Annotated in this window: 53 protein-coding genes, 1 pseudogene and 1 riboswitch (2 of these 55 cut by a window edge); of the genes and pseudogenes, 44 read left to right on the top strand and 10 right to left on the bottom strand. The window is 51.9% G+C overall.

Annotated features, from left to right (window positions below):
• The 7 genes from GSF01_RS07985 to GSF01_RS07955 all read left to right on the top strand — a co-directional run.
• A protein-coding gene (locus tag GSF01_RS07985; protein WP_235941357.1) for a spermidine synthase crosses the window boundary here: on the top strand, positions 1 to 718 show its 3' portion. 80 nt of this gene lie to the left of the window's left edge; only the last 718 of its 798 coding nucleotides appear in the window; its start codon lies off the left edge, out of view; the stop codon is at positions 716 to 718.
• 85 nt (positions 719 to 803) lie between these two features.
• Entirely contained in the window at positions 804 to 1778 is a 975-nt protein-coding gene (locus GSF01_RS07980) for a LacI family DNA-binding transcriptional regulator (RefSeq protein WP_159882650.1), read from the top strand.
• Between the two features lie 152 nt (positions 1779 to 1930).
• Entirely contained in the window at positions 1931 to 3250 is a 1320-nt protein-coding gene (locus GSF01_RS07975; protein WP_407945751.1) for an ABC transporter substrate-binding protein, read from the top strand.
• 127 nt (positions 3251 to 3377) lie between these two features.
• Entirely contained in the window at positions 3378 to 4262 is an 885-nt protein-coding gene (locus GSF01_RS07970; protein WP_159882648.1) for a carbohydrate ABC transporter permease, read from the top strand.
• Entirely contained in the window at positions 4262 to 5089 is an 828-nt protein-coding gene (locus GSF01_RS07965) for a carbohydrate ABC transporter permease (protein WP_159882647.1), read from the top strand. The genes GSF01_RS07970 and GSF01_RS07965 overlap by 1 nt, the downstream gene beginning before the upstream one ends.
• A gap of 20 nt (positions 5090 to 5109) precedes the next feature.
• Positions 5110 to 6567 (top strand): glycoside hydrolase family 32 protein, encoded by a 1458-nt coding sequence (locus GSF01_RS07960; RefSeq protein WP_159882646.1) that lies wholly within the window; start codon positions 5110 to 5112, stop codon positions 6565 to 6567.
• A 446-nt stretch (positions 6568 to 7013) separates the two neighbouring features.
• Positions 7014 to 8186: a bis-aminopropyl spermidine synthase family protein gene (locus tag GSF01_RS07955; RefSeq protein WP_159882645.1), complete on the top strand. Its 1173-nt coding sequence runs from the start codon at positions 7014 to 7016 to the stop codon at positions 8184 to 8186.
• Between the two features lie 20 nt (positions 8187 to 8206).
• Here GSF01_RS07955 and GSF01_RS07950 read toward each other — a convergent pair whose 3' ends face one another.
• Positions 8207 to 8419, bottom strand: coding sequence for a hypothetical protein (locus GSF01_RS07950; RefSeq protein ID WP_159882644.1), 213 nt, complete (start codon positions 8417 to 8419; stop codon positions 8207 to 8209).
• A 261-nt stretch (positions 8420 to 8680) separates the two neighbouring features.
• Between GSF01_RS07950 and GSF01_RS07945 the strand changes: the two genes are divergently transcribed.
• Together GSF01_RS07945 and GSF01_RS07940 are read left to right on the top strand one after the other, a co-directional pair.
• Entirely contained in the window at positions 8681 to 9193 is a 513-nt protein-coding gene (locus tag GSF01_RS07945) for an acyl-CoA thioesterase (protein WP_159882643.1), read from the top strand.
• 126 nt (positions 9194 to 9319) lie between these two features.
• On the top strand, positions 9320 to 9637 hold the full coding sequence (locus tag GSF01_RS07940; RefSeq protein ID WP_159882642.1) for a cupin domain-containing protein: 318 nt from the start codon (positions 9320 to 9322) through the stop codon (positions 9635 to 9637).
• A 149-nt stretch (positions 9638 to 9786) separates the two neighbouring features.
• Here the strand turns inward: GSF01_RS07940 and GSF01_RS07935 are convergent, their stop codons facing one another.
• Entirely contained in the window at positions 9787 to 10080 is a 294-nt protein-coding gene (locus GSF01_RS07935; protein WP_159882641.1) for a DUF3055 domain-containing protein, read from the bottom strand.
• A 254-nt stretch (positions 10081 to 10334) separates the two neighbouring features.
• On the opposite strand from GSF01_RS07935, the gene ilvD reads away from it, so the two are divergent.
• Both ilvD and GSF01_RS07925 read left to right on the top strand, forming a co-directional pair.
• Positions 10335 to 12020, top strand: coding sequence for a dihydroxy-acid dehydratase (ilvD, locus tag GSF01_RS07930; RefSeq protein ID WP_159882640.1), 1686 nt, complete (start codon positions 10335 to 10337; stop codon positions 12018 to 12020).
• A gap of 176 nt (positions 12021 to 12196) precedes the next feature.
• Positions 12197 to 13044: pseudogene (locus GSF01_RS07925) on the top strand (Rpn family recombination-promoting nuclease/putative transposase).
• A 55-nt stretch (positions 13045 to 13099) separates the two neighbouring features.
• On the opposite strand, the gene GSF01_RS07920 reads toward GSF01_RS07925, so the two are convergent.
• Positions 13100 to 13396 carry a hypothetical protein gene (locus tag GSF01_RS07920; protein ID WP_159882639.1) on the bottom strand — a complete coding sequence of 99 codons (297 nt, stop codon included), beginning with the start codon at positions 13394 to 13396 and terminating at the stop codon, positions 13100 to 13102.
• Between the two features lie 254 nt (positions 13397 to 13650).
• Here GSF01_RS07920 and GSF01_RS07915 point away from each other — a divergent pair, with 254 nt between their 5' ends.
• Positions 13651 to 14664: an HRDC domain-containing protein gene (locus GSF01_RS07915; RefSeq protein ID WP_159882638.1), complete on the top strand. Its 1014-nt coding sequence runs from the start codon at positions 13651 to 13653 to the stop codon at positions 14662 to 14664.
• Positions 14665 to 14795: 131 nt separating this feature from the next.
• On the opposite strand, the gene corA is transcribed toward GSF01_RS07915, so the two are convergent.
• Positions 14796 to 15731 (bottom strand): magnesium/cobalt transporter CorA, encoded by a 936-nt coding sequence (gene corA, locus GSF01_RS07910; RefSeq protein ID WP_159882637.1) that lies wholly within the window; start codon positions 15729 to 15731, stop codon positions 14796 to 14798.
• A 445-nt stretch (positions 15732 to 16176) separates the two neighbouring features.
• Positions 16177 to 16343, top strand: a riboswitch (SAM riboswitch).
• Between the two features lie 140 nt (positions 16344 to 16483).
• Between corA and metA the strand changes: the two genes are divergently transcribed.
• The 7 genes from metA (at position 16484) to GSF01_RS07875 (ending at position 22930) form a co-directional block, all read left to right on the top strand.
• The gene (gene metA / locus GSF01_RS07905) at positions 16484 to 17410 is read left to right on the top strand and encodes a homoserine O-acetyltransferase MetA (protein WP_159882636.1); all 927 of its coding nucleotides are present in this window, start codon (positions 16484 to 16486) and stop codon (positions 17408 to 17410) included.
• Positions 17407 to 18609 (top strand): aminotransferase class I/II-fold pyridoxal phosphate-dependent enzyme, encoded by a 1203-nt coding sequence (locus GSF01_RS07900; protein WP_159882635.1) that lies wholly within the window; start codon positions 17407 to 17409, stop codon positions 18607 to 18609. Before metA ends, GSF01_RS07900 begins: the two co-directional genes overlap by 4 nt.
• Positions 18610 to 19158: 549 nt before the next feature.
• The gene (locus GSF01_RS07895; RefSeq protein ID WP_159882633.1) at positions 19159 to 20196 is read left to right on the top strand and encodes an EAL domain-containing protein; all 1038 of its coding nucleotides are present in this window, start codon (positions 19159 to 19161) and stop codon (positions 20194 to 20196) included.
• Positions 20197 to 20368: 172 nt separating this feature from the next.
• Positions 20369 to 21508 carry a cyclic dehypoxanthinyl futalosine synthase gene (gene mqnC, locus GSF01_RS07890; protein ID WP_159882631.1) on the top strand — a complete coding sequence of 380 codons (1140 nt, stop codon included), beginning with the start codon at positions 20369 to 20371 and terminating at the stop codon, positions 21506 to 21508.
• Between the two features lie 270 nt (positions 21509 to 21778).
• The gene (locus GSF01_RS07885) at positions 21779 to 21997 is read left to right on the top strand and encodes a hypothetical protein (protein WP_159882629.1); all 219 of its coding nucleotides are present in this window, start codon (positions 21779 to 21781) and stop codon (positions 21995 to 21997) included.
• A 103-nt stretch (positions 21998 to 22100) separates the two neighbouring features.
• On the top strand, positions 22101 to 22526 hold the full coding sequence (locus GSF01_RS07880) for a VOC family protein (protein ID WP_159882627.1): 426 nt from the start codon (positions 22101 to 22103) through the stop codon (positions 22524 to 22526).
• Positions 22527 to 22684: 158 nt separating this feature from the next.
• Positions 22685 to 22930 carry a helix-turn-helix domain-containing protein gene (locus GSF01_RS07875; protein ID WP_159882625.1) on the top strand — a complete coding sequence of 82 codons (246 nt, stop codon included), beginning with the start codon at positions 22685 to 22687 and terminating at the stop codon, positions 22928 to 22930.
• Here GSF01_RS07875 and GSF01_RS07870 read toward each other — a convergent pair.
• A complete protein-coding gene (locus GSF01_RS07870; RefSeq protein ID WP_159882623.1) occupies positions 22927 to 24486 on the bottom strand; it encodes a L,D-transpeptidase family protein in 1560 nt (519 codons plus the stop codon). The genes GSF01_RS07875 and GSF01_RS07870 overlap by 4 nt on opposite strands.
• 109 nt (positions 24487 to 24595) lie before the next feature.
• Positions 24596 to 25615: a GGDEF domain-containing protein gene (locus tag GSF01_RS07865; RefSeq protein ID WP_235941346.1), complete on the bottom strand. Its 1020-nt coding sequence runs from the start codon at positions 25613 to 25615 to the stop codon at positions 24596 to 24598.
• A gap of 231 nt (positions 25616 to 25846) precedes the next feature.
• On the opposite strand from GSF01_RS07865, the gene GSF01_RS07860 reads away from it, so the two are divergent.
• The 11 genes from GSF01_RS07860 to glnA all read left to right on the top strand — a co-directional run bounded on the left by GSF01_RS07860 (position 25847) and on the right by glnA (position 38942).
• Positions 25847 to 26773 (top strand): putative sporulation protein YtxC, encoded by a 927-nt coding sequence (locus tag GSF01_RS07860; protein ID WP_159882846.1) that lies wholly within the window; start codon positions 25847 to 25849, stop codon positions 26771 to 26773.
• Positions 26774 to 27085: 312 nt separating this feature from the next.
• A complete protein-coding gene (thrS, locus tag GSF01_RS07855) occupies positions 27086 to 29026 on the top strand; it encodes a threonine--tRNA ligase (protein ID WP_159882619.1) in 1941 nt (646 codons plus the stop codon).
• Between the two features lie 136 nt (positions 29027 to 29162).
• Positions 29163 to 29828: a 3D domain-containing protein gene (locus GSF01_RS07850; RefSeq protein WP_159882617.1), complete on the top strand. Its 666-nt coding sequence runs from the start codon at positions 29163 to 29165 to the stop codon at positions 29826 to 29828.
• A gap of 69 nt (positions 29829 to 29897) precedes the next feature.
• Complete coding sequence (locus GSF01_RS07845; RefSeq protein WP_159882615.1) at positions 29898 to 30074, top strand: hypothetical protein; 177 nt, start codon at positions 29898 to 29900, stop codon at positions 30072 to 30074.
• Between the two features lie 178 nt (positions 30075 to 30252).
• Positions 30253 to 30666 carry a YugN family protein gene (locus tag GSF01_RS07840; protein WP_159882613.1) on the top strand — a complete coding sequence of 138 codons (414 nt, stop codon included), beginning with the start codon at positions 30253 to 30255 and terminating at the stop codon, positions 30664 to 30666.
• Positions 30667 to 30876: 210 nt separating this feature from the next.
• Entirely contained in the window at positions 30877 to 32481 is a 1605-nt protein-coding gene (locus GSF01_RS07835; protein WP_235941345.1) for a S1C family serine protease, read from the top strand.
• 145 nt (positions 32482 to 32626) lie between these two features.
• Positions 32627 to 33319: a response regulator transcription factor gene (locus tag GSF01_RS07830; RefSeq protein ID WP_159882611.1), complete on the top strand. Its 693-nt coding sequence runs from the start codon at positions 32627 to 32629 to the stop codon at positions 33317 to 33319.
• A 1-nt stretch (position 33320) separates the two neighbouring features.
• Positions 33321 to 34868 carry a sensor histidine kinase gene (locus GSF01_RS07825; RefSeq protein WP_159882609.1) on the top strand — a complete coding sequence of 516 codons (1548 nt, stop codon included), beginning with the start codon at positions 33321 to 33323 and terminating at the stop codon, positions 34866 to 34868.
• A gap of 37 nt (positions 34869 to 34905) precedes the next feature.
• The gene (locus tag GSF01_RS07820; RefSeq protein ID WP_159882607.1) at positions 34906 to 35862 is read left to right on the top strand and encodes a 4-hydroxy-3-methylbut-2-enyl diphosphate reductase; all 957 of its coding nucleotides are present in this window, start codon (positions 34906 to 34908) and stop codon (positions 35860 to 35862) included.
• A 347-nt stretch (positions 35863 to 36209) separates the two neighbouring features.
• Entirely contained in the window at positions 36210 to 37247 is a 1038-nt protein-coding gene (aroF, locus tag GSF01_RS07815; protein ID WP_159882604.1) for a 3-deoxy-7-phosphoheptulonate synthase, read from the top strand.
• Positions 37248 to 37517: 270 nt separating this feature from the next.
• Positions 37518 to 38942: a type I glutamate--ammonia ligase gene (gene glnA, locus GSF01_RS07810; protein WP_159882602.1), complete on the top strand. Its 1425-nt coding sequence runs from the start codon at positions 37518 to 37520 to the stop codon at positions 38940 to 38942.
• Positions 38943 to 39047: 105 nt separating this feature from the next.
• On the opposite strand, the gene GSF01_RS07805 is transcribed toward glnA, so the two are convergent.
• A complete protein-coding gene (locus tag GSF01_RS07805; protein WP_159882600.1) occupies positions 39048 to 40163 on the bottom strand; it encodes an acyltransferase family protein in 1116 nt (371 codons plus the stop codon).
• A gap of 180 nt (positions 40164 to 40343) precedes the next feature.
• Here GSF01_RS07805 and GSF01_RS07800 point away from each other — a divergent pair, with 180 nt between their 5' ends.
• Complete coding sequence (locus tag GSF01_RS07800; RefSeq protein ID WP_159882598.1) at positions 40344 to 40763, top strand: hypothetical protein; 420 nt, start codon at positions 40344 to 40346, stop codon at positions 40761 to 40763.
• Positions 40764 to 40773: 10 nt separating this feature from the next.
• Here the strand turns inward: GSF01_RS07800 and GSF01_RS07795 are convergent, their stop codons facing one another.
• Entirely contained in the window at positions 40774 to 41565 is a 792-nt protein-coding gene (locus tag GSF01_RS07795) for a metallophosphoesterase (RefSeq protein ID WP_235941344.1), read from the bottom strand.
• A 667-nt stretch (positions 41566 to 42232) separates the two neighbouring features.
• Between GSF01_RS07795 and GSF01_RS07790 the strand changes: the two genes are divergently transcribed.
• The 7 genes from GSF01_RS07790 (at position 42233) to GSF01_RS07760 (ending at position 48138) form a co-directional block, all read left to right on the top strand.
• The gene (locus tag GSF01_RS07790; RefSeq protein WP_072329972.1) at positions 42233 to 42439 is read left to right on the top strand and encodes a helix-turn-helix domain-containing protein; all 207 of its coding nucleotides are present in this window, start codon (positions 42233 to 42235) and stop codon (positions 42437 to 42439) included.
• 210 nt (positions 42440 to 42649) lie between these two features.
• The gene (locus tag GSF01_RS07785; RefSeq protein ID WP_159882594.1) at positions 42650 to 43612 is read left to right on the top strand and encodes a nucleotidyltransferase domain-containing protein; all 963 of its coding nucleotides are present in this window, start codon (positions 42650 to 42652) and stop codon (positions 43610 to 43612) included.
• A 36-nt stretch (positions 43613 to 43648) separates the two neighbouring features.
• Positions 43649 to 44437, top strand: a complete 789-nt coding sequence (locus GSF01_RS07780; RefSeq protein WP_159882592.1) for a hypothetical protein — start codon at positions 43649 to 43651, stop codon at positions 44435 to 44437.
• A complete protein-coding gene (locus GSF01_RS07775) occupies positions 44434 to 44718 on the top strand; it encodes a PqqD family protein (RefSeq protein WP_159882590.1) in 285 nt (94 codons plus the stop codon). Before GSF01_RS07780 ends, GSF01_RS07775 begins: the two co-directional genes overlap by 4 nt.
• Positions 44719 to 44731: 13 nt before the next feature.
• Entirely contained in the window at positions 44732 to 45178 is a 447-nt protein-coding gene (locus GSF01_RS07770; RefSeq protein WP_159882588.1) for a S24/S26 family peptidase, read from the top strand.
• Positions 45175 to 46986 (top strand): ABC transporter ATP-binding protein, encoded by a 1812-nt coding sequence (locus GSF01_RS07765; protein WP_159882586.1) that lies wholly within the window; start codon positions 45175 to 45177, stop codon positions 46984 to 46986. The genes GSF01_RS07770 and GSF01_RS07765 overlap by 4 nt, the downstream gene beginning before the upstream one ends.
• Before the next feature lie 27 nt (positions 46987 to 47013).
• Positions 47014 to 48138, top strand: a complete 1125-nt coding sequence (locus GSF01_RS07760; protein WP_159882583.1) for a glycosyltransferase family 4 protein — start codon at positions 47014 to 47016, stop codon at positions 48136 to 48138.
• A gap of 68 nt (positions 48139 to 48206) precedes the next feature.
• Here the strand turns inward: GSF01_RS07760 and GSF01_RS07755 are convergent, their stop codons facing one another.
• Together GSF01_RS07755 and GSF01_RS07750 are read right to left on the bottom strand one after the other, a co-directional pair.
• Complete coding sequence (locus tag GSF01_RS07755) at positions 48207 to 51017, bottom strand: PA14 domain-containing protein (RefSeq protein WP_159882581.1); 2811 nt, start codon at positions 51015 to 51017, stop codon at positions 48207 to 48209.
• Between the two features lie 202 nt (positions 51018 to 51219).
• Complete coding sequence (locus GSF01_RS07750) at positions 51220 to 51378, bottom strand: hypothetical protein (RefSeq protein WP_159882579.1); 159 nt, start codon at positions 51376 to 51378, stop codon at positions 51220 to 51222.
• A 310-nt stretch (positions 51379 to 51688) separates the two neighbouring features.
• Between GSF01_RS07750 and GSF01_RS07745 the strand changes: the two genes are divergently transcribed.
• The 6 genes from GSF01_RS07745 to GSF01_RS07720 all read left to right on the top strand — a co-directional run.
• Positions 51689 to 52444, top strand: coding sequence for a YveK family protein (locus GSF01_RS07745; protein WP_159882577.1), 756 nt, complete (start codon positions 51689 to 51691; stop codon positions 52442 to 52444).
• Complete coding sequence (locus GSF01_RS07740; RefSeq protein WP_159882575.1) at positions 52425 to 53060, top strand: CpsD/CapB family tyrosine-protein kinase; 636 nt, start codon at positions 52425 to 52427, stop codon at positions 53058 to 53060. Before GSF01_RS07745 ends, GSF01_RS07740 begins: the two co-directional genes overlap by 20 nt.
• A gap of 428 nt (positions 53061 to 53488) precedes the next feature.
• Positions 53489 to 54382 carry a UTP--glucose-1-phosphate uridylyltransferase GalU gene (galU, locus tag GSF01_RS07735; protein WP_159882573.1) on the top strand — a complete coding sequence of 298 codons (894 nt, stop codon included), beginning with the start codon at positions 53489 to 53491 and terminating at the stop codon, positions 54380 to 54382.
• A 17-nt stretch (positions 54383 to 54399) separates the two neighbouring features.
• A complete protein-coding gene (locus tag GSF01_RS07730; protein ID WP_159882571.1) occupies positions 54400 to 55089 on the top strand; it encodes a sugar transferase in 690 nt (229 codons plus the stop codon).
• Positions 55090 to 55122: 33 nt separating this feature from the next.
• Positions 55123 to 56502, top strand: coding sequence for a UDP-glucose dehydrogenase family protein (locus GSF01_RS07725; RefSeq protein WP_235941343.1), 1380 nt, complete (start codon positions 55123 to 55125; stop codon positions 56500 to 56502).
• Positions 56503 to 56517: 15 nt separating this feature from the next.
• Positions 56518 to 57671 carry the 5' portion of a glycosyltransferase gene (locus GSF01_RS07720; protein ID WP_159882569.1) on the top strand. 4 nt of this gene lie beyond the right edge of the window, so 1154 of the gene's 1158 nt are visible here — the first part of the coding sequence; its start codon is at positions 56518 to 56520; its stop codon lies beyond the right edge, outside the window.

Here is a 57671-nt window from a genome sequence, read left to right as displayed (position 1 = left end):
GTTATACGGCGAGAGGGGAAGCTTCCGGGTTCTGCAGTTCGCTGACGGGGCTGTCCAGGGTGCGATGGATGTCGGCCATCCGGAGCGTATCCTGTTTGAATACCCGAGGGCTATCATCCACTTGATGGAGTTTAACGACCCCTCCTTCGAAGATGTATTCATCATCGGGCACGGGATAGGGACGCTGGCCGGCTATTTGGAGGAGAAACGGTGCAAGGTGGCGGAGATTGACCAGAAGATAGTGGAATTAAGCAGGGAATGGTTCGGTTATGCCCAGGACAATGTACGGATTGGCGACGGTCGCCGGCTTCTGGAGAAGGAACCCTCCCAAGCCTATGATTATCTTATCGTCGATGCTTTTACCGAACAGGGGACCCCGGCGCATCTATCCTCTAGGGAATTTTTTCTAACAACCCGGGACAAGCTGGGTTCGGGCGGCGCTATCATCATGAACCTGATGGGCAAAGGCGTGCTTGACAAGCGGGTGCAAGCCATTCATACGACGATCGGTGAAGTGTACGCCTACACCCAATCGTTTGTCCTGCCTGCGGAAGGATCCCGCGATATGCAAAATATCCTGCTCATGGGAAGCGATCGGCCGATCGGTTACCAAGCCCGTCATATGGCGGGCTTCATAGAAACCGAGCTCATGCCGGGATATGTGATCAGGGATAATTCCTTTATGGTAGAAAAGAAATATGGAGCTTGCAGGGGTTGAGCGAGGTTTCCGCTCAGCCCTTTTTGTTTAAGTGGTGACAAATGAGGTATAGTATTCCTATAAATGTTCTTAAGAGGGAGACCTTATGGCGACGATTCATGATGTAGCGGCGATGGCGGGGGTCTCGGTAACCACAGTTTCCAGAGTTCTGAATAACCGAGGCTATATTAGCGAGGATACACGACGCAAGGTGTATTCCTGCATGGAGGCGCTGAACTATCAGCCCAACGAAATTGCACGTTCGCTGCTTCGCAAGCAGTCTAACCTGATCGGACTGATTGTCCCGGATGTGGCCCATCCGTTCTTCAGCGAGCTGACGAGTCATATTGAATATTATGCTTATGAGCTAGGAAGCAAGGTGCTGCTGTGCAACTCTCAGCTTGATCCGGTCAAGGAACGGGATTATATTGACATGATGAAGCGGAATCGGGTAGACGGCATTATTATGGGCAGCCATACGTTGGAAGTGGATGTTTATAGTAATTTGAAGGGAATTGTCACGTTCGATAGGCAGATCGATGAGCATATTCCCTACGTATGCTCCGATAACTATGAAGGAGGACGGCTGGCTACGCGTCTGCTCATCGATAAGGGCTGCAGGAAGATCGCCCATATTTGCGGGAATCTTCAGCTCCAGCTGCTTGCGAACCGGCGGACGGATGCGTTTCGGCATGAAGTACACAAACACGGGATCGAGCATGTGATCATAGAAACGGATATGAACGTATTCGACCAGAATCAATATGAAGCGTACGTTAACCGACTATTTGCGGATCATGCGGATGTTGATGGTGTTTTTGCAACGAGTGACATTATTGCTGCTTTTGTGGTCAAGGTTTGCCGCAAGCTGGGGCGTAGAATTCCGGAGGATGTTCGGGTTGTGGGGTATGATGACGTCAACAATGCCAGTTGGTTCACTCCGGCGCTTACGACTGTGAGACAACCACTCAAGGAAATGGCTCGTCTGGCCGTCGAATCGATTAGAAAGCAAGCGGAAGAAGAGGCGGTGGAGCCTGCAAGGATGTTACCCGTTGAGCTGATAGAGCGGGAAACCACGTAAGGATATATGAAAAAGAGAGTGAGCCCGGAGCGAATTGATTTCCGAGCTCACTTTTTTCTTCTGAAAAAACATATGTCAAACGATTGACATGTCAAACCTTTAACATATATAATACGACACATGAAAGCGATTTAATTATCCTGAGGGGATGGATTCGAATGAAACGTAAGTTAACTTCCATTGCACTGGCACTTTCACTGGCTGTCACGGCAACAGCATGCAGCCAAGATAAAGGAACCGTGTCCAAAGGTAGTGAAGGCGGCGCTGCTGCCAGCAAGGCTGTCGAGATTACACTGTTAAACTCGAAGGGTGAAATTCAAGAGCAGTTGGAGGAGGCAGCGAACACCTTTAAGAAAGATAATCCTGGCATTTCCGTTGAAATCCTTACCACCGCTGCCGGAAATTCTCCATTCGAACGAGCATCTACGCTGTATGCTTCAGGCAATCCGCCGACCATCACGATGCTTGATCCGTCCGATGTGACGAAGTTTAAGGACCGCATTCTGGACTTATCCAAGGAGAAATGGGTTGCCGATGCAATTGATAACAGTTTGACGAAAGAGGACGGCAAAGTCCTGGATTTTCCTTTCGCTGTGGAAGGCTTTGCCTTCATCTACAACAAGCAGGTGCTTGATAAAGCTGTAGGAGGCAGCTTCGATCCGGCATCGATAAAGACAAGAGACGATCTGGAGAGCCTGTTCAAGCAGATCGAAGCCTCCGGAAAAGGGGCGCTTCACATCTCCCCTATGGATTGGTCGCTCGGTGCTCACTATCTCAACTTCCTGTATGCCGATCAGTCGAAGGATTATGCTCAGGTGGAGAAGTTCATTGCCGATCTTCGCGCAGGCCATGTCAAGCTGTCTAACAATACCATCTTTAATGGGCTTATCGATACCTTCGATATCATGATGAAATACAACAAGGAAAAGGCAAGCCCATTAACGCCTCCTTATGAGAAGGGGGCAGAAGCTGTAGCGAAGGGCGAGGTCGGCCTCTGGTTCATGGGGAACTGGGCTTGGCCGAACATTAAGGGCTTTGATACGGCCAACGGACAATACGGGTTCCTTCCGGTTCCGATTAGCAACAATGCCAACGATTATGGCAATTCGCAAATTGCCACAGCGGTCACGAAGCGTCTTGTCGTGGACAAGGAGCGCAGCACGCCTGAGCAGCAGGACGCTGCCAAGAAGTTCCTGGAGTGGCTTGTATATGAGAAGAATGGTCAGGACTTCCTGGTGAACAAGGCGAATATTATCCCTGCATTCAAGACGGTTACCTTGGAGCCGCAGGATCCGCTTGCGAAGTCGATCAAGGACTACATGGCAAAAGGCCAGATGGTTGTCGGCATGACTACACTGCCTGCAGATCATTGGGCTAAGGCGGGGGCGGCTATGCAGAAGTATTTAAGTAAAACCGGCGATCGCTCAGCGCTGGCCAAGGAAATTGAGGATTACTGGAAAGCGGTTAAGTAACCTGACGATCAAGATAGTGCGAGCAATGACGGTTCGTATTTGACGGGGGCCGTAACGGATGAGCGCAAGCAAGCGCTGATCTGTTACTGCTCCCATTTATGGATACGTAAGAAGAGAGGGATTTGACATGATCGCGGAAAAAGGGAGCTGGGCCAGACTCCGGACCCGTCTATTGTTCACCGGTCCGACGCTTTTGGCTTTTGTGACGGTAGTCGTAGCTCCGTTTCTATATGGAATTTATTTAACATTCACAAACTGGGACGGCATCTCTACCACGCAGACCTTTGTTGCCTTCGATAACTATGTAGCAGTGTTCAGGGATAAGGAATTTTGGAGATCCTTTCTGCTTACGCTGAAATATGTGTTTTTTTCTGTGGTACTCATCAATACGGTTGCTTTTGCCATGGCGTATGTGCTCACAAGCGGTATTCGGGGGAGTCATCTGTTTCGTGCCGGGTTCTTTCTTCCGAATCTGGTAGGAGGGATCGTACTAGGTTTCATCTGGCAATTCGTGTTTAACCATGTACTGGTAAAGCTGGGAAAGGAATGGGCCATTCCCTTCCTTCAGGGTTCTTGGCTGTCTACGCCTGATCAGGCTCTATGGGCCCTTGTGATTGTTACGGTATGGCAATATGCCGGCTATATGATGGTCATCTATATCGCCGGGCTGATGAATGTGCCGAAGGAGATCCTTGAGGCTGCGAGCATCGACGGAGCTTCGGGGTGGAGACGTATGCGCCGTATGGTACTGCCGCTCATGGTCCCATCGTTTATCGTATGTGTGTTTTTATCCCTGCAGCGGGGCTTTATGGCATATGATCTTAATTTGACCTTGACCAAGGGAGGCCCATTTAAGAGCACAGAGCTCGTCTCCATGCATGTGTATGGGAAGGCATTTCTATCCAGAGACTATGGGGTCGGTCAGGCCGAGGCGCTCGTACTCTTCCTCATGGTTGCCGCCATTACTCTGCTTCAAGTGTATTTCAGTAAGAAGATGGAGGTGGAGGCCTAATGTTCCCGACGAGACAACCCCTTCAATGGCTCAAGCTATCCATTCTATCTGTTATCCTGCTGCTATTTGTCGGGCCCTTCCTGATGCTCATAAATAATGCATTCAAAGCAAACAAGGAGATTACCTCCGATCCTTTAGCGCTCCCTGAATCATGGACTACCGCCAATTTTGTCAAGGCGTTCGAAAAGATGAATTATATCGATAGCTTTATGAATTCATTCATCATTACGGTGTGCAGTGTGCTTCTGATTGCCGTGTGTGCCGCTATGACTGCGCATTATTTCGTTCGTAATCAGACGAAGTCTAATCAGATCACGTTTTTTCTCATGGTCGCTTCGATGATCATTCCGTTCCAGGCGCTTATGATTCCGCTGGTAAAAATATACGGCTCCTTGGGGATGCTAAGCAGCAAAGCCGCACTCATCTATATGTACCTTGGCTTCGGCAGCCCACTGGCGGTGTTTATCTACCATGGATTTATTAAAGGCATTCCTACAGAGCTGGAGGAAGCAGCTATGATGGACGGCTGTACTCGGCTGCAATCTTTCTTCCGCATCGTACTGCCCGTCTTAATGCCGACCACCGTGACGATCGCGATCCTTAATGTCTTATGGATATGGAACGACTTCCTTCTGCCTTTCCTCGTATTAATCGAGAAGGGAACAAGGACGCTTCCCTTATCTACCTACTATTTCTATGGATCTTATTCCGTGGACTACGGTCCGCTTATGGCAGGCTTGCTGTTAACAATCCTGCCGGTTATGCTGGTTTATCTTTTTGCACAAAAATATATTATTCAAGGGGTCATGCAGGGCTCCATCAAATAGCTTGTAAAGGAAGTGCCTACGTGAATTATACCAAAGAGCAAGCGGACCAATACATTCAGAAAAACCAAGTGAATCTGGTACCTGATTTCCGGCTTACCTATCATCTGATGGCGGAGTACGGGTGGATGAACGATCCGAACGGGTTTATCGAATTTCAGGGACAGTATCATTTGTTCTATCAGCATTATCCCTACGACTCCAGATGGGGGCCCATGCATTGGGGACATGCTATTAGTCGGGATCTTATTCAATGGGAGTACCTCCCGATTGCACTGGCGCCGGATGAAAGCTATGATAGCGGCGGCTGCTTCTCAGGCAGTGCAATCGAAAAGGACGGCAAGCTGTATCTGATGTATACCGGCCATGTGGTTATCGTGCCGGAGGTTAATTATATCCAGACTCAAGCAATCGCCGTTTCGGAGGATGGCGTGCGGTTTGCCAAGGCGCCGCAGAATCCTGTCATTGGAACGGATCAGATTCCAGCCGGATCCAGCAAAATGGACTTCCGCGATCCGAAGGTATTCGAGCACGGAGGCCGCTTCTATACGGTGCTTGGCTCGAATGACGAGCAAGGAAACGGACAAATTTTGCTGTATCGTTCGACAGATTTGCTGCACTGGGAATTCGTCAATATAGCGGCGGAAAGTCATGGGGATTTGGGTGACAACTGGGAATGCCCGGACTTGTTTTCTCTAGACGGTAGAGCCGTCCTGGTGATGTCTCCGCAAAGGGTTCCGGCGCAAGGGGACAATTACCGGAATCTGCATTCAACCACTTACATGGTCGGACAATGGAATGAAGAGACGGGGGTATTCGATTACGACAGCTATCATCCGATCGATTACGGCTTCGACTTCTATGCGCCGCAAACAACGCTGGACAGCAAGGGCCGCCGAATCATGATCGGATGGATGGACATGTGGGAATCCGAGATGCCTACGCAGCAGGGCCACGGATGGGCAGGTGCGATGACGCTGCCTCGTGAGGTGCTGCTTGAGGGCGAGCGGCTTCGGTTCCAGCCCGTGGAGGAGCTAGAACAGTACCGGGTAAACGGCTATGAAGCCTCGGAGCTTCGTCTTGACGGAGTCCTGGATCTCCCGATCACCGGTGACAGCTATGAGCTACAGGCTGTTTTTGAAGCAAAGGAGGCCGTTGAGTTCGGGTTGAAGCTTCGCGTCGGAGGAGAAGAGGAGACAGAGCTCGCTTACCATCCGGCGGAGCGGTTGTTCCGTCTCAACCGGGATCGCTCCGGTATTGGACCTAAGGGCGAACGCAGAACGAAGGTGGAGCTCCGGCAGGGAAGACTGGCCCTACGGGTTTTTGTGGATAAGAGCTCGGTGGAAGTGTTCCTGCAGGACGGAGAGAAAGTAATGACGGCACGAATCTATCCGGGATTGGCATCGTTAGGGATCCAGGTGTATTCGGTAGGCGAATGCCGGCTGGAGTCGCTGCACAAGTGGGATCTTCTGGCGGAGTGAAGGCTGAAACTACGAGGAGCGAGGATGGCAAAGGTCAATAGCTTGTTCCTTCACGAGATGAGGATGGCGGATGGAAAATGTTGACTTGTGCTGATGGTTTAGGTTATTATAGGAGCGATCTTCCATACTAAGGAGAGAGTTTAATGTCGGGGTTCGTTCTTAACTAATCAAATTCCATACTTGAGTTTCTGATCGCTTGAGCCGATTGCCGTTTTGGCAAGGGTTATTTGTTATGGGCGTTTGGAAGTCTCGGAATTAGTTAAGAACAACGGATATCAACCAAGCCTAAAGGGGATGCCTATATTTGCGCCCACATCCGTGCTGTTTTCAGCGCGGATTTTTGTTTATTTGGGTTCTTTTTAGGTCGCGATATTAAAGGGCAGGGAATGACGTATGTTCATTCTCTGTCCTTTTTTTATTGCCATCAAAGCACACGGAGGGATAGGATGAACCATTTTATCGACCAAGCAAGCAGGCATGTTCGTCTGAATGAAGGCACGGCTGCCATCGAACAGCTGCTGCTCGAATGTTACTTACACCCTGGCATATCTACGAAGGAGCTGGCGCGCAAGGCGCTGCTCCCTATTCCGGTAGCCGCTGCGATTAAGAGGGAATTGATCAAGACCGGAGCTATCAGACAGGACCGCGGAGTACGATGCACAGCAGAAGGAACAAGATGGATTGAGGAGGAATGGGGCTACCACGCGTTAAATAAGCCGCTGCATCAAACGCTCATGGACGACGATAAGGATTGGATCTGCGAGCTTAAGAATGTGCTGTCGGATTTGAAGCATTATTTTTCGCTTCGTCCCCAGGCGGATGTTCGGATCGATCAGTCTCAATGTACGGCCGAGACCAGCTTGCGCCGCGCGATACTTGGACTGAGGCAGCATGCGCTTATCGGCAAGCGGATCCTGTGCGTTGGCGACGACGATCTGGTCAGCGTTTCCATAGCCCTTCTCATGAAGCGCTTGTTTCCAGAGGGCGGGCATACCGGGACGACCATTGATGTAGTGGATATTGACGAGCGGTTCCTGGCGTTTATCGGGGGGATCGCCGAGCGCGAAAAGCTCCCTATTCGGTTCTATAGACATGATTTGCGCCAGCCGCTGCCGGCTGCATTGCATGCAAGCTATGATTGCTTCTATACCGATCCGCCATATACGCTATCTGGAATGAACCTTTTTGTCTCACGAGGCATTCGCGCACTGAAAACCAAGAAAGGGCTGCCGATCTTCCTGTCTTTTGCCCATAAATCACCTGAGTTTATGCTGGATATACAGCGTGATTTCATTCGCATGGGGCTGACGGTCTGTGCCAATTATCCGCGATTTAACACCTATGAAGGCGCGGAGATGATTGCTAACCGGAGCCAGATGTTCCTCCTGCGTACGACAGACCAGACAGCCCCGGAGTGCGCCGGTATTTTCACAGATGCCTTGTATACGGGCGAAGTGAGACAAACGCTGCGCACGTACTGCTGCAAACAATGCGGTGATACGGTCTTTGTAGGTGCACAGGGTGATGTCCAAACCATTGAACAGCTCAAAAACCAGGGCTGCAGCAGCTGCGGGAGCCGAACGTTCGATAGGGTGGAAACGAAGAGGCCTGACCCCTAGAGGGCCAGGTCTCATAGACGTTACTTGCGCGTCTCGAAAAATTCACAGGCTGTGCGCGAATGATAGGTCAAGTCGCTGACGCCCGTCTGAATCACGACCGTCTCCTCGGTAAAACGGACGATAATTCCGCCGAAATCGACGACATGGTCGTCCTTGAATACGCGGATAGGTCTCTGGCGGTCAGCCGCTTCCTGAAAATCCTGATCGGTGAGCAGGCGTCGATTTTGGGCCACTCGGTTCCAACTCCTTTGTAGGCGGGTGAACAAGCGTACATGTCCCCTTCGTTAAGAAGTGTACCTGATGGAGCGGCCGGTAGCAATATAGAAGGCGGCAGAGGGGGGGACCAAGAGGCGATGCGGCAGACAGACAGCGATTTGCTTCTAGCCTGGAAGGAAGGACGCGATGTATAATGTGGGCACACAAGCCGCCGGTCTTGAGGCCGGATGGGCAAAAATCTTGCCAAGCCTGAGCATCCCGAGGAGGAGCCTGCCGTTATGGAGCAACGCTATGTCAAAGAAACCCGATGTTACAAAACAAACCGGGTATTTCCTACCGATGTGAACAATCACAATACGCTGTTCGGAGGCAAGCTGATGGCCTATATCGACGATATTGCGTCCATCGCCGCCTACAAGCACTGCCGGTGCAGCGTCGTAACGGCTTCTACCGATTCCGTCGACTTCCTGACGCCGATCCGCCCTACGGATTCCGTGTGCTTCGAATCCTTCGTCACGTGGACGGGTAGAAGCTCTATGGAGGTATTCGTTAAGGTGATCAAGGAGGATCTGCGCACCGGTGAGCGGGATATCGCCGCCACTTCGTTCCTGACCTTCGTCGCGCTGGACGAGCAGAACCATCCGGTGAAGGTGCCCAGAGTCGTGCCCGAGACGGCCGAGGAAATTCGACTGCATGAGACGGCGGAGCACCGCGCCGAGATGCGCAGGCAGCGGAGAGAGCAGAGCAAGAAGTTCGCCGATGTGCTGACGACGCGGTTCGCGTGGGAGTAGCCCAGCCGAAAAAAACCATACCTCATCTGAAGAATCCACTGCGACAGGCTGCGGAGTTTTCGATATAATGGAAGCGACCGCGCCATGCGAGGCGCAGCTACCCTAGAGCGAAAGGCGTGTGCCAAGATGAGCAATATCAATGTATGGGAAAATGCTGAACCTGGAGTGAAGCGTAAAATATTCGAGCCCGGAGCAGGGATCATGATGATGGAGGTTCATTTCGAGGAAGGGGCCGAGGGTTACCAGCACAGCCATCCCCATGAGCAGCTTTCTTATTGTCTGGAGGGCAAGCTCGAATTTACCGTGGATGGTGAGAAGCAGACGATCGCGGCCGGTGAAACGATTTATATCCCAAGCGGAGCCATGCATGGCTGTCGGGCGCTTTCACCGAGCAAGCTGCTGGACTCCTTTACGCCGGTACGTGAGGATTTAGTGAAAAGGTAGCTGAGGGCGCGCGTTGAGCGTTCGAAATAACCGGCATGCGAATAAACCGTCTCATGGTGCCCGGAACATCCGGGTACGCGATGAGACGGTTATTGGCGATGACATGTCCGTCCGGTGACGGTTGTCGTGTCGGCTTCGGCTAGAAAAACCTATAGATCCGTAAAATGTACCGGACCAAGAATCGCGCTAAGAAACTCGCCCAATTCGGCGGCTTCTTCCTCGGTCAGTTTATAAGCATGCTCCAGATACCCTTCGGCTTCGAGATCGTCGGGGCCGAGTACCGCCGTTCGGCCGCTCTGCATATCCGTGACGAGCTTCTTGCCGTAGAACCGGTTCGTCGTCGTAATGGCGAGATCAAAGCGCCGCATCGTATCGCCTACGAAGCAAACGAAGCGCGTCTTGGTTTCTTCCGTGCCGTCATATAAATAATCGAATTCCGTCATATCAGATGTCCACCGCTTTCTTTTATCCATCGATCCACAGTCACACGCATTATACCAGATTTGAGCGCGAGGCGGCAAAAGGCTCCGGGAAATCTGTCAGCGGTCTGATTTTCCGCTCAGCCGTTCGTTCCCATTTGGGACGAAACATGGTACAATCGATAGAGCAAATTTAATAGTCAACCGATCGGAGTCTACCAGGAACGGGAGGCAACCTGATCGGAAGCGATGGATAGAAACGGAGGCTAACACCCGAGATGGCCAAGACAAAGATGAGAAGTGATATGATCAAAAAAGGCTTCGACCGCGCACCGCACCGCAGCTTGCTGCGTGCCGCAGGAGTCAAGGAAGAAGATTTCGATAAGCCGTTTATAGCGGTTTGCAACTCTTATATCGATATCGTACCGGGTCACGTCCACCTGCAGGAGTTCGGCAAGCTGGTTAAGGAGGCCATTCGCGAAGCGGGCGGCGTTCCGTTCGAGTTTAATACCATCGGCGTCGACGATGGCATCGCGATGGGGCACATTGGTATGCGCTACTCGCTGCCCAGCCGCGAGATTATCGCAGACTCGCTGGAGACGGTGGTCTCCGCGCATTGGTTCGACGGCATGGTTTGTATCCCGAACTGCGACAAGATCACCCCGGGCATGATGATGGGCGCGCTGCGCGTCAATATTCCAACGCTGTTCGTCAGCGGGGGCCCGATGAAGGCCGGTAAAACAAGCGATGGCCGTTCGATCTCGCTGTCTTCCGTATTCGAAGGCGTAGGCGCTTTTCAAGCGGGTAAAATCGACGAGAAGGGTCTGCAGGAGCTGGAGCAGTACGGATGTCCGACTTGCGGTTCCTGTTCGGGTATGTTCACAGCCAACTCGATGAACTGTCTGGCTGAAGGTCTTGGCTTGGCACTGCCGGGCAACGGCACGATTCTGGCTGTCGCTCCGGAACGGAGAGAGTTTGTTAAGCGTTCTGCGACACAGCTGATGGAATTGATCAAGCTGGACATCAAGCCTCGCGATATCGTGACGATCGAGGCGATCGACAATGCGTTCGCGCTGGACATGGCGATGGGCGGTTCGACCAACACCGTGCTGCATACGCTCGCTTTAGCGCATGAAGCAGGCTTCGAATACCCGATCGAGCGGATCAACGAAGTGGCTAAGCGCGTTCCGCATCTTGCTAAAATTGCACCGGCCTCTGATTATCACATCGAGGATGTGCACAATGCCGGCGGCGTAAGCGCGATCCTCAACGAGCTGCTGAAAAAGCCGGGCGCTATCGATGGCACTCGTATCACGGTAACTGCGAAAACGCTGGCTGAAAATGTGGCGGGCTGCGAGATTTTGAACACAGACGTTATTCGTCCGCTCGACAATCCGCATTCTGAAGAAGGCGGCCTCGCCGTATTGTTCGGCAACCTGGCTCCTAACGGCTCGATCATCAAGGTCGGCGCAGTAGATAAGTCGGTCGGCGGATACCACAGAGGGCCTGCGATCTGCTTCGATTCGCAGGAAACGGCGCTCGAAGGTATCGCGAACGGTAAAGTCAAAGAAGGTCATGTCGTCGTCATACGCTACGAAGGTCCGAAGGGCGGACCGGGTATGCCGGAAATGCTCGCTCCGACATCCCAAATTGTCGGAATGGGGCTTGGCGCAAAAGTCGGTCTGATTACCGACGGTCGTTTCTCAGGCGCATCCCGCGGCATCAGCATCGGCCATATTTCGCCGGAAGCGGCTGAGGGCGGTCCGATCGCATTCGTCGAGGATGGCGATATCATTGAGCTGGATCTCAAAAACCGCACCATTCAACTGGAAATCAGCGATGAAGAAATGGAAAAACGCAAAGCCAACTGGAAAGGCTTCGAGCCGAAGGTAAAGACGGGCTACTTGGCCCGCTACTCCAAGCTTGTTACTTCTGCCAGCACAGGCGGCGTTATGAAAGTTTAGATAGGATTTCACTTTAAAGCCGTTTCGGGATTTAGAACCCGAAGCGGCTTTTTTTATTTGATTTAGGAACATATGTTCCTGTATACTACACTTAGTAGTTAGACAGCTTGCATCCCATCCTACGTGTATGAAAGCACAGATGCGTGGTATAATGAATGAAACGGAGTGAGCGTTGGATGAATGAATTGCTCGACCCCAGAGTAGATTTTGTGTTCAAGCGTATTTTTGGCAGCGAGAGCAATAAGGATGTACTTCTTGCTTTTCTCAACAGCACCTTTCTGGAAGCGGGAGAGCCTCCACTGACCGAAATTATACTGGTCAACACGTTCACGGACCGGGATAGCCGGAGGAAAAGCAATCGATACTTGATATCAAGGCTCGAACAACGACAGGCAAGCTGATTAATATCGAGATGCAGCTGTTTAATCCGTATAATATGGAGAAGCGTACGCTATTCTACTGGAGCGAGATGTATTATCACCAGATTCGGAAGGGCGATAACTATAACCTCTTGAAAAAATGCGTAACAATTAATATCCTTAATTATTCATGCTTGCCACATGACCGTTATCATAGTGTGTTTCATTTGCGGGAAGATCATACGCTAATTCCGTTAATTGACGATATCGAGGTGCACGTTTTGGAGCTGACCAAGCTTCAAGAGCAGCGGGTGCCGGTCGGAGGCGGCTTGGTAAACTGGCTGCTTTTTCTAAAGGGAGTTGACAAACTGAGCTGGGAGGCGTTGCAGGTGAATGAGCCGATGCTGAAGAAAGCGATGGATACGCTGGAATTTTTAAGTCAGGATGAAGCGACAAGACTAGCTTATCAGGCACGGATGAAAGCTTTGCGTGACGAGGTTTCCCGGATGGAAGGGGCAAGAGAGGAAGGGAGGGAAGAAGGAAAGGCGCAAGGCAAAGCAGAAACCGCTATTAATTTGCTATCTATGGGTATCGACATCCAGACGATTGCCAAAGCCACGGGATTGACGGAGGCGGAAATTCGTTCCCTGCGCCCATTGTCGTAATGGGTGTTTGGAGATAGAGTCCGCTTCCGAAGCGGAGCGGAACTCTATAAGGAGTCTAGCCTTCGTCTTCCTCGCTGGAGTCATGCATACGATGATCGCCGGGATAATCCCGCGGCAAGCCGGCGTGAAGCTGGCGATTCTCGTAGGAGAAGCGGTTCTGAGACCTTTGATCCGCTCGCCATGGACTGCTTTTGCCCAAAGATTCGGTCAAGAGGTCGCTTCCGTAAGGTCCCTCGGGAAATTCCTCGGCAGTCAGATCGTTGCGGGCGGATTCCACCGTTTCAAAGTCTGTATATTTTCGCTCAGGTGCTTCCTCAACGAAGCCTTCATTTGCGCGATCGGAATCTGTCATTTGTACGAATCCCCTTCCCTTATTCTTGCATGGATTATTTTTGTTAATGTAACCGAGTAGGCTCAGGTTTATCCATCAGAAATTGAAGATAAGGGCAAGTCATTGGATCAGATTGACGCTTCAAGTTGGTTTATGGTATTATGGGAATAATTTCAAACGCAATCTATAGAGGAGGCACCTCTTTTCCCTTAGCGGGAAGAGCGGTGTCTTTTTTGCGTTTGATGCCAAATTCAGCTCATAGGGAGGGTTTTGGAATGAATCTGATGTTTTTAAACAGCATGGAGAAGGTGGAGGAGTCTGGGAGCGTTCGGACCGGACAGGTTTCCGTAGGAGAGGAGCTCGGGGTATGGTATGTCATGTGGAGTGAAGCCCAGGAGGATGGAACAAGCCTTCAGGAAACTTGGTATGAGGGGCTTCAATGGGAGGAGATGCTGAAGACGTTCCGGGAACAAGTTTTCGCTAAGCAATGTGACGGATACAAGCCTCTGCTGGAGGTTCGTGTCAGTGAACTGGATACTCTTGACGAGCGGACGGCTCATACCCAACTGCTGAACTATTACAGCGAGCGGAATGCCGATGAAGTGCTGTATGAAGCGCTGAGACAATGGAGACTCAAACAAGCGGCGCAGGAGGGCAAGGCTCCTTTTATCGTCGCGACGAATCGGCTTCTCAAGATGATCAGCGCGTTCATCCCCCATACGGAAGAAGAGCTGCGCCAGCTTCCGGGGATGGGCAAGTCAAGAGCCGAAAAGTTTGCTAAGGAAATTCTCGCCCTTACCGTCCAGGTTGAACGAAGCACGGCCTTCCCGCTGGATTGGGTCGCGGAGCAGGTCCATCCGGCGGAAATTAATGGCTGGCTGCTGGAGGAGAAGGAACGCAAGCGTAAGGCGGAATCGGACAAGCTTGAAAATAAGCGAAAGCTGCTGGAGGCCGTTGCCCGGGGGGAAATGCTGGATGAGCTGCAGGCGACGTTGCAGGTGCAGCGCCGCGTGCTGGTCGGCTGGGTCGAAGAGCTGGACCGGGAAGGATACGATCTGGCCCCTTATATCGACCTGGCTCTTGAGCGCGTTCCGTCCGCAGAGCGCGAGCTGGCATGGCAGGCCTTTGAACAGCAAGGCGACCGGTACCTGAAGCCGATTTTACAGAAGATTAGCAGACCGGACAGCCTGACGCCGAAGGAAACGGAGCTTGCATACGAATGGCTGCGCTTACTGAGATTAAAGTTCCGGCAGGAAGCCCGAAGCCGCCAGAACGAGGAGGCAAGCTGAGAGCACGCCAATAGCTGCATGTCTGTCGAGCTATCATTGACTGCTCTCTTGGGACGCTGCCGGTAGCGGATTACCGCAGGAGCCCCCTTTTGAACAGCGGAACCTCTTCAGGCAGCACAAAAAAGACTGGCTCAGAGCCAGTCTTTTTTGCGGAAGAATAACAACATAAACAGTCCTAGGCAAACCATCGTAATAACGGCGATCATCCCGCCATACTGCCAGTGCAGCCCCGGAATATAATCGAAATTCATTCCGTAGATACCGGTAATAAAGGTAAGCGGCATGAAGATTGTCGTCAAAGCGGTAAACACACGCATAATTTCATTCGCACGGCTGGCCAGACTCGACTGGTACGCTTCGCGCAAGTTGCCCATCAAATCGCGGAACGTGTCAAAGGTTTCGGAGATTTTCACGGCGTTTTCAAAGATATCGCCAAAATATTTACGCAGCGGTTCGCTGATTAGCTTCAGGTCTTTCTTATTCAGAGTATTAAGTACTTCCTTCTGGGGAACGAGCACCTTCTTCAGCCACAAAATTTCGCTGCGCAGCCCGATGATCTCATTCAGATGAGATTTCTTGGTGTGCATCAAAATATCCTCTTCGAGCTTCTCGATCTTGGCCTCGATCCGGTCGCCGACTATCGTATAATTATCCACGATCAGGTCCATCAAGTGATAAAGAAACTGATCGGGGGCCGTTACTTCCTCTTCCCATAGAACAGGCTTTAACGCACGAATCTCGTTTATCTTCTGTCTGGTGATCGTGATAATGTAATGCTTGCCGAGAAAGATGTTGAGCGCGCGAAGAAAAATTTCTTCGTCATCAAACCGAATGCTGTTGACTACGATAAAATAGTGGGTATCGTACAGCTCGATCTTCGGCCGCTGTTCCTCCTCGGTCAGCACATCTTCTACAGCGAGCTCATGGAGATGAAACAGGGGCTGAAGCAGCTCCAGATCCTCCGGCTCGGCGTCAATCCAATAAAAACCGTGTTGAGGAGCCTCCACGGTCTGTGCAATATCGTCTACAAGCGTAAAAATTCCATCTTGAACCAAGCGTGCCTTCATAGGTTCCACCCCTCCGTGTTTATCCGAGCGGAACGCGCGGCTGCGCAGCTGTTACATCCGAATGCTGCAGTCCGCTGTATCTAGAGGCGAATTCCGAGGATTCTTTCGACGCCAGCAAGCGTCAGGCGGGCAGAAAACAGGCGGATAGCAGCCGGGTTCCGATCGAAGTATTCAATTGTTGTATTGAATGATTGGAACGACTTATCGGGTCTCCGTCCATTCGAAAGCTGCACCCCTTTAGGCAGAAGTTTGTCGAATACTTGTCTAGTATACCCCTTCAAAAATGAGAATACAATCACTTTGTATGAGAAAATCCCCGTATACTATGCTATGGAGGAAGCCTGTACTTGGTGCATGATTCCGCTTGACGCAACGGTTTTTTTCGATTACAGTAGGTAGTACGATAAGCTTTAACCAAACCCAACTGAATAGATTCGGTTTCACACTCTTATCAAGAGCAGGTTGAGGGACTAGCCCGATGATACCCGGCAACCGACATGTCTTGGCGAACAGTCAGCACCACCGGCTGGCAGTCAAGCTATGCACGGTGCTAATTCTTGCGGAGCCTTTATGGGAATGCTTCATTCCCCGGAAGACTCTGACAGATGAGAGAGGACGATGTATTATACAAAGGCCTTTCTCTCGTGCGTGCGAAGAAGGTCTTTTTCGTTTGCTCAACTGCAGGCGAGGGGCAGTCTCCAGCACAGAGTGCGAGAACATTCGAATCCTAAGAAGAAAAGGAGTGAATCCAGGTGCCAATCAAAATTCCGGACCATCTTCCCGCCAAAGAAGTACTGAGCAACGAAAATATTTTCGTTATGGATGAAAGCGTCGCGTTTCAACAGGACATCCGCCCGCTTCGTATCGTTATCCTGAATCTGATGCCGACGAAGGAAACGACGGAAACGCAGTTGCTTCGTCTGATCGGCAATACGCCGCTGCAAGTCGAATTCGTCCTGCTGCACCCGAAGACCCATACATCCAAGAATACCTCTGTAGAGCATTTGCAGCAGTTCTACAAAACGTTCGACGACATCAAGTATGACCGGATGGACGGAATGATTATCACCGGCGCTCCGGTCGAAACGATGGATTTCGAAGAGGTCACCTACTGGAATGAACTTCGTCAAATCATGGAGTGGAGCAAGACGAATGTTACCTCGACGCTTCATATTTGCTGGGCCGCCCAAGCCGGTCTGTATCATCACTTCGGGATACGCAAGTATGGGCTCAGCGAGAAGGTGTTCGGCGTATTCCCACACTCGGTTACGAGACCTAACGTTAAGCTGGTGCGCGGGTTCGACGAGATGTTCCAGGCCCCCCAGTCCCGTCATACAGAGGTTCGCCGCGAGGACATCGAGGCAGTGCCGGAGCTGGAGATCCTGTCCGAATCGGAGGAGGCGGGCGTGTACATCGTCGCAACTCGAGACGGACGCCAAATTTTCGTAACGGGACATTCCGAGTATGATGCGTGTACCTTGAAAGCGGAATACGACCGCGATATCAACAAAGGGATGGATATTGCCGTACCGAAAAATTATTACCCAGGCGACGACCCGACTAAAACACCGCTCAACACGTGGCGCGCCCATGCTAACCTGCTGTTCTCCAACTGGTTGAACTACTATGTGTACCAAGAGACGCCTTACGATCTATATAAGGGGGATTACGTGATATGAGTTCAAATGAAAACCGGGAGCAGTTAAAAATAGAAAGCCGCTTAGCTCAAATCGGTTCGCTGGAGGAGCCTGTCACAGGTGCGGTCAGCTTTCCGATCTATCAGGCGACAGCTTTTCGCCATCCGCAGCTTGGAAAAAGCACAGGCTTCGACTATGCCAGAACGAAGAGTCCAACGCGCAAGGTGCTTGAGGATGCGATCGCCGAGCTCGAATCCGGGGATGCAGGATTTGCCTGCAGCTCCGGGATGGCCGCTTTGCAGACGGTGTTCGCCAAGTTCGGCCAAGGCGACCATCTTATCGTCTCGCTGGATCTGTACGGCGGTACGTATCGGTTAATCGAGAAGGTGATGTCGAGATACGGAGTCACCGCCTCCTATGTAGATACGAACGACCTGGAGGCGCTGGAGCAGCTGGCGCAGCCTAACACCAAGGCGATTGTGATCGAGACGCCGACTAACCCGCTGATGATGATCACCGATATCGAGAAGGTTTGTGCATGGGCCCGGGCGAAAGGGATTCTCTCCATCGTGGACAATACGCTGCTGACGCCGTTCTTCCAGCGTCCGATCGAGCTTGGAGCCGATATCGTGGTACATAGCGCGACCAAATATTTGGGCGGCCATAATGACGTGCTAGCCGGGTTGATTGTGACGAAGGGCAAGGAGCTGTCGGAAGAAATAGCTTTCCTGCACAATTCGATCGGCGCCGTGCTGAACCCGCAGGACAGCTGGCTGCTGATGCGCGGCATGAAGACGCTCGCGATCCGCATGGAGCGGCATCAGCTTAATGCGACCCGTATAGCGGAATATTTGCAGCAGCATCCCGACGTGGAGGCGGTGTACTATCCGGCGCTTCCTACTCATCCGGGATATGAAGTTCAGAACCGCCAGTCCTCCGGCAATACAGGTATCTTTTCCTTTAAAATGAAGGATGCCCGCTATATCGAGCCCATCCTGCGGCATATCCGCCTGATCGCCTTCGCTGAGAGCCTCGGGGGCGTAGAATCGCTGATGACTTACCCGGCGGTGCAGACGCACGCAGACATTCCCGAAGAAATCCGGCTCAAGGTCGGCGTGGATGACAAGCTGCTGAGGTATTCCGTCGGGATCGAGCATGTTGAAGATTTGATCGCTGACCTATCTCAGGCGATCGAGCTTGCTAAACAGGAAGTCGGGGAAGGGGTAACCCTGCCTGGTTAATGCCACGACGCCGGGTTTAGGCCGAAGGGCAGTCCGTTCTTGTATGTCTACATCGTGATAGATCATGGCTTCTTCCTTGATCCAGTGAACCGCTGCGCCCGCTGAGGCTGCAGCGGTTTTTTTTGGGAAAAGGGACTCTGTTCACTTTAATGAACTCATGCTATGATGAAGGTTGATAACACAACTTGCGCGGATAGGGGAGACTTTATGAGGCTTTCTTTTTTGGGCAGTGACTGGATACAGAGAATCAGAATGATTTGCCGACTGCCCTTCTCCAGCCACTCCCTTCGGTATTTTCCCCCGGAATTTATATTCCGTGATCCGGTTCTTTCTTTGGTGAAGGCGTATAGAAAATCAGGAAATTCATGCGCGTTAATTTTACTGCATCTGGAAAATTATCATCATCTCTTCGCATCATCTTCCTACGAAGCCTTAGCGGCGCTTCAAGCGTGCATAAAGCAGTCGCTGCTAACGATTCTCCCTACTTATTACAGTCCTTCTGACCTCATCGGAGTGAAGCGATGCGGGGATGATGAGTTTTGCCTATTCGTGAAAGTCAATCCGGGAACAGAGTTCGGCGAGCTGCAGCGAAAAAGCCAATTGCTCCAAAGGGAGCTCGAACGGCGTCTTCAGCATCAAGGACAAGCTGCCGGTATCCGCTGCGAGTCCGCCCAGTTCGTCTCCGGCTGTTACGTCATTGGGCCGGATATCGAGAATACGGCGGCCGCCGTGCAGCATGCTTATCATTATGCTCGTTCCATCGCCACCAAGAAGCTGCCGGCTCATTTCAGCGAAGCTCGAAACCAGCTTCTGGAGATCGTGAAGCATGAGAAGATTAGCGTGCTGGCGCAGCCGATCATGAACTTGTCCAGCGGCGATATTTTTGGCTGGGAGATTTTGACCCGGGGTCCGCAAAATACGCCTTTTCACACGCCTGCCGAACTGTTCGATTTGGCCTATCAGGCCGATCTGCTCAGCAGGATGGAGTTCGTTGTGCTGAAGAAAGCATTTCGTGAAATTTCCGAACGGCGAATCCGGGAACAAGTATTTATCAACGTCACCCCCGTATCCTTGGGGCATCCCTTGTTTCTGAATCAACTGCTCGAGCTTCTGAACACTTACCCGGAGGTATCCTCCTCCCAGGTGGTGCTGGAGATTACGGAACGACACGCGATCCGGGACTTCGAGCATCTGGGTGCCGTTATGAAGGCGTTCCGGGCACATGGCTTCCGGTTTGCCGTGGATGATGCCGGCGCGGGGTACTCCAGTCTGCAGTCGATCTCGGAGCTGATCCCTGACATGATCAAAATCGATCGTTCCGTCATCTCGAATATTGATCAAATCTCTGTGAAGCAATCGATGCTAAAGGCGCTTTTGCATGTGGCCGAGCATATCAACTGCGAAGTTATTGCGGAAGGCGTCGAGCGCAAGGAGGAAGCAGACACTTTAGTCGAGATGAGAGTCAATATGGTCCAAGGATTTTATTTTGCACGTCCGCAGCCGCTTGTGCCCGATCAGGAGCGGGTGCAGCAGCTGAAGCAAATGAAGGAAAAGATGGATCATCACCGAAGGATACTTCCTGCCTGAAGCAAGCAACGACTGCCGGCCCATGTGTGTCGGCGGTTTTTCTGTATGCATTTGAACGTTTTTTAACAAATGCCTCTGCGTCGCACGTACGTTCGTTCGTTCGGAATGGTTTGGTTCTAGCGAAATACGGGCGAATTGTGGTAGGATGGAAAGGATAAAGGAGATGACTGCGATGAGTTCCGTCGACCGTATTTTGGAACAAGCGCTTGCCGGCAACCGGTTGGGCGTAGAAGATTGCATAGCCTTATATGAATCGGACCAGATTGAGAAAATGGGCCATGTGGCCAATCAGTTGATGCTAAGGCACCATCCGGACCCGATTACGACTTTCGTCATCGGCCGTAATGTAAATTATACGAATATTTGCGATGTATATTGCCGGTTTTGCGCATTCTACCGAGCCCCCGGCTCGAAGGAAGGCTACGTACTGCCGGACGAGACGATTTTCCAGAAGATTCAGGAAACGCTTGATGTGAACGGTACCGAGATTTTGATGCAGGGCGGGACCAATCCGGATCTTCCATTTACCTATTATACGAATATTCTCCGTGAGATTAAGAAACGGTTCCCGCAGATTACGATGCACTCCTTCTCGCCAGCAGAGATCATGAAGATGAAGGAAGTGTCCGAAGGACTGTCTTTGGAGGAAGTCGTTCGTGCGCTGCATGAAGCTGGTCTGGATTCGCTGCCCGGTGGGGGCGCCGAAATCCTCGATGACCGGACACGCCGGAAGATTAGCCGGAAGAAGGGCTCCTGGACCGAATGGATGGATGTCATGAAGACAGCCCATCGCATTGGCATGAACACCACGGCTACGATGGTTATCGGTTTCGGCGAGACGCATGAGGAGAGGGCGATGCATCTGCTGCGCATACGCGAAGCGCAGGATGAGTGCATCCGGGCCGGATATTCGTCCGAAGGCTTCCTGGCGTTTATTTCCTGGACGTTCCAGCCGGATAATACGAACCTGAAGGCCGAGAAGCTTGGCGCCGAGGATTATTTGAAGAATGTGGCCATCAGCCGAATCATGCTGGACAATATCAAGAACTTCCAGTCCTCCTGGGTAACGATGGGGCCGGAGGTAGGCAAGCAGTCTTTGCACTTCGGCTGTAACGACTTCGGCTCGACGATGATTGAAGAGAACGTGGTTTCGGCCGCAGGCACGACGCATAAGGTCAACATCGGCTCGACGCTGGACCTGATCCGTCAGGCCGGCAAGATTCCAGCCCAGCGGAATACGAAATACGAGATTTTGCGAGTGTTTGACGATGTGAACGCGAAGGTTGAGAACGATTTTGTGATGCAGAATTAGGATGGAAGCCTAGGCGATATTGACCGGGCATTTCAAATAATAAGGCTTTAATATCGGATATGCTATACATCCGACCGTAATAACGACGACGCTTGTCTATTCTTAATCCAATCGGAGGGATTAGTATGGATAAGCGTTCTTTGTCGTCTCGCGAGCCAGGCTCAACTCGTGGAATCAGCAACAATTAAGCACTTTCCGATAAAACCGAACACGGTGGATAATACGAAGGGAGGGAGCTTTTGCTGTTCATCCCGTATTGAGGAGGCATACATGTCTAACAAAAATATTAAATTGCGGATTGCTTGGATTATTCCTACTGTCTTTATGTATCTGGCTTTTTTGGGCTCTGGGGTGTTTCTCATTTGGAACATTTCTGAGATGGATAATGGAATGTTGGGAAGATGGGTTACTATTGTTCTAGGACTTTTTCTTATTTCTGTTCTAGGTACTCTAAGAATAATGGGTTGGATAAAAAATAATAAAATATAATGATTAGTCCGCCTGCATGGCCGGTACGTTTTTTGCGTATGTAGGTTGTCCCGATCCGTGTATAATAAAAGTGGTATCCAATATCGCAAAGGGAGTGTTTGAGATGGCCGTTGATATTTATCTGACCTTCAATGGAAACTGTCGGGAAGCCATAGAGCTGTATGCAAAGGTTTTCGGGACGGAGGAGCCCAAGATCATGACCTTCGGCGAGGCGCCGCCTAATCCGGAATACACGCTGCCCGAAGCGGCAAAATCGTTAGTTATGCATGCCAGGCTTACGATTAACGGAAGCAACGTGATGTTTTCCGATTGCTTCCCGGGTATGCCTTTTTCGACGGGAAATAACATAAGTCTAGCCGTCGTCAGTAAGAACATGGATGACATCAAATCTTATTTCCATGGTCTGAAGGAAGGCGGCCAGGTAAGCATGGACCTTCAGGAAACCTTCTGGAGCCCGTGTTACGGCAAGCTGACGGATAAATTCGGGATTGAATGGCAGCTCAGCTATGAACAGAATCAGGCGGGTTAATCCATTAGCGTAAACTTCCAACAGCTTGCGCAGGCCTTGGATGATGTCGGACCCATCCTTGAGGCCGTGCCTGTACCGATCGGAACATGCCTTCCGCAGCAGTTCTTGCTACGGAGGGCCGGCCAGGCTGATTTTAAATCAGGAAAGCAGGTGATTCCATGACCTTTGGCAAGCGTATCCAACAATTACGCCAGCAGCAAGAGCTTACGCTTCGGAAGCTCTCCGAGAAAGCAGGCATCAGCTATTCTTTAAGCCATGCGATCGAGAAGGACGAGCTGGTTCCCAGTCCGGAAGCCGTTTTCTCGTTGGCCCGAGCTCTTCAACAGAGCGATGCCGAGGAACTGCTCCGCTTGGCAGGCTATGACGGAAAGAAAGAAGGGGCGGCGCTGCCTTATCAGGGCTAACCCAGCCAATGAAAGAGGGTGTTATCCGCCCGCTCTCGGGACTCATCCATGATCGGAGGCTCAGTGGGAAATAGCCAATCGCCATAAGCTCCGCCGGCCCGTCCGCGTGTATCCTCCAAGCTTGCGTCTGCTATGCTCTTCTCATCCCCATGATGGATGATGACCTCGGTTCCCAAAGGCACAAGCTGAAATAGCGCGGCCATGTCCGTATTGTTCAGCCGTATACAGCCAAGGGAGCGATTGGCCCCGACGGAGTCCTCGTCCGAAGTGCCGTGAAGCGCGATGTCGCCCAAGCCAAGCGCCACTGTGCCGTATACGCCGGGAGTGCGGCCTAGCGGTGCCCATACTCGCTGATTTACTTGGAAGCGGCCTGCGGGCGTGGAGTTATCCGCTCCCAGCCCCACCTTGTAACGAGCGATAGTTAGCTTGCCGCTCCACAGCTCTACCGTATGCTCGGACAGATTCACCCAGAGGCGCAAAGGCTCGAAAGGGATGGACTGTGCAGCATGGATCTCCCCGTTATCTCCTCCCAACCCGTATTCCGTGTTCGGAAAAAACATGGCCTCCGCTGACTTGGCCTCACGATCATACACCCACCCCCCGCTTCCATCAAAAAAGGTCCGGACAACGTCCGAACCCGATCCGGCTTCCTCAGGGAGAAAGCTTAAATAATTATGCGGATAGGCATGAAGCAAATCAGAAACGAGAGCCGGAGCATATCCATATTGTTGCTTATACGAAAGCAAGGCCGTCCGTACAAGACTGGCGGAAGCCTGATTGTGCGCTTTGAGCAGCTCCGGTTGAAGAAACCGGATTTTTACCGCCCGATCAATGGCAGGATTATATTCGGCTACCACGAATGCTTGGTCTTTCCATGCATTTTCGGTTAACGGAACGGCATTCAATTCGGTGTTCTTGGCCGGTGTAGCGACTCCGTACAAAACAATCGTCGCGCTCGGATAAGTGTTGGCGAGGCTCAGCGTCTTCTTGTGCAGAAGGTTCTCGACGTCCTGCTCCGATTGCCCGTAAGGGATAGGCAGCATAAAGGGACTCTCTAGACTTTCGTAAGTGACTGATTTACCGACGACCGGCCAGGGTTTTAGGAATGTCACAACCTTGGACACGTCCGGCGGCGTAAAAAACAGAAGCAGCAGAAGAACATTGGCTAGTAGCAGCGTAAGCAGCAAAACCTTTAAAAATAAGGGAAGAGCCCGTTTGCTTGCGCTTGAGTTGTCCGGAACAAAGGTCCGTTCCTTGTTCAGCAGACTTTCCTCTTCTTGCTTGCTCAGACGGCGGATGGAGGCGGCGGCCGGATAGTAAAATTCGGAGGGGTAGGCATGCATGGCTTGCTTGTAGTGCTGGATAGCTTTATTTCTCATGTCCTTCAGCTCATAGTGCTGCCCTAAGCGAAAATGCGCCTCAGGCGAATGAGGGTCCAAATAGCGGATGACTTTCTCATGGTAAAGAGGGTCAAAGCGATTCACATACAAGTTTTTGCGCAAGCGCACCAATTGGACTGCTTGTGGGGAAGGGAACCGACCTCGTACAGGCTGCATCACAATCCTCCTTGCGACTCTATTATGATACAAATAGTATCATAATAGACGAAGTACTTCAATAATAATACAATATGTATCATTTTAGGGATGAAAAAAACCTTGCACCCTAAGATGTCAAGGTTACGGGCTCCTGATACAGTTCTATCCGGTTACGGCCTTTATGCTTGGCGCGATATAGCGCGGTGTCCGCACCTCCGAACAGTTCCTCTTTTGTACAGTTTTTATGAAACGCATGCAGGCCGATACTGATGGTGATCGGATTGCCGTCTAGCTCCTCATGGCGTACCGAGGCGATATGCTGACGGATACGCTCCAGCTGATGCATAGCATCTCGAACATCGGTCTCGGTAAAAAGAATGGCAAATTCTTCGCCCCCATAACGCGCAGGAAAATCATTGGCTGAGACAAGCTCCTGGAAGATACGGGCGACTTTCTTGAGGACGGCATCCCCAGCGCGGTGACCATACGTATCGTTAACTTTTTTGAAGTGATCGATATCCAGCAGCGCAAGTTGAAAGGTCAAGTTGTTTTGCTCGCCCTGCCGGATCAGCTCCTCCAAATATTCATGAAAGGACATGTGGTTGTAGAGACCCGTAAGCGCATCCGTCTTAGCCAGCTTATCCATCAATATATTTTTTACCAGAAGATCCTGCTCGGAAGCGATGGTGGAACGAAGATCCTTCATCAAATCCGATCCGCGTCTCATGACTTCCAGGCCCAGAAACGTACAAATGATCAAAATGTTCGTCATCACGAACAGATCAATCCAGGAGTAACCCGGTATATTCTGCAGCTGCAGTCCGTAGACGGACCAGTAGGCAATCATACTAACGGCGAAGGCAAACAAAATCTTACGTTTTTGAAAGTAAAAAACGGAGGTCAGTATCGGCAAAAACAACGTTGTCAAGGTGGGACCCACCAACGGAAAGGCCGTAATCAGATTGAGCGACAGGATCAGAGCGCCCATAATCACAATATAATCGCTCCAGCGCTTGAGCAGCTTCAGAGCGGTTTCAACGATTAAAAGCCCGATGCAGGTCCAGCTTGCAAACTGACCGATAAGTGCAATCGGGTAATCTTGTGAATGATTGGAGCTGTCGATCCCGGCAATTACTGCGCTTACCACGATACTTATTACAGCTATAATCCAATAACCGTTTAAGAACCTCCGGTTCCAACGCGGCAACTTGGCTTGATTAACCACATCAAAAACCATAGGACTCACTCCACAATTCTGTGTAAATCTCATTTATTACTATACCATGGCCGCTTGTTATTTGTATATATGGTACTCGTGGGCCATATACTTTAAAGGAAAAGGACGAAAGCAACGGCACCGAAAGGAGTTGGACCCGTGATGAGGCTGTTAACCGTACTAGCCACGGTGCGTTCGGAAGCGCAAGCAGAGCATTTGGGACGCGCCTTTGCACGAACAGGCGACCTTTTACATACGGAAGAGAAGATACAAATCCTAACCGACAAGCAAGCTGGCATGAACAGAATTGACCTTATCGGCCGGCTTCCCGGCTTCCAGCTGCATAAGGATGGACCGCTATTGTATGCGGAAGCAGCGGAGGCGTTGGCGGAGTATGTTATGTTGGAGGAGGAGCGGGGGCTTCTCGGCAAGCTGATCCGGAACGATTTCCACTACCGGCTGGAAGCCGACATCGAACAAATTCTATCCTACTGCAGGCAGATTTTGGACGGCACAGGAGAGGGAGGCGAGGAAGGGGAGCGAGGCGCTCTGAAACGTCGCAAGGAGAAGCTGGCCGGCGAGATCGAAGCTTATATCAGCGAGGAAACGATGCTTCATATGGATGGCCTGATCCGCTTTCGCTTGCGGGGGTACAAGCAGGAGCTGCGGGACGTGGTCGAATATGCGATCGATGAATTTATGATGGACCGCCAGTATCAGGAATTTATTTCGCTGCTGCAGTACTTTGTGTATATTCAGGAAGCGAAGACCCCATTCGTCCATCTGATACATAAGGGAGGGAATGAGTTCCTTCTTTTGAATAATCGCATGGAAAGGATCGAGACGGATGACGCGGAAGCCATCGTTACGGTGGAGATGCTTGAGAAGGATATGAACTTCGAGGATATGATCGTGAGCACGCTGATTTCGGTGTCGCCGCAAACGATCTATATGCATACGCGCGAGCCCGATGTCCAGGTGATCAAAACGATCCGGCAAATCTTCGAAAATCGGGTGGAGGTATGCGGCTACTGCAGGCTGTGCCAAAATCTTGACCGCTCGACCGCAGCCGAATATAATAAGATTTAAGGCCATGATCAAAGATATGAATGACTGAGGCGCCGTCCAGAGAGAGGGGACCCGGCTGCAAGCCCCTTCGGTTTATGCATCTGTCGTTTACCCCTTTGTAGCCGCGGCATGGAACGCTTCTCCTTCCGGGAAGTCAAGTATAGGCCGCCGAGTCATTCCCGTTAGCGAATGCTGGAGGATCCGTTGGCCATGACTTACGCAGCCTGGCTGCCTGGACACGGATTGAATTAGGGTGGAACCACGAGCCAAGCGCACTCGTCCCTTTACGGGAGGAATGCGCTTATTTTAGTTGAATACGGAGGTCGTTTAAGCATGTCAGTCAAAGTAACTTTTCCAGACGGAGCGGTCCGGGAGTACGAGAAGGGAATTACCATTGAGGAAGTCGCAGGGTCGATCAGCAGCGGCTTGAAGAAAAATGCGGTGATTGGAAAAGTTGACGGACAACCTGTCGACTTGAGCACGGAATTGGATAAGGATGCTGCTCTTGAGATCGTTACGCTCGATAGTGAGGCGGGTCTTGAGGTATACCGTCACAGCACGGCTCATCTGATGGCACAGGCCATTAAGCGGATATTTGGGGAAAAAACGGTTAAGCTCGGTATCGGTCCTGTCATCGAGGATGGTTTTTACTATGATATCGATCTGGAAACCTCCATCACCCCTGAGGATTTGCTTAAGATCGAGAAGGAAATGGAGCGTATCGTACAGGAGAATCTGCCGATCCGCCGCCGTGTGGTGAGCCGCGGCGAGGCGCTGCGCATTTTCGGCGATCTGGAGGACCCGTTAAAGCTGGAGCTGATCAACGATCTGCCTGCGGATTCCGTCATCACTATCTATGATCAGGGTGAGTTTTTTGACCTTTGCCGGGGGCCTCACTTGCCATCCACAGGACGGATAAAGGCATTCAAGCTGCTTAGCGTAGCAGGCGCTTATTGGCGCGGGGACTCCAAGAACAAGATGCTGCAGCGCATCTATGGTACTGCCTTCCCCAAAAAAGCGGAGCTTGAGGAGCATCTTCATCTGCTCGAGGAAGCCAAGAAACGCGACCACCGCAAGCTTGGCAAGGAGCTGAAGGTGTTCGGCTTCTCCAGCGAGGTGGGACAAGGGCTCCCGCTTTGGCTGCCGAACGGCGCCAAAATCCGTCGGACGATGGAGCGCTATATCGTCGATCTGGAGGAACGCCTTGGCTATCAGCACGTGTACACGCCGGTATTGGCCAATGTGGAGCTGTACAAAACAAGCGGTCACTGGGAGCACTACCAGGAGGATATGTTCCCTAAGATGGTTATGGACAATGAGGAGCTTGTCCTAAGACCCATGAACTGTCCGCATCATATGATGGTCTATAAGAGCGATATGCGCAGCTACCGCGACCTGCCGGTACGGATCGCGGAGCTCGGCACGATGCATCGCTACGAGATGTCGGGTGCGCTGACAGGCCTTCACCGCGTTCGGGCCATGACCTTGAACGACGCCCATATTTTCTGCCGTCCGGATCAGATTAAGGAAGAGTTTGCACGGGTAGTGAATTTGATCCGTCACGTGTATGAGGACTTCGGCATTAAGGATTACCGCTTCCGTCTGTCGTATCGCGATCCGAAGGATACGGAGAAATATTTCCAAAACGATGAGATGTGGGAAATGTCCCAGCGCATGCTTCGCGAGGTAGTCGAGGAGCTGGGCCTGCCGTTTTTCGAAGCGGAAGGGGAAGCGGCGTTCTACGGACCGAAGCTTGATGTACAGATCAAGACTGCGCTCAAAAAAGAAGAAACGCTATCCACCGCCCAGCTTGATTTCCTGCTGCCTGAGCGGTTCCAGCTAGAATACGTCGGTGCCGACGGTCAGAAGCACCGTCCTGTCGTCATCCATCGCGGGATCATCTCCACGATGGAACGGATGACGGCGTTCCTGCTGGAGAACTTCGCCGGCGCTTTGCCGACTTGGCTTAGCCCCGTTCAGGCGAAGGTGCTGCCGGTATCGGGCAACTTCGACGACTATGCGCGTGAGCTGCAGGAGAAGCTGCAGCTGGCCGGCATCCGGGTTGAAGCCGACCTGCGCAATGAAAAGCTTGGCTATAAAATCCGAGAAGCCCAGCTGGAGAAAATCCCCTATATGCTCGTTGTCGGCGAGAATGAAGTTCAGTCCCAGGGAGCTTCCGTACGTAAGCGCGGAGAGGGCGATCTAGGGGCTCAAAGCATCGAACAGGTCATCGCGATGATCCAAGAAGATATTACGACTAAGACCATTTCCTAGTGTAGATAGAGAAAGTGAATGCTCATATGCGGCCTTCCTCCGGGAAGGCCTTTTGGCTTTGCCGGACATGGGGCCGTGTATAGAATCTTTCCTTCCTGGAGAGTCTGTTCTAGTAAGGGGAGGTTTAACAAAACCTATGTTAACGAAAAGCGCAAGTCATGCAAAATGGATCTGTCTGCTTGTGACGCTGTTATCCGTATTGATGTGGCTTGAAGAAAATCAAACCCCGGCCAAGCTCTCGCAGGAAAATGAGAATCCTGCCATGTCCGGGCCTGTCGACAGGACTCAGGCCACCGCTGTTGCCGCCGTTATCCAGCAGCCCGATAAACAGATGTCATCGCCTGTAAAGTCCACAGAGGCGAGTGCTCAGAGGCAGAAGGACTATAAGCTGTTTCCGCGTCAGGATGAGGATTTATCGAAGCTGGTCGCTGTTGAAGTGACGGCTACCGGTTACTATGCAGGCCGTGAATCAACAGGGAAAAATCCGGGGCATCCGGAATACGGTGTCACTTTCTCAGGCTTAAAGGTTTCCCGCGACTACGGGTCTTTATCCACGATCGCCGCAGATCCGAACGTGTTCCCGCTCGGGACCGTGCTCTATATTCCAGGCTACGGTTATGGGGTAGTGGCGGATACCGGTGGGGCCATCAAAGGGAACCGGATCGATCTGTATTTCGAAACAAAGGACCAGGTCTACAAAGAATGGGGCAAGAAGACCTTGAAGGTATTCGTCGTGAAGCGTGGCGACGGTAAAATAACGGAATCCATGTGGAAGCAGCTGAAGGAAGATTGGCTGAAATGAATTAAGTTTTTTCCATTATAAAAACTCCTCGGAGCAACCATACTAATGGTTGACGGGGAGGTGATATCGATGGCAAAGAACAATAAGAATAACAAAAACAATCAGCAGTATAATGCTGAGTTTTCCGAAGAGGTAGCTGCGAACAACAATGTTAACAATCAAGCCGCTAACAACCAAGCTCTTAACAACCAAGCTTTCAACGTCGCTGATCAAAACGAAGACGAGGCAAACCAAGCACAAAAATAATGCTTAACCGACCAAAGGGAGCCGAACGGTGTACGCCGCGGCTTCTTTTTTAATTTATAGGACCTAAGGGAGCGAGTTTCGTTATCAATTTGAAGATGCGATCGCCCATGAAGCATATTTTTCCTTCTTGGCGCTCATGCTATAGATATAGGACCTATTATGGATGGGGGAATGCTGCGTGGTACCGTTGGATTCGAAGCTTATGGGAGTTGAAGAGACTTACAATAAAGCTATGGATGTTTTACAAGGCTTGGAGTTCTCGCTCGGGGGCAATTGGGATTATGAGCATGGCTGCTTCGACCGGTCCTTGGATGAAGGTCAGAAGGTGTGGCTTCGCATGCCCTTTGAGGTTACCCACGGGAGGCTGGAGGGGGAGCATGGCGGGACAGGGACAGTGATTCGTTTGGGTTCGCCCTTCGTGCTTAAGCATCTGTATAATGAAGGACTGGATAAAGAGGCTCAAGTTCGCATCGTAGGCGCGATGTTGGATCAATTTCAGGAGCCTGTGGATAAAGATGCGCCAGTCGAGGACAAATGGGTGGAGCAGGCCAAAAAGCTGCTTAAGGAAGTAGAGGAACGTTGGGTGCACTGACATCTGCGGGTACTAAGACCTTGGGAAGCCCCCTGGTCTTTTTTTGTGCAGTTTCTGGGCCGGGGAATATACGCCGCATGATTTAACTTCGATTTATGTTTCTTTAAGGTTGTTTTAAGGTTACAAGTTCAATATAGAGTCAAGAGGAAAAACCTCGGAGCGTACGCACTTATCCAACCGACATTTCCGAATAAGCAAAGGGAGGTAGCCATGATGGAAAACAATAATTCAAACAATGACAACAACTCGAATAATTCGGGTAATTCTTATAACCCGTTCAACGATTTCTTCCGTCAGCCGGAAGCTCGCGAGAGCGGAGAAGCCGGGGCATCGCATGCCTCGCATGAATCCAGAGAAGAGGCCCAAGGCCCGCAAGAAAGGCCGGGAGAAGGGAACGCCAGGTCCTCCCATTATTTCTCGTACGGGCCCTATCAGTCCAAAGCAACGGAAACGACAAGCTCGAGCGATAGCACAGGCTCCTCTCCGGTCGAGGTAACGCCGCCTAAGCCGGTTCGTCCGCTGCATATCGGAGACGGGGACTCCACAGGCCAGGGGCGATGGCAGGTCTCCAAGCCGGAGAAGAAAAGCAGCGGCTTCCGCAGCCTGTTTGCTTCGTTCATGGCCGGGGTTCTCGTAGTCGGATGCCTGATGTTTGCTTCGGACAAAATGAATTTGTTTACCGGTGCCGAAGGGGTGATGGCCGGGAATGGCTCGGCAGGAGCTTCTTCAGCGGCTCCGTCCGCAGGGAGCGGTACGGTTCGGCCTACAGCGCTGGACATTACGCGTCCGAACAACATCGCTGCGATCGTGGAGCAGTCCAGTCCCGCTGTCGTTAAGATCGAGACCAAGGTCAAAGCCAGAAGCTCGCGCAGCGGCAGCTCGCTGTTCAACGATCCGTTCTTCCGCCAGTTCTTCGGCGACGACTTCGGTTCCTCCCAGCAAAATCAAGGCCAGCTCCAGCCGGGCGGCATGGGAACCGGATTTTTATTTGAAAAGTCAGGCTATATTCTAACCAATGAGCATGTCATCGACGGAGCTGACGAGATCTGGGTCTATGTCCAGGGCCACAAAGAGCCGTACAAGGCAGAGCTGCTCGGCAACAGCTATGATCTGGACCTGGCCGCTTTGAAAATCACGCCGGAGAGCGGCAAGGAGTTCCCTACACTGCCTCTCGGCAGCGCAGACGATCTGAGAGAAGGCGACTGGGTGGTGGCGATCGGCAATCCGTATGGGTTCGATCATACGGTAACGGTCGGCGTACTCAGTGCCAAGGAGCGTCCGATCAGTATTCCGGATGCGAACGGAACACGCAATTACAAGCATCTGCTGCAAACGGACGCTTCCATCAACCCCGGCAACTCGGGCGGTCCGCTGCTGAACCTGAATGGGGAAGTTATCGGGATCAACACCGCAGTCAGCTCGCAGGCGCAAGGCATCGGGTTCGCTATCCCGACGAGTACGATCAAATCGGTTCTTGAAAATCTGAAGAATAATGTAAAAATTCCGAAGGAGCCTCTTCCTTATGTCGGTATCACTATGGCTGATATTGACAAAGAGTGGGTGTCCGAGCTGAAGCTGGAGAACAACGAAGGTGCGATTGTTTCGCAAGTCGAGCGCAAGAGCCCGGCCTTTGCGGCAGGTATTCGTCCTTACGACGTGATCGTTGAATTAAACGGCGCCAAGATCAAAACACCCGCAGAGGTGAGTGAAGCGATCAAAAAGCTGAAGGTCGGCGACAAAGCTTCGATCGGGATTATGCGCGACGGCAAGAAGCAGCAGATAGAGGTTACCATTGGCAATCGGAATGCCGAATAAAACGGCTTATCCAAGCAGGGCTTTCGCAAAGGACGCCCTGCTTTTTTTTGTTCCGAGGCACGCGGAAATCGGCGATTAGATTCCAGACGCAACTTTCGTTACAATAAGACAATAAGGGAAAGCAGGGAAAGGCGGTGAGTCGCGCGTGCGAGAGAAAATATTGGTAATTGACGACGATGAGAAAATTACATCCATGCTTCGGAGGAGCTTGGCGTTCGAGGGCTATTCGGTACTGACGGCCAATCATGGGATGGATGGGCTGAAGCAGATTTTGGAGAACGAGCCGGATGTCGTGATTCTGGACGTCATGATGCCGCAGCTTGACGGCTGGGAGGTGGTCCGCCGCATACGAGAGGGCGGCTCCGACATGCCGGTGCTGATGCTTACGGCGAAGGATGAAGTGAGCGACAGAGTAAAAGGACTGGATCTTGGCGCTGACGATTATCTCGTAAAGCCATTCGCGCTTGAGGAGCTGCTGGCTCGGGTCCGCGTGCTTCTGAGGCGTAAAACGGCGGATAAGGCGGAGACTTCGGCGAACAAGCTTCAGTATCAGGACGTGTTCATGGACTTGGATACGCGGGAGGTATTCCGCGGCGGACAACGTATCGAGCTTACCACGAAGGAGTTCGATCTGCTCCATCTTTTCCTGCAGAACCCGCGGCGCGTGCTTTCGCGCGATATTATTATGGAAAAAATATGGGGCTACGATTACAGCGGAGAATCGAATGTGCTTGAGGTCTATATAGCGCTGCTGCGGCAAAAAACAGAAGAGCACGGACATAAACGTATCATCATCACCGTTCGCGGCGCGGGTTACGTGCTAAGAGGAGAGACTTGACATGTCGATTCGCTTGCGCCTGACACTTTGGTACACAGGGATTTTGACAGCCACCCTCTTTGTGCTGGCGCTTGGGTTGTATTTCTATATGAATTATATTATTTTCACGGGGCTTAAGCCCGATCTTAAGGATGAGGCTAATTATGTACTGCCTAGGATCAAGGCGATGCCCATCGTCTCCTCGCAGGGCTTCAGCTTCAACTTCGAGCTGTCCGGGCGCAACTCGATCCGCAGCAGCAAGCTGTTCCTGCAGGTCGTCAACCTGCAGGATGGCAGGAAGTTCCGCTCGGACGATCTGATCGAGGCCGGACTTGAGTTCCCGGGCGTGAACGAGAAGAAAGTTGCTTGCATCTTGGCGGAAAAAAGTGAATGCCTGTATGAAAGGGTCAAGATTAAGGGGTATGATTTTTTGATCTATAATGCCCCCGTCTATATTTCGCCGCTGTTCAGCGGACAGGAGCCGATCGGGATGATGCAGGCCGCCTTTTTCACAGGCTCCTACGAACAGTTATTCGGACAGCTTCGTCTGATCCTGACCTTAACCATGCTGCTCGGCATCGTGCTTGCCGCTTCGATCGGGTGGTTTCTCGCCCGTAAGGCGCTTAGGCCAATCGAGCAGGTCATCTTGGCAACCAATCAGATCGAGAAGGGCGCCGACCTGCAGCGCCGGATCGAGTACCAGGGACCGGGGGACGAGATCGGCGTGCTGACCGAGACGATCAACGGCATGCTGGGGCGGCTTCAGGCGGCTTACCGGGAGATGGAGGAGGCCTATGCCGCTCAACGCAGATTCGTCTCCGACGCTTCTCACGAGCTGAGAACGCCGCTGACGACGATCCGCGGCAATGTGGAGCTGCTACAGAAGATGTGGAAGCAGAGCCAGCGCCAGCTTCAGGAGGATCGAACTTTGCCGGCGATCGAGCTGAGCCTGGAAGCGATGCGCGACATTTCCGATGAAGCGGAGCGCATGTCCCGCCTAGTGAACGATCTGCTCGCTCTGGCGAGGGCGGATGCGGGCTTTAGGATGGACAAGAAAGAGCTGGAGATCAAAACTCTGCTGGAGGATGTGGCTCGCAAGGCCTCCTTGCTTCCTCGTACGTCGGACTGGGTCGTAGGAGATCTGTCTGAGGCCGAAGCGACCTATGTATACGGGAATTCGGATTACTTGCAGCAGCTGCTGTTCATTTTCATCGAGAATGCATTCAAGTATACGGAATCGGGCTATGTGAGTATGGAGGTCAGACGCTACGGAGGCAAGATGATCGGGATAAGCATCAAGGATACGGGCATCGGGATGGATAAGGACGAGGTCCCCCATATCTTTGAACGTTTCTACCGTGCCGATGTGTCTCGCGGCCAGAAAGCGGGGACCGGACTTGGGCTATCCATCGCCAAATGGATCATTGATGAGCATGAAGGCTCGATCGAGGTGATGACCGGCAAAGGCGAAGGATCGGCCTTCGTTATTTGGCTTCCGCTTGCGCGGGAAACCGGAGGCGAAGAGACGAAAGCTTCCTCCCATTCCCTCACCGACGGGAATCGGGTATAATGGATCAATAGATTACTTTCGACAGGCGGTGCGAGGCATGGACGTGATCCGAATTTCTCCCAGAGGCTATTGCTATGGGGTCGTAGATGCGATGAAGCTGGCTATGCAGACGGCCCAAAATTTTAATTTGCCAAGGCCGGTTTATATATTGGGCATGATTGTTCATAACGCGCATGTTACCGAATTTTTCGAGAAGGAAGGCATCATTACGCTGGACGGACCTAATCGTCTTGAGATTCTGGAGCAGGTGACCGAAGGGACGGTTATTTTTACCGCCCATGGCGTGTCCCCTGAGGTGCGCAAGCGGGCCCGTGAGCGCGGGCTGTCCGTGGTGGATGCGACTTGTCCGGACGTGACTAGAACTCATGATCTGATCCGGGAGAAGACGGCTGAGGGCTACCATATTATTTATATCGGAAAGAAGGGGCATCCTGAGCCAGAGGGTGCGATCGGCGTGGCCCCGGAGCGGGTGCATCTGATCGAGAAGCTCGAGGAAGTCGAGCTGCTTGGATTGTCGTCGGAGAATATCGTGATCACCAATCAGACGACGATGTCCCAATGGGATATCAAGCATATCATGAACCGACTGCTAGAGAAGTTCCCGCATGCCGAGATTCATAACGAGATATGTCTGGCGACGCAGGTGCGTCAGGAGGCGGTAGCCGAACAGGCCAAGGATGCGGACTTGGTTATCGTCGTCGGCGATCCGCGCAGTAATAACTCCAACCGGCTGGCACAGGTATCCGAGGAAATTGCCGGCGTCAAGGCTTACCGGATCGGCGACATCTCCGAGCTGAAGCGCGAATGGCTGGCTCCGGTCCGTCGTGTGGGCGTCACTTCGGGAGCTTCGACGCCGACTCCGATTACGAAGGAAGTTATCGATTATCTGGAGCGGTACCAAGAGGGGGATTCCTCCACCTGGGAAATACGCAGAACCGTCAATATGGAGCGGTTAATACCGGCCGTCCGGTCGAAAGCGGGCAAAGCAGACTGAGCAGGGAATACAGGGATACAGGGCGATTGATCCTGTGAAATTCTGAAATCCCATACACATGAATAGGCGGCTGGTCCGGCTGAAGGGACGACAAGCGCAGGCGCTTGTCGTCCCTTTGCTGTAGTATTACGGCGACTTTCGATGGCGGGGCATGACTCTAAGGATGGAGCTCATAAGCTCGAATGGCTGCCCGGTGAGAATTCGATTTTAAGAGGCGATTTTAAGAGACGCTTGACGCTAAGCGGGAGTCGTTATATAATCGCTTTAGTGATTAAAAGCTTAAAAGCGAATAAGCGTCGAAGCGTCTAAGTGTTGAATGATTGTCCCAGTAGAAAGGGTGGATACTGATGATCGCAATTATATCCAATAAAACGCCGGAAGAACGCATTCTGGAAATTGTCCATTATATCGAAAAGCAGGGCGTGCAGGCTCACGTGTCGCGGGGTGTCGATCGTACGGTGGTTGGCATCATCGGGAATGCCAACCCTGTACTGGCCGAATCGATCCGTCAGTTGTCAGGGGTCGAGCAGGTCGTAAAAATTTCCAAGTCCTATAAGCTGGCGAGCCGTGATTTTCATCCGGATCCGACCGTGATCAAGATTAAGGATGTGGAGATTGGCGGGGATCAGCTGGTTGTTATGGGAGGACCTTGTGCCGTGGAATCTCCGGAACAGATCGACGAGATTGCCAGGCTGGTGAAGGCAAGCGGGGCGCAGGTGCTGCGCGGCGGGGCGTTCAAGCCAAGAACCGGGCCTTACAGCTTCCAGGGCGTTGGCGTGGAAGGGCTTGTTATGATGGCGGAAGCCGGACGGAAGCACGGAGTGCTGACCATTACCGAAGTCATGACGCCGGAGTACGTAGAGGTGTGCGCCGAGTATGCCGATATCCTTCAGGTAGGCACGCGCAATATGCAGAACTTTGATTTGCTTCGCAAGCTGGGCACGATCCAGACGCCGGTGCTGCTGAAGAGAGGGTTCAGCTCGACATACGACGAATTCCTCAATGCGGCAGAATATATTCTAGCGGGCGGAAATCCGAACGTTATGCTTTGCGAGCGGGGAATCCGAACGTTCGAGTCCTACACGCGCAATACGCTGGATCTTGCGGCCATTCCGGTGCTGCAATCGCTTAGCCATTTGCCGGTTATCTCCGATCCAAGTCATGGCACCGGACGGCGGGAGCTCGTCGAACCGATGAGCAAGGCGTCGGTCGCGGCAGGGGCTAACGGACTGATCGTTGAGATGCACACCGATCCCGACAACTCGATGACCGGAGACGGCGTGCAGTCGCTATTCCCGGATCAGTTTGCCCGTCTGATGCAGGATTTGGAGAAATTGGCACCGCTCTGCGGCAAGCGTTTCGATACGCAGAAGCAACCTGTTTAAGAAGAAAGCCGCCGGTATTATTCGTATATTAAAGGGTCGGAACTTGACGCTACCAAGTAAAGGTGCAGCGTCAAGTTCTTTTTTTGTCGGAAATGTGAAATTATCCGTTTGTTGTGTGAGAATAGCTGACACATCCATAAAAAATACCTGACATAAGTATTGACGATTCTCGCCGTTAAGTTTTATAATAACCACATATTCAAGACAAAACTTGAACAATGAGCGATCGAACAACGGATAATGTTCGGAATTTAGGAGGTAAGTAAGTCTATGTCAGTTCAAAATGTGTTAAACACCATTAAAGAAAAAGGTATCGAATGGGTAGACTTCCGTTTTGTCGATCTGAATGGCAGAGCGCATCATATTTCGTTGCCGGCGGTTGAAGTGGATGAGGGGACGTTCGAGAACGGAGTAGCATTTGACGGGTCGTCCATCGCCGGTTTCCGCGGCATCGAAGAGTCCGACATGGTTATGCTTCCCGATACCGAAACCTCCTATATCGATCCATTCACGGCTCACCCGACATTGATCATTATGTGCAGCATTCATACACCGGATGGCGAGCCTTACGAGCGCGATCCCCGCGGTATCGCTCAAAAGGCTGAACAATATTTGCAGAAAGCCGGAGTCGGCACGACGGCATTCTTTGCTCCGGAATCCGAATTCTTTATTTTCGACGAGGTTCGTTTCGAGAGCAAGCAAAACTCGTCCTCCTACTTCGTGGATTCCGAAGAGGCTCATTGGAACTCCAACCGGAAAGAAGAAGGCGGTAACCTTGGCTTCAAAGTCGGTCATAAAGGCGGCTATGTGCCTGTTGCTCCTACCGATACACAGCAGGATATTCGTTCTGAAATGTGTCGTCTGCTGATGGAAGCCGGTCTTCGGATCGAGCGCCATCATCATGAAGTAGCGACGGCGGGCCAGGGCGAGATCAACTTCCGTTTTGACACGTTGACCAAATCGGCCGACAATCTGATGAAATACAAGTATATCGTACAAAACACAGCCCGCCAATACGGCAAAGTGGCTACCTTCATGCCCAAGCCTCTCTTCGGCGACAATGGCAGCGGCATGCACGTTCACCAATCCATTTTCAACGGCGACGAGCCTTTATTCTATGACAAAAACGGCTATGGCTACCTAAGCGAGATGGCGCTGCACTATATTGGCGGTATTCTCTATCACGCTCCTGCGCTGATCGCGTTGACGAACCCAAGCACGAATTCGTTCAAGCGTCTGGTACCTGGCTACGAAGCTCCGGTCAACCTGGTATTCTCCAAAGGCAACCGTTCGGCTGCTGTCCGTATTCCGATTGCAGCTGTTACGCCTAAAGGCTGTCGTATTGAGTTCCGCACACCGGATAGCACGGCTAACCCTTATCTCGCCTTTGCCGCTATGCTGCTCGCAGGACTGGACGGCATCAAGAAGAAGATCGATCCGAGCGAGCTGGGCTACGGTCCTTTCGATAAAAACATCTACGAGCTGTCTGACGCCGAGAAGAAAGAAATCCGCAGCGTTCCCGGCACGCTCGAAGAAGCGCTCCGCGCACTTGAGGCTGACTATGAATTTTTGACCGAGGGCGGCGTATTCTCCAAGGATTTCATCGATAACTACGTTTCGTTGAAGCGCGAGGAGGCCAAAGCGGTATCGATTCGCATTCATCCGCACGAGTACTCCCTGTACTTCGATCTGTAACAACCTGCCATACCAACAAACAGACAAACAAACAGTCCCGCGGGGTCCGATTGGATCCGGGGACTGTTTGTTTTGATTAGAGAATGTCACGGGCCATATTGCCGCTTATGGAGTTGATTTTGGCAGCGTTGCGGTTTGGCCAATGTCCAGTCTCCTGGATCTTGAAGCGCTGGCCCCGGTTCTGCCGATCAGATACACGCCCAGCGTGCTCTTACTGAGCAAATAGGCGATACCCAGCGAGCCCAGCAAGCCGATGACAAAGGCGGTCGGGATAAACAAGAGGACGGATGCCGGAGTGGCCGGAGTTATGAGATACGGCATGACATAAATCTGAATCGAGATATGAATCCAATAAATCGCAAAGGAATAATTGCTGACGACCAGCAGCGGCGCAGGAACCCGTTTCAGCCTAGAGGCCAGGCCGAACAGCAGCATGATCATGCCTAGGGTATAGAACAGGACATCAATCCGTTTGGAATGAACCGCATCGATGATTGCACTGTTATTGAAGTAGAGCATGATGCCTGCGAAGCCGATGACGAGTACCAGCCATACATACCTGTAGGAAGCGCAGATAGCTTTGAACTTTTCGTAGTTTCTGCCGCAATAGTAGGCCACGGTAAAGTAAGCCAACCAAGCGGGGAAAGCGAGCGGAAAGAGTCTCTTCCAATAATATTCGGTAAATAGCGGCTCTGAGAAATTGAACAGGCCGAGATAGGCGAGGTTAATGCCCAAGGCGATGGGGATCATGACCTTGGCAGATACCCGCTCCATCCTGAACTTTTGAAATAAGCCGTGCAGCACATAAAATTGAAAGATGATCAGAATGAAGTAACCGTGGAAATCGGCAAGAAAGATATTGCGCACGCTCTGTGTCAAAAAGGCGCCAGGAATGTTCCCGCGATAATTGGCCAAGGCAAAGAAGAGGGCATAGATCAGAGCCATCATAAGAAAGGGAATGGCGATGAACTTCAGCCGCTTCGTAAAAAATCCGGCAGGCAGACGATTCGGATAAGAGTAAGAAAGAAGAAATTCAGAGATAAACACAAACATAGGCGTGCCGAACATGAGCAGCATTTGGCTGGACTCTAGGACTGCAGACATGCTATCAGGAAGCGTCAATGAATCGTATTTGCTGAAGGTGATAGCATGCAAAAACACGATAGCCAGACAGGCAAGACTTCTCAGTAAAAAGATTTCGTTTACGCTGTTCTTATTCATTATTTCATCCTTCCCCATGTGATACAATTTGTAACAATTATATCATTGTTGCAGTAGCCGATGTAATGGTTCTTCCGTACCCATTGACATGATACAATTTGTATCTTATATTATTAATGATACAAATTGTGTCTTTTGGCACGCAGAAGCATCATACCTGCTTAGGAAAGGAAGATGGACATGCAGTGGATTCCGGATCTTTTGACGATGGAGTGCAAGCTATCTGTCACAAGCATAGACGGACGCCGGGTTCAAACCAAGCAAGCGAAAGTCCGGCTTACTCATCTGGATGGGGAAGCGATCCGTTTCGTCAGCCAGCTTTCGCTTCCAACGCACCGTCGCATCATCGTATCGCTGGAGCTTGCGCTGCCTTGGCGCACGGTTGTTTTTACGGGGACTTTGGCCGGGAGAATAAGCGCAGGCGGCGTACATCGCTACACGGCGATACACCGGATGGATGAATCAAGCCGGAGGGAGCTGCTGCAGCTGATTCGTCAACGAAACGAATACAGGGAGCTGCAGCGCGATAAGGCAGCCGACAGCTACTTATCCTTCCATCCGGCCAATACGAAGAGAACCCTCATCGACAAGCTTGCCTAATCCGGCATGCTTATAACTCATGGATCGTAACCTCGCTCCGCACCAGAAATCTGGCATTGAAGGCTGTTTGTCCCATTCCCTTCGAGATGTAATAAACCCCATTGACTGTAGTATGCAGCCCTTTGAATATGCCCATAGCGGGTAGCGGTCCCATCGGTCTGAACTGAAAGAACAGCGGTACAATGAGCTGCCTGCCATGCAGATGACCTGCCATTAAGTAGCCGAAGGGGCGTCTCAGCTTCAGCACGACATTCGGATCGTGGGTAATCACAATCACCGGCTTATCCTCCAAAACCTTGGAGAAAGCTAGAGCCGGATTGCTTTTGCCGCTGCTTAGATCATCGATGCCGACCAGTTGAAAATTCGGCAAAACGACGGATTCGTTACGCAGCAGCCTTATCCCGTACTGTTCGATAAAACGAATAAGCCTTCGCACTTTGGGCTGCTGATAATCGTGATTGCCCAGAACGGCATAGACCGGTACCGCGCTCTCTCGGAGAACGGCCAAGTAACGTCCAAGCCGTGGCAACTGCTCCGGAAGCTTGGTGAAGTCCCCGGTGATGAAGATATAATCCGGCTTCTCCCGCTCCAGTATACGTTTGATTTTGTCAGGGGCAATCCGTAGTCTTTCTACATGCAGGTCGCTGAGCTGCAGCGCCTTGATTCCAAGTCCCGCGTCAAATCGGATACGCTCCAGCTTCAGCCATTGGGTTGGCAGGATCAGCAGAGCATAGACGAGAGCAGCGATGGCAAGCAAGATTAAGCCTGCGGCGGCAATAGGAGTAAGGGGGATAAGGATCACCTTCCTTGCGAACTCATTTCCGTTACTAATTGTATCACGCGGGCAAGTAGAAGAAAACTTCCCAACGGCAGAAAGACCTGTACTCTGCCTGTGTTGCAAGAGCAGAATATCAGGTCTGACTGGGCACAGCGCGATTGGGAGCCCAATACCTATTATTTTGGAAGCGGACCCCAGGTATGGTTGGGGCGCAAGCATACCTTCTCAGGAGGATTGGAGTGCTCTACTGTAGCAATTTTGATGCAGCTGGATAAACCTGTTTCGAACACGATGGACTCATGGCTAATAACTTCCGGCTTGTTGTACAACTTTGTTCCCATATTGTCAGCTCCTTAAGCTCATTAAATTTATGATACAAATTGTATCTGGGATGATTATACTATAAGCCCAAAAATAATTCCAGTGGTTGATTAAAAATTAATTTATAGGAATTTTGACGCATTTTATCGAATAAAAAAGAATCCTGGCATCGTGAAAATCGACGGAAAGCCGGGGACCCCGTAGGATCAAGGATCGGCTCTCATCAAGGCTTTTCCCTAATACGGGAAAAAAATATAAGATACAAATTGTATCAAGGGGTAAAAGTGTGTATAATATAACATAACCGCAAAAAAATAGTTTGGGGGACGGAAATGTTAACCAGTACATGGGAGAGGAAGGATCGGCATTCATGAAGTTAGGAAAGAGAATTTCCCAGCTTAGGGAAACAAGGCAATTGACGCAGGGAGAGCTGGCACAAATACTCGGGGTTACCCGCGCAGCGCTTTCTCATTATGAGAACGATCGCCGGCAGCCGGCCTATGACACGTTGAAAAAAATAGCTCAGTATTTTTCTGTTAGTGTAGAGTATGTTATGGAAGAAGTGGAAAGCAAGTAAGTCCAAAGTAATTAAATGGAAATCGCTGCAAACAGATTAGGATAAATAATAGCGGTTGAATGCGCTTTCTTAATAGAAGAGATTCAACGGCAAGATTTTCTTGACATGATACAAAACGTGTACTAAAGTAAGCTTTGAAGGATACGAATTGTATCTTTTTTGAGCACTCAGTAACGAGGCGGCTTGGCGAGAAAACAATTGGAGGGTATCATGATCATCCCTTTTTTACAGGCTTTGTATCATCTTCATATGCCCTTCCCGCGAACAGAGGAAGAGTATCGGCAGCTTATGGAAGAGATCGATTTATTTGTTCTATCTACGCAGGTATACCACTTGCTCAAAGCAGGCGGGCGTCTTGAAGAGACGCCGGTATGGTTTCAACAGAAATTGAAGGAAAGAACGGCGCAGGCCAGCTATCATAACATGTTTATGAAGCACAAGGAAGAAGAAATCCTGCAGTTGTTTGAGCGGCAGGGACGCCGGGTTATTCCATTAAAGGGCATCCAGTTTGCCAAGCGCTATTTTGGCAACTTCGCGGCAAGAGTGACAAGCGATATCGATTTATTTGTGCCGGCGGCCGAACTGCAGCAAGCGATCGCCCTGGTCGAGACGCTGGGCTATGAGTTTGAGATTATTAAGGATCATCATGCCCGGCTGCAAAAGAAAGACGGTCTTATGGTAGAGCTTCATTGGACCCTCGACAAGCTGCAGTGGTCCGAGCTGCGTACCGAGCCCTTCTGGAACGACGCCGAGCCGCTTGAGGAGTTCGAGTATGTCAAGCAGCTTTCCACGCTGCACACGTTCTACTTTATATGCCTGCACGGGGCACGGCATCAGATGGATTCGGTTCGCTATGTGATGGACATCTCCCATATGCTGTATACAGTCGGTGACGAGATTTCGTTCGATGCCTTGATGGAGCTGGCTCGTAAGGATAAGACATCCCGGAGAATACAAGCCGTGTTGTCCGTCGTCTATGCCCAGTTTCCGCTTCTGCAATCCATACGCCCGCTTCCTTTTGAAATCATGGATACGCATTGGGATTATGAGATGATAAGAAATGCCAAGCTTGGAGTAAAATCGAATAAATATTATAGGTATAAGCTATTCTTTAGACATTTTATATTTGATACGCTCAAGCATCAGATGAAATCCGTTCGCAAAGCGTATTAACAGATATTCACCTTGATAAAGGAGCCGATGAGAGGCATGACTATAATCGAAGCTAAGATCGCGGATCATCATGTAGCCTTCGAGACGCAATCCGAGTGGATTGCCGCTTATCTCCTCGATAAATTCGCGGAGCTGATTGCCGAAGGCTCAGAGACCATCGCCGATCTATATGTGGCTGTGGAGGAGGGATACGGCGAACCGTTCGTCGATTATGAGGTTGAAGCAGGGACGGAAGGAGAACACGTCGTATACAAACGCACGGACTACCGGATCGAGATGGACCGGGCCTACGGGAGCGCCCGCGTTGGGGTCTATGATGATTTCGCTTTGAAGCATGCGCTTGTCAACGTCTTCAGCGCATTTCTGACCCATCGGGAATGGGGGCTGCTAGTCCATTCGTCCTGCATGCTGCAAAGCGGACGCTCCTATTTATTCGCTGGACATTCGGGTGCAGGCAAATCAACGGTTGCCCAATTATCCTTCCCTAGACCTATTTTATCTGACGAGGCTACCTTAATTCGTATAACGGATACCGGCGTGGAGGTGTACACGTCGCCTTTTCGAAGCGATACCCGGATGCCGGAGCTGAAGGGGCCCTATCCGCTGGCCGCGATTCAGTTTCTGCGCCAGTCGCTGGAAAACCAGCGTGTTCCCGTTAATAAAATCGAGGGTGTCGTAGGTGTCATGAACCGGGTGTTCTATTGGGCGCATGACCCGGAGGAAACGAAAAAAGTACTTCGATTATGCCGAAGACTTATCGAGCATGTACCTGCTTTTGACTTGCATTTTCAGAAGAACGATTCATTCTGGGAGGAAATATCATGACAAATCCGGTTCTTTCAACCGCCTACCGCCGTGCAGCGAATGCCGAAGCTTTTGAAGTGGAAGGACAATGGGTCATTATGCATGCAGACCAATATACAATAACGAAGCTGAATGAAGTCGGAGGCCTCATCTGGTCTAATCTGGCGCAGGAGCAGACTCCTGAGCTTCTGGTCGGTGCGATCAGGGAAGTATACGAGATCACGGAGCAAGAAGCGGAGCAGGATGTGGAAGCGTTCCTGGCGCAATTGCTGAAGCTTGGTTTGGTCGAGCATGCAAGCTAGCGGGCAAACGGTATTGGCAATCCGCAGAGTGCTTGCCTCCCAAGGATATGTCGATATTCCATCCCACGGGGTGAGTATGTTCCCGCTGATCCGGACCGGCAATATATGCCGGTTCGAGCCGTTCTCGCCGGAATACCTCCGAGTCGGCGACATTTTGCTGTATGTATCGGATAACGGAGTGCTTGTCGGACATCGCTACCACCGTCAAGTCGAGGATCGCGGGCAAGTGCGGTTCATCTGCAAGGGCGATTCCCAGGAACAGGACGATCCTCCGCTAAGGAAGGAACAGCTGATCGGCAGAATGATTTCTATCCGTAAAGGTAGCGTAGAGCTTCGGGTAGACGGCCTGCTTCTGGCAGGCTGGGGCAAAATCATGATCCGGCTGCCGTTCGTCTCCACCTGCATCCACTTGTACCTAAGAGCGGTGAGAAAACTACGGGGAATGAAGGCTGTCACATGACTATCGCAGGCAAGGTGCAACGAAAAGTGAAGAAGCTTCTGGAAATCGGTGAATTTCGCAAGCCGATGGCCTTTTTGCTTCGCTATGTATCCAGATACTGGGAAACTTACTTTTGGCTGGCCGTATTTATGCTCGCGAATATCGGAGTCACGCTGTTCTTTACATGGTTTATGCAGCATGTAACGGATGCGGCAATCGCCAAAGATGCGGCCCGGGTTACCCGGATGCTTCTGTATGGCGTGGGCTTCATCGCCGTAACAAGCCTGATGTATTTTTTCGGCACCTATCTGGAAACGTCGGCCGTACAAAAGATCCGTCGTGATCTGAAAAATGATTTATTCGCCCATATGCTTCGGCTGCCGAGCCGGTATTATGGCAACAAGCATTCGGGAGAGCTGGTTTCGCACCTGACCAATGATGCGAACAGCATTGACGGGGCGATTGGCGGCAATCTGATCGGTATGATCCGTCTGCCCTTGATGGGCCTGGCTGCCTTCATATATCTGGCTAATATCAACTGGCAGCTGACGATGGTCTGCGTCCTGCTCGGTCCGATAGCGGCTGTATCGGGGATCGTATTCGGGAAGCTTCTCCGCTCCAACTCCAAGCTGCTGCATGAGAAGCTGGCGGGGGTGCTTAGCTTTCTGAACGACAGCTTTGCCGGACAGACGATCATTCGTTCGTTCACCCTGGAGAAGCTCGTTCATAGCAAGTACACGGAACAGAACAACAGTCTGCTCGGGCTTGAGCTGAAGCTAGCCAAGCTCCGCGGCTTCTTCCAGGTAGGAGCGAGCGCAGCCGGAACGATAGCGTTCATCGTGACTCTGGGCATCGGGGCATACTTCATCATGCAGGACCGGATGACGGTCGGCGCGCTGCTCGCCTTTATTAATCTGATGAATCACCTCGTAGCGCCCTTGACCGGACTTGCCGCCATATGGGGTGCCTTCCAGCGCTCCATCGCTGCCGTTGAGCGTATTCAACAGGTGCTGGATATACCGCCCGAGAGTGCGGAGCTGTTAGCTCAGACAACAGCGCCCAAGCTGGAGCAAGGCGTCGAGCTGCGGGACGTATCGTTCAGCTATGATGGAAGCAAGCCGGCTGTAGCGGAGTTTGGACTAACGGTGCCTGCCGGTAAGGTTGTAGCTCTGGTCGGCCCGAGCGGAGCGGGCAAGAGTACGATTTTCAATCTAATGATGGGCTTCTATCCCCCGGATTCCGGTCAGATCCTGATCGATCGGGCGACGATTGATTCGTTCTCTTTCTCCGAGCTTCGCAGCTATACGGCCTATGTCCCGCAGGAAACGTATTTATTCGCCGGGACGATCCGGGAGAACATTGCCTTCGGCAAAGCGGAAGCCAGCGAGCTGGAGATCATTAAGGCGGCAAAGGAGGCCAATGCGCATTCCTTCATCTCCGAGCTGCCGAACGGCTATGACACGGAGATCGGCGAGCGGGGCGCCAAGCTGTCCGGCGGTCAAAGGCAGCGCCTGGCAATTGCGCGGGCCATCCTCAAGAACGCTCCGATTCTGCTGCTGGACGAGGCGACCTCAGCGCTGGATAGCGAGACCGAGCAGCAGGTGCAGGAAGCGCTGGAGCGGTTAATGCGCGGCAGAACGACTATGGTCATTGCCCACAGGCTGTCTACCATCATGAACGCCGATTTGATCGTCGCAGTGGAAGAGGGCAGGATCGTAGAGCAGGGCACCCACCATGAGCTTCTAGCCAAAAAAGGGCTTTATGCGCGGCTGTATCAGCTCCAATTCGGCAATCAGGGTGTGAGGAAGCTGGCGGGCGGACTCGTATAAGCGTATTGAGATTCAGGAGGACGAAGCATGATAAAGAAGATGAAGCTGCTGATCATTAGTCCGGTGGCAGAGCGAGGCGGCGCTGAGCGGGTCATGGTCGATATTCTCAAGCATCTGAATGCCGACAAGTTCCAGGCCGAGGTTGTATTCTTCCAGCAGGGGAGCCTGGTGGAGGAAGTCGAGCAGCTAGGCTGCCGCACCCATGTGCTGGATGCAGCCAGATTGCGCAATGTGACCTCCTATTTCCGGGTCATTAGCCAGCTGCGGAGCCTGATCCGAAGCAGAGGGATCGATCTGGTCGTCAACTGGATGCCGAAGGCCCACTTGTATGGAGGAGTGGCGGCGCGCCTGGAACGTAAGCCGGCCGTTTGGTGGCAGCATGGAGTCCCCGACAAGCATTGGCTGGACCGGCTTGTATCGCGAATTCCCGCAACCGGTGTGCTTTGCCCCTCCCTTATATCGAAGCACTATCAAGAAAAACTGAAGCCCAAAGCACCGGTGCTGTTAAACAATCTGGGCGTCGATTTAAACGAATTTCCAGTAGCGGCAGCCGCTGAGGGTAACGACTTCCGAGCCGTACATGGAATACCAGAGGATGCCATCATTTTTGCCTTTCTGGGAAGACTGCAGCGCTGGAAACGGCCTGATGTCGTCATTCGGGCCTTCAATCGGGTCAGCCGACAGCATCCCGTCTATATGCTGGTGATCGGCGGTGCGTTGTTCGGCCTCGAGACGGAATATGAGGACGAGCTTAAGGCGATCGCAAAGGAAGGCCATCCGGAACGTGTGATTTTCCTTGGGCATCAGAAACAGGTCGCCCCCATACTGGCCGTCACCGATGTAGTGGTACACGCTTCCCTGCTCGAGCCCTTCGGCATGGTCATTACCGAGTCGATGGCACTGGGCAAAGCGGTACTGGCTGTCGGAAGGGGAGGGCCCAAGGAGATCATTAACAGCGGATTCGACGGACTGCTGTACGACGGCACGGAAGATCAGCTTGTAGAACTGATGACCAGCATCGTCGAAGGGAAAATATCCGTGCAGGCCATGGGCCAAAACGCAAGATCCACCGTGGAATCCCGCTTCACCGCCCATAAGATGGCGGAGCGCTTCGAGAATAACCTGAGCCTGCTGGTCAACGCGAAGGCGTGACCTTGCGAATGAGAAAAAGGCTGCTGTCCAAGCTGAGTAAGCTTGAACAGCAGCCTTTCCTGTTATCGTTATCGAGGCTGGTTTTTCCAGAGAACGCCTCGCACATCGTAGTTCCACTGCGGGAAGGTGACCGTCGTAGATCCGGAAGTCATCTGGATGCGAACACTGTCTCCGTCTTTCAGCTGCGGCAGATCAATGGACTTGCGCTGGTTTTGGGTCACATTGACTACGGCAGCCTGATTGTTCTTCCCTGCCGTTACCAGCTCGCGGGGCTGGTTGGTGCTAGCCCAGAACAGCTTTACCGTCTGCGCGGATTGGTAGGGAGAGGAGTAGGCCAAGGTCAAGGTATAGGGCTGCCCGGCTTTCAATTCTATGGAGCCGCTTCGCTTCGTCTCGCACCAGTTCACCAGCTTCTGGTCTCCTACCCATAGCTCGATACGGCAATTCGGCGATTCGATCAAGAAGGTGTAGGTCTCGGAATATTTCGGTACGATGGTCCCAACCCACTTCCATGAGCCTTTCTTGGCGGGCAGCACCTGATCGGTTGTATCGAAATTAATCATTCGGACATCCCTCGCCGACTCTTCCTTCTTGAATTGTTCATCGACGTACGTAATTTCCCGGAATGAAGTCGAGGATCTTACCGGATAGGGCCCCCAGGAAATAGAGGCTTGCCCTGTGGTGTTCGGGGTGAAGGACAGGACGGCTCCTCCCGACGCTTTCCTATCCAGCTTAATATCCTGAAGCAGAGGGCCCTTCGCTAATTCTTCTATAATAAGAAACCTGGGATAGTCTACCGTCTCCAGCTGAACGGTGATGGTTCCGGCAGTTGCTTTTGTCACGGTAACCGGTATCGTCCGGTTTTCAATCGGATCGTAAGAGCTTACTTTGGCGCCTTGACCCTGGACATTGGAGAAGGTGACCTCGTACATCTTCGGAGCCATATCATAACGGGCGGCGTCCAGAAGATCCTTGCCGGCATCCCGCGTTTCGGCCAAGTTACGGGTTACGGCATAGTAACCGACGGCAAATTTATTAGCTTTCAGCTGTGTGGGCAGTATGGCCAGATCCTCAAAACGATCCGGATTCTGGGTGCTGCCCGCGCCTTTAAATTCCAGCTTGGGAGCAGGGTCCTGGATCGCAGTCACCTGCAGGTCCCGCGGGTTGTCTATGGAATCGCCTGTTTTCAAAAGATTAACGGTATTGGCAAGAGCCCGAAGCTGCGGACCTGCTTTCTCCCGAATGGCTGGAGTCAGCACATACTTGTTCTTGCGCAGCTCGTCAAAGAAGGCTAGAGGAATCACTCCGTTGGACATATCGCTATCCTTTGCGGAGAAAAGGGTAACTGCCTTGACACCTTTATTGCTGAAGAACGTATAATGCCGCAGAGTGGATTTGGCTCCTATCCGATGCATGACATTGAGCAGGGCAGGGTCTTGATTCGTCGCCCCCGTCTGTCGCATAAGCTCGCGGGCAAAGTTCAGCCGGGCCATATTTACCTCAGACATCCAAACCTCCGCCGTTTTGCCGTTTCCGGGATTGGAGTAGCGGCCATGCAGGCTCCAAGGACCGGGAAATGGCTGTACATCCCTTACAATAAATTCGGTTTGTACCGCATAGAACCATTTTTCAGGGAAAAACGAAATATATTCCGGGACAAAGGTGCTTGGAGCCCGGGAATCGTCCAGTATTTTATCCTGCTGTATGTTGAAGGCTTCAGGGTTGATCAGATCGTAACCGGTATAGGGATGCCGGCTGAATCCATCCATACCGAACCAATTTTCGGTACCGTTTTCCCAGGGGCGTTGATTGGAGAAGCCGCTGATGACTTTTACGCCAGGCAATTGGTTAGCTTTGTCCTTTACGACATTCACAGTTAGCGGAAGAATGATCTCCGGTCCCGTCATCGTATTCTCTCCGGCTGAGTAGCTGATGGGTGAGCCGAAGGTGAAGCCGGGCTTATAATAATTATTGATATTCAAGAACTGGCTGCCAAAGGTATACTCATTCCATACTTCAAGATCGAAGCCGGCATCCGCTGCACCGGCCGTGCCGAGGTTCTTCTTTACATAGTTCGTAACCGTCTTCACATATCTGACCCAACCGTCTAAAGTTTCCTGAGCGGCGGGGTTAGGAGTGCCGTCCTGGAAGGTCGCTCCGGAGAATGGCTGGTACTTGAATAGGCGGAGCATAAGGTCTCCCTTAGCAATGGCACGGGGCAGCGGCGCTGACAATTCGCACCGGCCGGTTACGGGGTCAACACTGGTGATGACCGGATACATGGATTGATAGGCCATATTGATCAGTCCGGTATAGCGGGGCACGATCCCTGCCGTTGAAGTCAGATAGATTTCCTTGGCGCCGGATGGGGCGTTTTCCTTTAACGTAAACTTGAGATCCTCCGATGGGACCGGCATGCCGGCATTGGCATTGAGCAGGATCAGAGGTCTAATCTTATGTTTTTTTAACGCCTGCAAAATTTGGGTAAAGCTCTCATCGGCAATAGGCCTCAGCTTCGTTTCATCCGCGTAGGACAAGCTTCCCCAGCCGATCTCGATACGTGCCCTGCGTATTCCCGATTCCGCCAGAACCTGGGCTGTGGCATCGGCCTCTTGTGCGCTTACATTGAAGACAATACCGGGGGTTTCCAGAAAACGGTTCGCATCCCATGTGTCCATGTACGCTTTCCAGGGCGCATGATAGAATGAGCGATAGCCGAAAGGTACCTCCTGCTCCCGCCAATCCTCATAAGACTGTCCCTGTGCCGCGGCATTGAAGCCGGGGTTGTTTGAATCACCGAATGGTGCGGCCCCGGTCAAGCTCATAGCAGCGACGATCAAGGTAAGCACAGATAATCGCTTCCATCCTGGTTTTTTCATCCTTGCCCCTCCTTCGTAAAATTTCACAACTCAGGATACTGTACCATTTAGGATATGAAAAAAAAATCGGACTGGTTCCTCAAATTGCTTGCGGAGCTATGCCCCTCATTAACCGAAAATAGGGATTTAGACACCCATTTTCATAGCTGAAAATAGAAAACACCAGGAACGGACTTCGTTCCTGGTGTTGGTGGCCGCTCTCTTACAGATTGTGCCAAGTGTTATCCGACTTCAAGCACACGCGTTGAACGGGATTCGTGCCGTCGATTGTCGCAACTTTAATGCAGCTGGACAAACCGGTTTCGAAACTGATCATTTCATGATTGGTTACTTCAGGTTTTGCGTAACGTTTCTTCTCCAAAATACTCACCTCCTATGATTCTCTCTATTTCAGATACGCTGTGTATCCTAGGTGGATTATATACGCTTCGTATCCTCGTTGTCTAGACCTACATTTTAAAATTTTTCTAATCGTTATTTGGTAGCGATACCAACGCCCGTCTTTAGAGGAATTTACAAAAAACTGCGCTTTTTCATGACAACCTTAACAAAAAAAGTGGTTGACAAGATACATATTGTATCATAGAGTAAGGATATAAACCCGATACATTGTGTATCTTTTCATGTTCTTTCCTTAGGATTTAGTCATTATCTCAAGTGCGGAGGTTAGTATGGAACCCAAAGAACTCGTGCGAGTGCTTAAAAAACGTTCATGGATTGTTCTTCTAGTAGTTATTATCGCGACGATCACGACGGCCGTGTACAACCAGTACAATTATCACCCTATTTACCAAGCCTCGACAAAAGTTATCGTCAATAAAACCGTCGAATTGGAGGAGTTGGGCAATAAGCAAATGGATCTGGGTTCGATGGCCTATAGTATCCGATTAATAGACACCTATAAGGAAATAATCAGGACTCCTGCCGTTATGGGAAAGGTGGTTCAACGATATCCGGACTTGAATCTAACGACAGCGGAGTTAAGCCAGATTATCAATGTTCAATCCATTAACAACACGCAGGTCATGACGATCAGCGTCAGGGATTTCTCATACGAACGAGCGATGAACGTGGTGAATGCGGTCACGGCGGTCTTCCAGACCGAGATTCCGGAAATTATGAAGGTGAACAATATTGAGATCTTGCACACGGCCGAAATGAAAGAGCGTCCGGTGCCGATCAATCAGAAATCCAATATGTACGTGTTTATCAGCGCGTTTGTTGCTTTGGTGTTTGCGCTCGGAGTCGTGCTCCTTCTGGAGTTCTTGGATGATACGCTGAAGTCAGAGCAAGACGTAGCCCAGGTGATGGGGCTGGAGATGCTGGCAGCGGTGCCGGTCATGAAGAAAAATCAGATGAAGTCGTTGAAGCAGGCCAGACCGCGCAGCCAAGGAGGGGAAATCGCCTATGCGACAGTCGAAAACTAGAGAAGAACAGCAGGGTCTTCCGGAGGCCTATGTCGAGCTAAGGGTGAATATCGATTTCAAATCTTCGTCGGATCCGGCCATCCGGACCGTAGCCGTCACATCGGCGGGACGAGGGGAAGGAAGGACGACAACGGCTGTCAACTTGGCGAGCGCCTATGCCCAGTCGGGCAAAAGGACGATCCTTGTCGATGCCGATGTTCGAAATCCCGGCGTTCATACGTTTTATGGGGAGCCCAATGCGCGCGGTTTGACGAATGTACTGAACAAGTCGAGCGAGCTGTCCGAGGTTTTATCAGCTTCCGACATGAGGAATTTGTCCCTGCTCTTTGCGGGAACGGGCGCCTCTCAAATCTCAGATCTGCTCTCCTCGCAGGAGATGGATGAGCTGCTTGCAAGGCTGAAGCAGGAATTCGATATGGTCGTGGTTGATGCGCCTCCGGTTATCGGACATATCGATTCGAAAATTATTAGCGCCAAATGCGACGGGGTTGTCTTCGTCGTGCAGCAAGGCAAGGTGAAGCGTGCGTTGGCCAAGCGATCCAAAGAAGAGTTGGAGCGTGTCAAGGCCAATTTATTGGGTGTGCTCATGAATAAGGATAAGACGGTATCGGTCTAAATAGAAGAGGCCCGGGCCGCAAGTCCCTTGTGTCCCGGAAATCGAACAGATTGACGAAAAAACGCATTCCTGCTGTCGCGGGAACAGGTAATGCCTACTGTACCTTTATCACTGTAGGCACTCGGCCATGCTGTGGGTGGAAACGCCTTAGACATCAATTGTCAAGGGTGTGGCGTGAGGAGGGGTTCGATGCCCCGATATTTTCATATAAGATTTATAGAAATTCTACTTATGCCGTTTTGCTGCGGCCATGTTTGCCGCATGTTAAATAAAATGGCAGGCGGACAAAGACGGCATAGTTAGTTTTTTTAGCGAAGATGTTGTACTGCGAAAACCCGGCCGACTGTTGCGCGTTCCTTCATCTAAGAGTAACGGTTTTCGTTTTTGTATATATCATACCTATCCTATATGACATGGAGGAATTAGTGATGAAGAAAGTAAGAAAAGCAATCATCCCGGCAGCGGGACTCGGAACCAGATTCCTTCCTGCCACTAAGGCGATGCCCAAGGAAATGCTTCCTATCATCGACAAGCCTACCATCCAATATATCGTCGAAGAGGCGGTAGCATCGGGAATCGAGGATATTATCATCGTAACCGGTAAAGGGAAACGCGCGATTGAGGATCACTTCGATCACGCCTTTGAGCTTGAAAGCAATTTGGCAGAGAAGGGCAAGCTGAAGCTGCTCGAAGAAGTGCAGCGTTCATCCCGGGTGGATATTCATTACATTCGGCAGAAGGAACCGAAGGGTCTCGGGCATGCCGTATGGTGCGCAAGGCGCTTTATCGGCGATGAGCCGTTCGCCGTACTGCTTGGCGACGATATTGTAATGAGCGACAAGGAGCCTTGCCTGAAGCAGTTGATCGATCAGTACGATAAGACGGGCTCGTCGGTCATCGGCGTACAGCCGGTATCCGATCAAGAGACGCAGCGTTACGGAATTATCGATCCGGTCAGCAAGGCCGGCGACCTGTACGAGGTCAAGTCGTTTGTGGAGAAGCCGGCGCTGGGGACGGCGCCGTCGAATCTGGCTATTATGGGCCGCTACGTGCTGACGCCGGAAATTTTCCCTTTCCTGGATCTGCAGCTGGAGGGAGCCGGAGGAGAAATTCAGCTGACGGATGCGATTCAAAAGCTGAACGAGGCGCAACGCGTATTCGCCTACCACTTTGCGGGCAAGCGATATGATGTCGGCGAGAAATTGGGCTTTATTCTGACAACGCTGGAGTTTGCGATGCGCAATCCTGAGCTTCGCACCCCGCTGCTCCATGCAATGGGACAAATTGTCGAAGAAAGCACCCTGCCGCAGGCTATCGGCTAGAGGAGGCGCAACCTACGATGTCGGACACCAATAAAGCGGAAGCATTGAGCCCGCGGCACTACTATAAGGAAAGCAGTATTCATGCGAACACTGAACAGCGCAAATTATATTTGTGGGCCAAACGCACGATGGACGTTGTCGGATCGCTCGCGGGACTGCTCCTGCTGCTGCCGGTGTTTGCTGTCATCTCGGTATTGATCAAGCTCGAGGACCCGAAAGGGTCCATTTTCTTTAGGCAAATGCGGGTTGGAAAAAACGGCAAGCCGTTCGCCATGTACAAGTTCAGATCGATGGTATGGAATGCCGAGTCGCTGCTCAAAGACCTGCTTGACAAAAACGAAGTACAGGGCGCCATGTTCAAAATGAAAAACGATCCCCGGATCACGAAGGTCGGGCGTATCCTGCGTATCACAAGCCTGGATGAGCTTCCACAGCTGTGGAATGTATTGAAGGGCGAGATGAGCTTGGTCGGGCCTCGTCCGCCTCTGCAGCGCGAGGTCGATCAATATACCGGCTATGACAAGCAGCGTCTGCTGGTCGTACCGGGGTGCACAGGGCTGTGGCAGGTCAGCGGCCGCAACGGTCTTTCTTTCGAGCAGATGGTCGAGCTGGATTTGTATTATATCCGCAACCAAAGCCTGTGGTTTGACGTGAAGCTGATTTTCAGAACGGTGTGGATCATGTTCTTCCCGAAAAACTCGTACTAAATATACAATTATAAGCCTGGTAAGGAGATATTGATGATGAACGTAAGTGTCATTGGAACGGGGTACGTTGGACTGACGACAGGCATTTCGCTGGCCTTCCTCGGCCACCGGGTTACCTGCGTTGATATCGACGAGCGAAAGATCGACGGGCTGAAGGCCGGACTGATGCCGATCTATGAGCCGGGTCTTGAGGAGCTGCTGAAGGAGTCGGAGGAGCGGATCAGCTTCACGACCTCTATCGAATTGGCAGTATCCGAAGCCGAGGTGCTCATTTTTGCCGTCGGCACGCCGGCGAACGAAGACGGATCGCCTAATCTAGCTTATTTGTACGGAGCGGCCGATGACGTCATCTCTCATCTGATCGGTAAGGAGACGCCGACCGTTCTGGTCAATAAAAGCACGGTTCCTGTCGGTACGGCCGACTTCATCGCCGACAAGATCAAGGCTTTCGGCCTGCAGGAGCGGGTTAGCATCGCTTCGAATCCTGAGTTCCTGCGCCAGGGACGCGCCGTTCCGGATACGCTGTATCCGGAGCGTATCGTCGTGGGGGGAGAAGAGGAAGCGATAACGACTCTGCGTGAGATGTACGAGGGCTTGACGAATCAAAGCTTCCAGGCGCCGACGTTCGCGCCAAGGCCGGATGGCCTGAAGGCCGTACCCTTCCTGGCTGTGGACCTGCGCAGCGCGGAGCTGGCCAAGTATGCAGCCAATGCGTTTCTGGCGATGAAGATCAGCTTCATTAACGAAATTGCCAATGTGTGCGATGCGGTGGGTGCGGACGTCAGGCGGGTAGCCGATATTATCGGGACCGATGCGCGAATCGGCAAAGCCTTCCTGCATGCGGGCATCGGGTACGGAGGGAGCTGCTTTCCGAAGGATACGCGCGCTCTCCACCATATTGCGGACACCAATGGATATGACTTCAAGCTGCTGGCAGCCGTTATCGAAGTAAACGGGGCCCAGAAGTTCAAGCTGATCGAGAAAGCGAGAGCAAGTCTCGGAACGCTCTATGGAAAAAAAATCACGGTGCTCGGCTTGACGTTCAAGCCGGGAACAGACGATATTCGCGAGGCGCCAAGCCTGCCGATTATCGAGGCTCTCATTCGTGAGGGTGCCGAGGTGCGGGTTCATGATCCGATCGCCCTGGATAAAACCCGGCAGCTTCTGCCATCCGAGGTTCTGCCTTGCGAAAGCGTGCAAGAAGCGCTGCTGGGCGCGGATGCCGCGCTGCTGGTAACGGAATGGCCCGAGTATGCGGAGATCGGTGCGGACAATCTGAAGGCTTGGATGGCCCGGCCGATCTGGATCGACGGGCGCAATGCCTTTGTGGACCGTTACGGGCAAGAGATGGAATATACGGGCGTGGGGATCAGGGGCGGTGCAAGCCGCGAGCCGGTTCACGTTCATCCGTAAGGTGGAGAGATGACGATGAAAATCATGGCGATCAGCCATCCTTGCGTTACTGATGTGAATCAGCAATTTTATGCGGAGCTGGAGGCACTCGGTCATACGGTTCAATTGATCGTGCCTTCCAATTTCCGTACGACCTATTCAGCGGATGCTGTTGAAGTATCCAGATGGCCTGACTTTGCCGGAACGATCGAGCAGCGCAAGGTCGGACTTTCCCGCAGCATTCCGCTCCATTACTATCAATCCAACCTCCGTCCCTCGATCGCAGGGTTCCGTCCCGATGTGCTGTTCGTGGAAGAGGAGCCTTACTCCGCCAGCGCCTGGCAGGCTTTCTACGCTTCCAGAGACATTCCGATGAAGCGAGTCGTCTATTCCGCGCAGAATATACTCAAACAATATCCTTTGCCGTTCCGCTGGATGGAACAATATGTCCTGGCCCGTACGGACCTTGCTGCCGTCGTCAGCCGGGATGTAGGGGCGGTGCTGCGCAAGAAGAACTATTCAGGCGGTCTGCTGCCCTTCCCGCTCGGGGTCGATACGGGGCAATTCAAGCCGATGCGCGAAGAGGGCCGGCAGCTGCGGCAGGAGCTGAATATAGAGAACCGGTTTGTCGTAGGCTATGTCGGCCGATTTGTCGAGGAGAAGGGCATTCGATATTTGCTTGAGGCCGTGGAGAAGCTGGCCGGGCAGCCGGTGTGCTTCCTCTTCGTGGGCAAAGGCGAGCTGCAGGAGGAAATCCGAAGCGCCCAGACCCGTTATCCGGAACATATCCGGATTCTCGATTCGGTCAAGCATAACGATGTTCACCGGTGGATGAACACGATGGATATCCTGGCGCTGCCGTCGCTAACCATGCCCAATTGGAAAGAACAGTTCGGCCGGGTCATTGTGGAGGCTATGGCTTGCGGCGTTCCCGTCCTGGGGAGCGATAGCGGCGAAATTCCCGTGCTGATCCGGGAGACCGGCGGCGGCTGGGTCGTGCCGGAGCGCAACGCGGAAGAGCTGGCCGGCATGATCCGGTCCCTGATGGAGCATCCGGAAGAGCGGGATCGCCGGGCGGAGATCGGGCTGGCTGCGGTCAGCAGCAGCTACAGCAAGAAGGGCCTTGCCAAGGCGTTCGAGCAGGCATTAGTGGAAGGACGGCCGGGTGAGCTGTCCGGGAAGGCGGCACG

Source organism: Paenibacillus puerhi, from assembly GCF_009846885.1.
Classification (GTDB): domain Bacteria; phylum Bacillota; class Bacilli; order Paenibacillales; family NBRC-103111; genus Paenibacillus_G; species Paenibacillus_G puerhi.
This window is presented reverse-complemented; position numbering and strand designations above follow the sequence as displayed.

Bases quoted from the DNA above. Each gene is read 5' to 3' on its own strand.
- GSF01_RS07980 (WP_159882650.1), top strand. From the start codon at position 804: ATGGCGACGATTCATGATGTAGCGGCGATGGCGGGGGTCTCGGTAACC.
- GSF01_RS07970 (WP_159882648.1), top strand. From the start codon at position 3,378: ATGATCGCGGAAAAAGGGAGCTGGGCCAGACTCCGGACCCGTCTATTG.
- GSF01_RS07965 (WP_159882647.1), top strand. From the start codon at position 4,262: ATGTTCCCGACGAGACAACCCCTTCAATGGCTCAAGCTATCCATTCTA.
- GSF01_RS07955 (WP_159882645.1), top strand. From the start codon at position 7,014: ATGAACCATTTTATCGACCAAGCAAGCAGGCATGTTCGTCTGAATGAA.
- GSF01_RS07945 (WP_159882643.1), top strand. From the start codon at position 8,681: ATGGAGCAACGCTATGTCAAAGAAACCCGATGTTACAAAACAAACCGG.
- GSF01_RS07940 (WP_159882642.1), top strand. From the start codon at position 9,320: ATGAGCAATATCAATGTATGGGAAAATGCTGAACCTGGAGTGAAGCGT.
- GSF01_RS07935 (WP_159882641.1), bottom strand. From the start codon at position 10,080: ATGACGGAATTCGATTATTTATATGACGGCACGGAAGAAACCAAGACG.
- ilvD (WP_159882640.1), top strand. From the start codon at position 10,335: ATGGCCAAGACAAAGATGAGAAGTGATATGATCAAAAAAGGCTTCGAC.
- GSF01_RS07920 (WP_159882639.1), bottom strand. From the start codon at position 13,396: ATGACAGATTCCGATCGCGCAAATGAAGGCTTCGTTGAGGAAGCACCT.
- GSF01_RS07915 (WP_159882638.1), top strand. From the start codon at position 13,651: ATGAATCTGATGTTTTTAAACAGCATGGAGAAGGTGGAGGAGTCTGGG.
- corA (WP_159882637.1), bottom strand. From the start codon at position 15,731: ATGAAGGCACGCTTGGTTCAAGATGGAATTTTTACGCTTGTAGACGAT.
- GSF01_RS07900 (WP_159882635.1), top strand. From the start codon at position 17,407: ATGAGTTCAAATGAAAACCGGGAGCAGTTAAAAATAGAAAGCCGCTTA.
- mqnC (WP_159882631.1), top strand. From the start codon at position 20,369: ATGAGTTCCGTCGACCGTATTTTGGAACAAGCGCTTGCCGGCAACCGG.
- GSF01_RS07885 (WP_159882629.1), top strand. From the start codon at position 21,779: ATGTCTAACAAAAATATTAAATTGCGGATTGCTTGGATTATTCCTACT.
- GSF01_RS07880 (WP_159882627.1), top strand. From the start codon at position 22,101: ATGGCCGTTGATATTTATCTGACCTTCAATGGAAACTGTCGGGAAGCC.
- GSF01_RS07875 (WP_159882625.1), top strand. From the start codon at position 22,685: ATGACCTTTGGCAAGCGTATCCAACAATTACGCCAGCAGCAAGAGCTT.
- GSF01_RS07870 (WP_159882623.1), bottom strand. From the start codon at position 24,486: ATGCAGCCTGTACGAGGTCGGTTCCCTTCCCCACAAGCAGTCCAATTG.
- GSF01_RS07860 (WP_159882846.1), top strand. From the start codon at position 25,847: ATGAGGCTGTTAACCGTACTAGCCACGGTGCGTTCGGAAGCGCAAGCA.
- thrS (WP_159882619.1), top strand. From the start codon at position 27,086: ATGTCAGTCAAAGTAACTTTTCCAGACGGAGCGGTCCGGGAGTACGAG.
- GSF01_RS07850 (WP_159882617.1), top strand. From the start codon at position 29,163: ATGTTAACGAAAAGCGCAAGTCATGCAAAATGGATCTGTCTGCTTGTG.
- GSF01_RS07845 (WP_159882615.1), top strand. From the start codon at position 29,898: ATGGCAAAGAACAATAAGAATAACAAAAACAATCAGCAGTATAATGCT.
- GSF01_RS07835 (WP_235941345.1), top strand. From the start codon at position 30,877: ATGATGGAAAACAATAATTCAAACAATGACAACAACTCGAATAATTCG.
- GSF01_RS07825 (WP_159882609.1), top strand. From the start codon at position 33,321: ATGTCGATTCGCTTGCGCCTGACACTTTGGTACACAGGGATTTTGACA.
- GSF01_RS07820 (WP_159882607.1), top strand. From the start codon at position 34,906: ATGGACGTGATCCGAATTTCTCCCAGAGGCTATTGCTATGGGGTCGTA.
- aroF (WP_159882604.1), top strand. From the start codon at position 36,210: ATGATCGCAATTATATCCAATAAAACGCCGGAAGAACGCATTCTGGAA.
- glnA (WP_159882602.1), top strand. From the start codon at position 37,518: ATGTCAGTTCAAAATGTGTTAAACACCATTAAAGAAAAAGGTATCGAA.
- GSF01_RS07805 (WP_159882600.1), bottom strand. From the start codon at position 40,163: ATGAATAAGAACAGCGTAAACGAAATCTTTTTACTGAGAAGTCTTGCC.
- GSF01_RS07800 (WP_159882598.1), top strand. From the start codon at position 40,344: ATGCAGTGGATTCCGGATCTTTTGACGATGGAGTGCAAGCTATCTGTC.
- GSF01_RS07790 (WP_072329972.1), top strand. From the start codon at position 42,233: ATGAAGTTAGGAAAGAGAATTTCCCAGCTTAGGGAAACAAGGCAATTG.
- GSF01_RS07785 (WP_159882594.1), top strand. From the start codon at position 42,650: ATGATCATCCCTTTTTTACAGGCTTTGTATCATCTTCATATGCCCTTC.
- GSF01_RS07780 (WP_159882592.1), top strand. From the start codon at position 43,649: ATGACTATAATCGAAGCTAAGATCGCGGATCATCATGTAGCCTTCGAG.
- GSF01_RS07775 (WP_159882590.1), top strand. From the start codon at position 44,434: ATGACAAATCCGGTTCTTTCAACCGCCTACCGCCGTGCAGCGAATGCC.
- GSF01_RS07765 (WP_159882586.1), top strand. From the start codon at position 45,175: ATGACTATCGCAGGCAAGGTGCAACGAAAAGTGAAGAAGCTTCTGGAA.
- GSF01_RS07760 (WP_159882583.1), top strand. From the start codon at position 47,014: ATGATAAAGAAGATGAAGCTGCTGATCATTAGTCCGGTGGCAGAGCGA.
- GSF01_RS07755 (WP_159882581.1), bottom strand. From the start codon at position 51,017: ATGAAAAAACCAGGATGGAAGCGATTATCTGTGCTTACCTTGATCGTC.
- GSF01_RS07745 (WP_159882577.1), top strand. From the start codon at position 51,689: ATGGAACCCAAAGAACTCGTGCGAGTGCTTAAAAAACGTTCATGGATT.
- GSF01_RS07740 (WP_159882575.1), top strand. From the start codon at position 52,425: ATGCGACAGTCGAAAACTAGAGAAGAACAGCAGGGTCTTCCGGAGGCC.
- galU (WP_159882573.1), top strand. From the start codon at position 53,489: ATGAAGAAAGTAAGAAAAGCAATCATCCCGGCAGCGGGACTCGGAACC.
- GSF01_RS07730 (WP_159882571.1), top strand. From the start codon at position 54,400: ATGTCGGACACCAATAAAGCGGAAGCATTGAGCCCGCGGCACTACTAT.
- GSF01_RS07725 (WP_235941343.1), top strand. From the start codon at position 55,123: ATGATGAACGTAAGTGTCATTGGAACGGGGTACGTTGGACTGACGACA.